The organism is Aerococcus viridans, assembly GCF_002871935.1.
Classification (GTDB): domain Bacteria; phylum Bacillota; class Bacilli; order Lactobacillales; family Aerococcaceae; genus Aerococcus; species Aerococcus viridans_B.
The window spans coordinates 1-57,671 of record NZ_PNHQ01000002.1 but is presented as its reverse complement, the minus strand read 5'-3'; the positions used below and the strand labels follow the sequence as shown (position 1 = coordinate 57,671).

The following is a 57,671-nucleotide window of genomic DNA, read 5'->3' as shown; positions in this document are numbered from 1 at the left end:
GGACCACGACGCCGAAATGATGAGGATATGACAGATAATCGAGCGCCTCACCCTTTTGCTAAGTTAATCACAGTATTTAGAAGCTCGTATGCAGTCGGTATTCCAATACAGACTAGATATGCAGATAACAATACGCATAGTGATACTGATGAAGCCTTAGAAGATATGGCAAAACAGAATAGTTTTAGAACACTGGATAAAACTTTATGGAATGATATGTCTAAGACAGGTAGGGCCTTTGAGGTAGTATGGCGTAGCAAAGAGGCTACCCATGTTAAGCGATTAGACCCACTAGAGACTTTTGTTATCTATGATACAACTATCGAAGAAAAGCCACTAATGGCTATTCGATACTATAAAGCCTCAATCTTTGAAGCTGATAAAGAATATGTAGAAGTGCATACCGCTTCAGAGGTACATCGATATAGCTACACAGAAGGCAAGCTAGTTGAGTTAAAAGGTAGTCCTGAAAAACACAGATTTGGCCAAGTGCCGATTATTGAACATCGGAACAATTTGGATGGCCTAGGCGACTATGAGTTAGTCTTAGCTTTAATTGATTTATATGATAGCGCTCAGTCTGATACAGCGAATTACATGCAGGACTTATCAGATGCTATCCTGTTTATTTTTGGGCGAGTTGAGTTTCCGTCTGACTGTGATACCGCTGAAAAGCAGATAGCTTATATGCGGGAAATGAAACGAGCACGAATGATGAATCTTGCAGGAGCATTGAACCAGCAGGGTGATGAGGCTTCAGTCAGTGCCGATTACAAGTACAAGCAGTATGACGTATCAGGTACTGAAGCGTATAAGACTCGCATTGGAGACGATATCCATAAGTTCACGTCAACACCAAATTCTACTGATGAGCACTTTAGTGGTACGACTTCAGGTGAGGCAATGAAATATAAGATGTCTTCACTTGACCAAGAGATGAGTGAAACACAAGCGCTATTTGAAGAATCATTAAAACAGCGATATAGCTTATTAGTTACCATGGAGAAATTCTTGAAAAATAAGACCTTTAAGGATTTTGATTTAGATAAGCTAAAATTCAAGTTCACACCAAATATTCCTAAATCAGTAACTGAAACAATCCAAAATGCAAATATGCTATTTGGTCGTGTATCTGATGAAACCGTATTTGATATGCTTGAGCAGGTTACTGGGGTTAAAGCTGGCGATGAGATAGAACGTGTCGCTCGTGAAGACCCTGATAGTGACTCTGAGCCTCCTTTAAGGCGCCCAATCGAAATTGTAGGTGAAGAAGATGACGAACAAGAAGCATAGGGAATACTGGCAAAGACGTACATCTGAGCTCATGGCTTATGCAGACCGCAAGGATATCGATTTTTTCAAGCTATTAGCCGATTTATATGGTGAGTATGCGGTCGAACTGCAGAAAGAGATATTCACTTTTTACGGCAAATATGCAGATGAAAATGGGCTTACACTTCAACAGGCTAAAGAGCGTTTAAGAGGCACGGATTTATCAGACTATAGGAGAAATGCAGAATTATACCGAGTAAGTGCTGAAAAAGACCCTGAGTTACTAGATAGGTTGAATGAACAGTATGTATCAAGTAAAGCTACTAGATTGGACGCTTTAAATTTACAACTTACTTATAATGCAGCGCTACTAGCTCTAGCAGTTAATAATGAATTTGAGCGATATCTCAAAAAGCTTGCAGGACACTCATACAGAAAGATTCTAGGTGGACGGTCAGCGGGTACTTTAAATGAGCCGGCGCTACAGCAACTTATCAGAACACCCTTTCAAGGTTATAACTATTCAGAACAGTTATGGGGGAATACTGATAATCTAGCAAAGTCGCTACGTAAAGCTTTGTCGAAGATGTTAGTAAGAGGCGAAAACCCAAGAGTAGTAGCTAGAGAGTTACGAGATAGGTTCACAGTCGCCCAGCATAGAGCTGAAACACTGGTACGAACAGATGGCTCTATGGTTATCAACAATGCAACTTTAAAAAGATACAATGATGCAGGATTAAAAGGTGTCAGAATACATGTACACATGGATGAACGTACTTCTGATATCTGTAAGGAAATCCATAAAGAGGACAAACTATACAGTATTGAAGACGTTATTAAAAATCCGATTCTACCAGCTCACTATAGTTGCCGTTCTACTTATGTACCGGATGAAGAAGAGTTGATGGAGGACTCATGGGAAAGTTAACGTATTTTCAAATTATCTCAATACTAGTGCTAATCGCAAGATATCTAGGCTATATTCATCTCGATTGGTTTTGGATAGTACTACTAATTATATTCGGCCTAGGTAATGAGAGGGACGATAAACACTAGGAGCGTGATCTAAATGTATCTTGACCAGCAAAGAGCTTTAGGAGTGTAATACAATGCGAGACAAAGTTGGGGAAATAAAACATGTTGCAACTAAGCAAGAGTTAGAAAAAGAGCATGATAAATACTGGGGTAGACATAACGTTTATTTAACTGCTAATGATATTTCGCATTTACTCAATGGTGGCTACCTGGTGTTTAAAGATGGCGAGTATTCTCATGGCTTAATTTATGAGGAGTATGCCAATGAGAGTTAGCGTATATCTATTTGACGGCGGAGTACTTGAATTTGATATTGCCCTTGAGGTTATACAGGAAACAGATGAGATATTTAAGTTCTCCAATATCGATAGAGACAGCGAAAATGCGCGCACGGCGGTATTTAGTCTGATGAATATAGCGGGATATGATATCGAGTATTTAGCTTAAGGAAGGGGTAGAGAATGTGATTTCGGATAAATATATTAAGACTACAGTGGGTGCAGATAAGAAAGGAATTACTTTTATCGATGTAGTTAAAAAAGACACCTATGAACTAATAGCTAGTATTCCTTTTAATTTCGATGATGAGCTTATTGTTCACAGTGATTATACAGTGCTTGGCTCATACGGTGACCTAGCTTATAAAAGTAAAAACAATAAAGAGCAGCCTGAACCAGTGCAACGAGCTTTAAAACGAATTCGTGAGCTTGAATATATTACAGACGTGAGAATTGACGAAGAGTTTGAAGCGTGCGACAAACGCCTTGATTACCCTAATAACAGATTGACTATTACTATTGACTATTTAGATGTAGAGCTGTTTAAAGCTATAAAAGAAAAAAGCAATTATGAATACGACGTAGACCACTAGGTAATCGCTAGTGGTTTTTGTTTTGACCTGCCATAAGTCAATAAACTGGGTAAATATGAGCACTAGCGTGGGTTTAGAGCGTTGTAGGGGATTAGATTCAAAGCTGACTAGCGAGCCTGACGAGGCAAGTGTGGCAGTCTGAGAACCTAAGAACTTTATTTCGACTAATCACTAGCGTGGGCGAAGGAGAATTTTAAGATGAATATTGAAAAGCAACCATTAGTACCGTTTAATTTACAGTTTTTTGCCGAAAATGATGCTACGACTGAAAATGATACTGGCAATGAAGCATCGGATGCCACTGAAACTAAAACAGAGACGCCGGCTACCTTCACACAATCTCAATTGGATTCGGAAGTAAACAGAGCTGTGCAAAAGGCTTTGGCTAAACAGCAAGCTGATTTCGAGGCTCAAAAAGAGGAAATTGCTAAAAATGCAATCGAGAAAGAAAAGGATTATGCTCAACTCTCTGAAGAAGAACGACGTCAGCGAGAGCTAGATGATGAACGTGCTGATTTTGAGAAAGAACGCGCAGAATTTAAACGCGAAAAGTTAGTGTCCGAGATTAAAGCAGATTTAGCAGATAAGGGCCTACCGACTGACTTTGCAGAGCTGTTAGCTGGTGAAGGAAGTGTTGAAAAAGCAGTCGAGCGTGCAAATAAATTGCAAGACCGCTTTAATGAGGCGGTAGCCAATGAGGTGAAAGTCCAATTAGCACAATCTACACCGGGCTTTGGAGCTACTAAAGCTGAAACAGCTTCAAATATTGGTGCAGACTTAGGTAAACAGCATGGTAAGCGAAATGGAACAATTTTTTAAAGGAGGAAATTAAAACATGGCAAATGTATTTGGAACAGGCTTAGAGGTCTTACATAACTTAGACTACGATGCGATCTCAATCACAGTAGATGCTTCAACAGCAGGAACAGTAACTGAAAATGGTCGTAAAATTTTAAAAGCCGGTACAATCTTGAAAGGCGTGGACGGTTCAATCTTTAATGACCGAGACCAGTTAGCCACTCAAACAACTGGCGCTTCAGGAGATGTAGACGGTATTTTACTTTCAGATATTGACTTAACAGATGGAAATGCGACAGCAGCATTAGTATATCGAGGTACTGTGCGAGCTGACCGATTACCTGCTGGGAATGCACCAGCAAACGTACAAACAAAATTGAAGCATATTCAATTTGTCAATGGGATTTAAGAAGGAGGAATATAAAATATGCCATTATTAGAAACAGCAGTAACAGCTCAAAATGTTGTAGGGTACTTTGAGGCAACTACAACCCAAGATGATTCTCTAGGTGCACGCCTTTTCCCCGCTGAAAAGCAATTGGGTCTAACATTAGAATATATTAAAGGTTCAGGTAACAAAGCAGTTCAATTACGTGCTTCAGCGTTTGACACACGTACCACTTTTCGTGACCGTATGCCAATCGAGTTGAATAGCGAACGTATGCCATTCTTCAAAGAAGGTTACTTAGTTAAAGAGTCTGACCGTCAACAGTTAGCAATCTTAGAGATGACAGGTAACCAAGCCTTAATTGATACTGTGTTAACAAAAATCTTCAGTGATTCAGCTAACTTAATTCTAGCAGCACAAGCTCGTGTGCAAGCTATGCGTATGCAAGTCTTAGCAACAGGTAAACTAGCAATCGACTCAAACGGTGTTAAACAAGAATACGATTACTCTGTACCAGAAGAGAATAAAGGAACAGTAGCGAATAACTGGTCTGACGCTGATAACGCAACACCGCTAAAAGATATCGCAGAAGCAGTTGATAAGATGGCGGATAACGGTGTAGCGATTGAAGGCGCTGTGATGAATAACCGCACTTTCGGGTATCTACGTGACGCTAAGTCAACTAAGCGCCAAATCAAAGGAAACGTGCAAAACGCAACGCCGGATGTGACTAACCGAGAATTGACTGAATTCTTATCAAACGAATACGGTGTGACACTTGAAATCGTGAAAGCAACAAATGTCGGTGACGATGGACAAGCTCATAAGATTTTTCCAGATGGGCACGTTACTTTAATTCCTAATCAAACACTAGGACGTACAGTGTATGGTACTTCTCCAGCAGAGATGGACTTAACTTCTCGTCAAGATGTTGATGTATCAGTAGTCAATACAGGGGTAGCTGTTGTTACGACAATGACGACTGACCCAGTTAATAAACAGACTCGTGCAGAAATGGTTACACTACCATCATTCGAGGGTGCGAACTTAGTGTACTTAATGACTACTGAAGCCGAGGCAGACGAACCAATCGATGAAGGCTCGGAAGCAGGAGCAAGCGCCTAAGCTTAGAAAGGAGCTGATGATTAGTGGAGATGCTGGAACAAGTCAAGCTATTAAAAGGTATTACCGATAGAGCTCAAGATGACCTAATCAAGCTAATCATAGCGGATTCTGAGTCTCGGATTCTTGGGTACATCAATGCGCATAAAGCGGAGCCCCTTGTAGATATTCCGCCTGATATCGAATATATTCTACGCGACGTAGCAGTCGTGCGCTTTAACAGGCTTAACTCTGAAGGGGCGAACGAAGATTCTGAAGAAGGCCGGGCGTTTAAGTGGAAATCAGGATATCTATCTGAGTATGAGGATATACTAGCCGGCTACTTTGACCCTGTTGAAGACCTAAGTAAGCCTGGCTACCTCAGGGTTATATTTTAGGCGGTGGTGTGATGATATATAATGATAGGGTCACCATTAAGATAACTCAAACAATTAAAAGCGACGGCCCTCTTGGAGAATATAAGTCAATCGTCAAAGACCTAGTAGTCCCTTGCCAACGTGGAAGTTTAACGCATAATGAGCAAATGGGTCTTTTCGGCTCGTACAATTTAGCTAGTTTTAAATTGCATCTACAAGGTCACTATGAGGGCTTTGATGAAGTGAAGTACCAAGGAAAGACAAGGCAAGTCAAAGGACTACGATTCCACAGGAATTCGACGGTGGTGTATGTATGAGTATTACTTACAAGGTTAAAGGATTGGAGAAGTTTATTAGATCCGTCAACCAGAAAACCAAAAATGCTGAAGTGATGGTTGATAGGGAACTTAACCGGTCAGCGCTAAGAATAGAGCGTAAAGCGAAGTATTACTCGCCATGGGACACAGGTTTTATGTCAATGTCGATATTTAGTCATAAAGTGGGAAAGCTACAGTGGGAAGTCTCTAGTCCGGCTGAATACTCAATTTATGTTGAGTTAGGAACAAGACGACAAAGCCCACAACCCTTTCTATACCCGGCTGTTGAAGAAGAATTTCCTGTCCTGATGAATAAACTCAAGAGAATGTTTAATTGATAAGGAGGGTGGATATGGAAGAATACTCACCCACAACGCTATTTTTAGCAGAGATAAAACAAAGACTGGCTCCGCTTGGGATACCAGTCTTTTTTAGTACTAAGGAGCTAGAGAACTATGAACGTGATTTAGGCGAGCAGTTAGACGAAGTAATCGTGATAGGCACTTATACTAGCGTTGAACGAAACGCTCAATCTGGTCATTTGATGGAGGATATCTCTCAAATGGTGGATATTTATCTGCCCATTGGGGACCGAGCGCACGCCGAAGAAGTCAAATTCAAAGCTAGAAAGCTCTTAGGTAGACAAGTAACTAATAACGCGGAAATTACGGTAGACGACTCTTTAGGTAGAGAAATCTACCGTATTTTTATGCGTGTTTCTAAAACTTTAATTTAAAAGGAGAGATAAAAGTATGGCAATTACAATGACGACTGGTAAACCAATTACCGGTAAGAAAATTTTCTATTTCATTCAATCAGTTGACGCGCCATTAGGCAGTGCAGCGATTTTACCCGCGTATCGAACAGACGGGTCTACCACTTTGGGCGGAGAATTCACGGATGAGCAAACGCAACAAGGTCGAATTTTAGAGAAGTCAACAGATGAGCATACTATTGAAGTCACTCAATACTTCGCGCCTGCAGACGAGTCCGTAGAAGTGATAGAAGAGGCTCAAAAGACAGGTAAATCTGTAAAAGTGTGGGAAGTAGTCGTTGACGAATCGGTAGCTAAGGGTGAAGGTTCAAAAAAATATTATCCAACTAAATTCGGATATGCAAAAGTATCTGAAATCGAGAAAGCTTCAGGAGTTGAAGACTTAGTAGAGCTTTCCTATGAACTATCTGTGGTAGGTGCTTTACAAGATGGTCGATTCCCTCTAACTGATGACGAAGTGAGCATCTTAAATGAAGTGTATGCTTACCAAAACCCTGGTGAGACTACTGGAGACTATGATGCAATTACTCGTGAGGGTGAAACTGCTCGTGAGAATGAAACGGCTGAATAGTTGATTAGGTGGGGCGGTTTTTCCGCCCTAATTTTGTTAGGAGGAATAATTTTAAATGGAATTTTTAATTAAAAACAAACCGGTAGATATTAAATTTAACTACGCTCTGATGTTCAAAATGAACAAGCGATTAGGCACTAAAGACAAAGAAACTGGCGAACGAGGTTCCGATGGGGTTGGGGCATTCTTTTTAAAAGTACTAGATTGCGACGATACAGCTTTAACCGATTTAATTCAATTGGCGGATAAAACTGCTACAGAAGATGACGCTATCAAAGCTATTGAGGCTAAGGTAGACCCAGAGAATGAAGAAGAGACATATCTTCAGATTTTTGAAGACCTAAAAAGTGAGATGGTCGAGAGCGGTTTTTTCAAGACGAAGATTTTGAAATATATCGAAAATATGGAGCAGAGCACAGAAATGCTGAAAGCTCGAAAAGACGAGAATTCAAAACTTCAAGTGGTAGCAGTACAGCGGTTGGTTTCACGAATGAAAGACGCCTTGAAATAATCACTGCTAGCGCCAAAGTCGGCTTGACAGATATAGACCAGATTATGAGCTACACAAGATATGAGCTTGAGGCTGTTCAAAAAGGTCTAGCGTACAAGAATGCCGATGAACAGGAGCGCTTGGCTGTACTAGCTTTAAACGTCCGTACAGCGATGAACAAGAAAAAACTTAAAGCGACTGACCTTTTCAATCGACGTAAGGTTGAAAGATCTATCGAGGTCGCTTTCGTTCGAAACAGAAAAGAAAACAAGCCTAGCACAGGGTTTGGTGACTTAATTCAGAAAGCAAATAATATCTTTAATAAAGATTAGAAAGGAGGACGGTATATGGCATTTGATGGCTCAATACAAGCGCTTATAGGAGCGGATTTAGGTGGATACGAGAAGGCTATGGCTACAGTGGTGAATTCAACTCAAAAAGCTTTTGATGTAGCGAAAAACACGGCGAGCAAAAGCGGTTCGCAAATGGTCCAAGAACTAATGTCGTTATTCAATTCGCTAGCTTCAAGCTCATCTAGCTTAGGTTCAAAGATTGGCCAAGGCTTTTCGGGCGGATTGAAGATTGCGATGGGTCAAATACAGCGTATGACGTCGGGTATTGCTAAGAAAATACCTGATTCAATTTCTGTTCCCATAAAGCATGCTTCAACTACTGCTGCACACTCTCTAAGCACGATGTTTCAAAACATGTCAAAGTATGCTAGCAAATTTGGAGGGGACGTTCAAAACGTTACAGACAAAATCGGTAGGATTTTCACAAGGCTAGGTACGAGTTCATCTAGCAGTTGGAATAATTTGATGTTGTCTATGTCTAATGCTGTGACGAGCTTTGGGCAAAGCGTTGCTTCTAGCTTAAATAGTGTATCAGCTAGATTTTCTACAATAGGCAGTAGCTTATCAAAAGGCTTTGGCTCAGCGCTAAAAGACTTAGGTAGCGCTACAACCTCAACTTTAAAGAGTATTGGCTCAGCAGTAAATTCATCTCTGGGCGCACCGTTCGCAAGAGCCTTTCAAAGTATTTCTATGGGGTTCAGCCGTATGGCTTTTTCTGCCAAAAACTCTAGCAGTATAATTTCTAATACTTTTGCGAGTTTGGCGGTAACCAGTTCACGACTGGGGACTAGCTTTTCTAATGGGTTCTTAAGCGGTTTAAACAGCATCGTAAGAGGCACATTAAGCGCTGCGAATCGAGTAGCGAACGCCCTTAATCCTCTGGTTAGGGTGGCAGGGAATGTAGCGAATAGGATGGCTAACGCTTTTACCAACGGGCTAAACATCATGGCTAAAAAAGCGACAAGCACGCTTAATAGCATTTCTAATCATTTCGCTAGAAGCTCTAAAGGCGCCAATGGACTAACCTCCAGTGTAATGCAATTAGCTAGTGCCTTTAGCTTAGCTAATATAGCCGGAAAGGCGATTAGCGCCATTACGGGGTCTTTAGATAGCGCCATATCTCGATTTGATACATTAAACCAGTTCCCGAAAATCATGAAAATGTGGGGGTTTAGCTCGGAAGAAGCTCAGTCAGCTACCGATAAGCTGAAAGAGGGTATCGATGGTCTACCCACCACTTTAGACGATATCACTGGGAACGTACAACGTCTAACAAGCGTTACGGGTGATTTGTCTGGCTCAACTGATGCTGCTATTGCGTTGAATAATGCTTTTCTGGCAAGTGGCGCAAGCACTGCTGATGCAAGTCGTGGTTTAGATCAATACATTCAGATGCTTTCTACTGGTAAGGTAGATATGATGTCTTGGCGGACCTTACAAGAGACTATGCCTGGAGCACTTATGCAAACTGCTGAAGCTTTTGGCTTTGCAGGTAACAGTGCTACTTCAGACTTTTATGAAGCACTAAAATCAGGGGAAATTACGTTTGACCAATTCCAAGATAAATTAATAGAGCTGAACGAAGGAACAGAAGGTTTTGCAGAACAAGCGAAAACCGCCACAGAAGGTATTCGAACCTCGTTCCAAAACTTAAAGAATGCAGTAACTGTTCAGCTCCAGGGAATTATGGATGCTATCGACAAATCCTTGGCGGATAACGGGCTACCTAAAATGGCCGAAATGATTAACATGGCCAAAGGTGCTATTCAGCAGTTTGGTGGAGAAGTTCAGAGCGTTGTGCCAGGCATAGTGTCGAGTTTGGCAAGTCTAGAAAAAGTAAATATTTTCCAACTTTTAGCTTTACCGCTAATCCCTACAGCAATCGGTTTGTTAGGTAGTGTCGGTACGGCTATTGGGGGGATTGGTTCGATACTTGTTGGGACGCTAGCACCGGCCTTTGTGAATTTAGGAGGTACCATAACTGCTTTTAGTGCTGGAACCGCTACATTAGGTCAGGTTGGAGTGAAAGCCTTTGGAGCATTAACGAGTTCAGTCCTAAGTTTCGCTGGTGTTGCTCTAGCTGCTTTAGGGCCTGCAGCAATTTTAGGATTAGTTGTAGCTGGACTAGGAATAGTTAATAACGCCTTTGGTAATGAGATTAGTGCAATGCTGTCTACAGTAACTGAAAAAGGTCCACAAGTTATCACTAATTTTGTGAATGGTATTGTTAGTCAGTTACCTCAACTAATTAATAGTGGTACTCAGCTAGTAGCGCAATTGGCTCAAGCTATAAGTGCTAATCTACCGGCTATTATCCAAGGCGGAGTAGCAATTATCAATTCCCTTGTGAGAGGAATTGGGCAGAACAGTGCCTCGCTGATAAGCTCAGCTCTACAAGTCGTGACTAGCTTTGTAAGCTCAATTGCGAGCGCACTGCCTCAGCTATTGGCCACTGGTATGCAATTCCTAGTTCAGCTAACGCAAGGAATTTTGCAAAATATCCCTCAAATTGTTGCGTCGGCGCAACAGATTTTGATGAGTTTCGTGAACAGCTTAAACGCTAACTTGCCAACAATTATCCAATCTGGTATTCAAATCATTATGAACTTGGTTCAAGGTGCTATGCAGTTACTGCCTCAACTTATCCAAGTCGGGGCGCAAGCAATTGTAACCTTAATTCAAGGTTTAGTGGCTAATCTTCCGTTGATACTTCAGGGGGCTGTTCAGATTGTTGGTCAGCTTATATCTGGTATCGGGCAAGCGTTACCTAATATCATTCAATCAGGAATGCAGGTAATTAGCGCACTATTCAGTGGGTTGGTTCAAGCCTTGCCTCAACTTTTAGGCGCAGGACTGCAAATTATTGCTCAAATTGCAATTGGCATTCTAACAAACATACCATCTATCATATCAGCAGGATGGGAAATTATTAAATCGCTAGGTATGGGTATTTTGCAAGCCATTCCGGACTTGATTTCTGGGGTGGGAGAAGCCATTAAAGGCGCGTTTACTAGTATTTGGGATGCCGTTACAGGGAAAACCAAGGAAGCAGGCGTGCAAGTAGGTACCGACACCGCCGCTATGGCGACTACTGTGCAGACGAATACGAGCGCTATGGCTAATCAATCAGCTTTAGATTTTAGCTCGATGAATGCGAATGCTACTGCGCAGACCAGTTTAATGGCAACTGGAGTAAATAGTGATATCAACGCTATGCAATCTAACGCTGTGTTAGATACCTCGGCGATGGCTACAGGCGTTAACGCGAACATGCAAACCATGCAAGCGAATGCTAAGACTAACTCGAGCTTGATGAATACAAGCGTAACTGCTGACGCGCAGAACATGATGAACAACGCTATCACTGCTACGAGTGGCATGTCTAGCGGAGTTACAGGCAATGCGCAATCAATGCTTAGTGGCGTGACTAGTCAGTCAGGTCAAATGCAACTAGGAACAGTAGCTGATGCGAGCACCATGGCCTCTGGAGTAGCTAACCAAAGTGCTAATATGTCTAGTCAGACAGTCTCCAATGCCACAAACATGGCTAACGGTGTGAATAGTGCTACTCAAGGTATGGGTTCGGATGTTGCTAGCAACTTCAATAAGATGTCTAGTGATGTATCCAACAATTTAAACAAAATGAAGTCAAACGCCCAATCGGCATTGACAGCTATTCAAAATACCTTTAAATCCGGGTTAAGCAATATCAGCAATTCGACAAGAACGGCCTTTAGTCAGATTAATTCTCAAGTTCAAAACTCGATGAATCGTGTGAGAAATTCAATCCGACAATCTATCTCACAATCTGTCTCAGCGACTCGAAGCGGTATGAGTAGCCTGGTATCTGCCTTTAGAAGCGGAATGAGCCAAGCAGTTTCTCAAGCTCAAAGCGGTGCTAATAGAATTGTCAGCACTTTTAGAGCCATGCGTGGCCCAATGACAGGCGCGGGTATTTTTGCAATGAGCGGTTTGACGTCAGGTATCATGAGTGGCGCAGGGAGTGCAATAGCCGCCGCTAGAAGCATTGCAAACAGAGTGACAGCAACTATCCGGTCGGCAATGAAAATCCACTCTCCTTCTCGTGTGATGATGGAAATTGGTGAATTCATATCTGAAGGTCTTGGCGTAGGTATGCTAGACATGATTAATTATCTAGTCAAGTCTGCCTCTCAAGTCGCCGATTCAGTGACTGAAGCAATGACTCCTCAAGCGCCTAATCTAGACTTTATAAATGGGTTTAAACGAGAGTACGCTACTGCAGTTGCAAACCAAAGTGCTGACATGGATAGCACCATTACAGCTAACGGACGGATCATTGATAATGGCTTATCATCAGACATCAATGAAGCCCAGCGACGAATCGACGAGGTTGAGTTAGCTAAGCATAAAACTTATGTGCATAACGAGATTATCGGAGATAGAATTCAAACGACTGTTGACGAGATTAGAGGACGAAAAGAAAATAAAGCAAATTATTTTGGAGGCTGATTAAGTGGACGCGCTATTAACTAAGAAAGACAAAAGCTTCAGACTTTCAGATTTGGGGTTAGCTGTTCGTACATTCGACGTATCCGCCCCGAGTCTACAAGTCAATTACCAGGAAATAACAAATAGGAGTGGTCGGGTGAAATCCGGCCACCGATTCGTGTCCAAGAAAATCAGTATTACAGGCACTTTCTACGCTATGGGTGTTACAGGATTTAATGATATTCGAGAGGAACTATACGCTGAAATAGTAGACGAGAATGGGTATTACATCACTAAGATGTCTCCTACTTCAGACCTGTATAATTTTGAGATGCCGGGTCAATCAAACGAAGAAATTGATACCTCAAGAGTAGACCATGAAGCCGAACGCTACCGGTATAGAGTAATCAACACTGGAGATATAGAGTTTAACTTTAAGGGTAAGTCAGGCGCAGGACTGTTATACGGTTTCGCTATTGATTTCGAGACGGTTGGCATGCCTTTTGGCGAAACTGTTCCGAAAACTGTACGTGTGACTACTGCTATACCGTACGCAGGTACAGCGACTAATTCACAACTTGAGAGTCCATGGTATTTAAAGTTAACCGCTACACAAGCTCAAAAAGGTGACTTTTATGTACAAGTAGGCGATAAGCGATTTGAGCATAAAAGTCTTACTCAGATTAAAACTGGAGACGTGTTCCAGTTGAGAGGTGTTGAAACTTGGTTGAACTTTGCCAATGTTAACGAATATACGAATTATGAATACTTTGAATTAAAGCCCTCATCTAATCAATCTGTGCCTATCTCTACTGATTTTACAGGGACGATTGAAGTCGTGGACTTGATTGAATTCTATAAATAGGGAGGTGAAATATTGCTATATATTATTGATGAAAAAGGTAAAGGCCATGGGGCTTTAGCTGAATTTGGTGTGACCCACGGCGTAAATGGCGAAAAGTCTATCTCAGGAACTATCTACACTAATGAAGAGGTCATCCATGGGATTGATCGTGGGTGGAAATTACGCTTTGAAGGTGAAACGTATGCTTTCATATACGCTAAGCCTGTCGATTTAGGTGAAGTGATTCAGGTTGATTTCGACGCGGTTCATAGCTTTTTCTATGATTTTTCAAAAAGCGCTAAAAATGAGCAATTGCGTGATGGTAGCCACACAATGCAAACCTATCTTGATTTTATCTTCAAAGGGACAGATTATTCCTATCGACTAGATTCGAAGGTTGGGGCTTTTGAGAAGCAAAGTTTTGGATATAGAAGCCGATTGGCCTTATTTAATGACGTAATTAATTCTGCTGGTGTAGAATTCAGTGTCAACGGCAGTGTGGTTCGTGTATTAGATAGGGTTGGAAACGACTTATCTACAGTGGTTCGTAAGGGTTTTAACCTAAATGATTTATCAATTGAAAAGAATATCGGAGATTTTGTGACTGCTCAAAAAGGTTTTGGAGCTTGGTTTGATAAAGAAGACCACTCTAAAGGTCGTCTTGAAGTAGAATACCTCAGCCCTTTAGTCGAAATCTACGGAAGATTAGATGCTGACCCTGTAGTTGATGAACGTTATACAAATTCTAATAGTTTAAAGGCAAGATTAGAGAATAACGTGGAAGGTAGCTACTCTATTAGTGTAGCACTTGATATGGCTGACCTCACTAAAGCCGGATATGAATACAAACAGCCTCAAGAAGGCGACTATATTATGGCGATTAATGAGGATTTAGGTTTTAAACGAAAAATTCGAATTGTTAGCTATACCAGTAAATACGATACTAGCGGTGAACTAATCGACCATAACATCACAGCTAACTCTCTTGGCATGGTGCACGAAGCAATCAGTGGGCAGGCTAAAACCCAAAATAGTATCAATGAACTAAGAGATGAAATAGCTCAAACTCGTAGAGAGGTAACTGAGGTAAGAGTTAGTGCAGATGGGAAAACTAATAACTATTGGAGCAGTAAAGCGCCTAATCCTCAAGAGTATAAATTAAATATTGGGGATACCTGGTACGATACTAGTAGAGAGGATGTTGTAATTTACGGCTGGAATGGCGTTGAATGGCGTCGAGTTAGTTTTGATAAAACGGCATTTGAGCGTCAATTCGCCGAAATTGAGAAGAAAACGCAAGATATGACTATTTCAATCGCAGAAGCTGATACTAAGGCCAAAAGTGCTTTGGATAAAGTAGGTGTTGCAGATAATTTATTAGGTGAGCATCAGAAGATGATTGCTAGCCTAAATGGTCAGTTAGCGGAAGACTTGGTCACAGACCAAACAGTAACGAATCATAAAACTTGGCTAACCAACTATGGTGAGTTAGTCGCTAACAATGGATATGACACTACCGATTATATCCCTGTTAATAAAGATGATTTATTATCTCTTGAATCAACCGTATCGCATTATTATAAGTTAGCATTTTACGATACTGGTAAAAATAATCTCGGTTATTATGACGGTAGTAAAGTTGTACTGACACCAAGCGGTACGGCTTATTTTGGTAACACAGGCACATTTAATGCCCCTGCTGATGGTTTTGTACGTCTAAGCTATTCTACGGCTACTGGTGGCGCTGATACGGTTAAATTAAGTAATCAAAATAACTTATATACGCTAATTAATAGTGGCTATAACAATGCTTTATCCGCATTGAGAAACGTCGATAGAGCAATGCAAGAATTTGGTGAAAACCTTATTAGTCTTAATAGTTTAAATAATGGCTATTGGCTGAATGCTCAAGGTAAGTTAATGTCTAATAATGCTTATAAAACTACCGACTATATACGAGTAGATAGTGGAGAAAGATATAAGTTAATTGGTGGGTATGCCGTTTATCAAGTCTACTTTTATGATGCTAACCGTAATGCGATAGCTTATTACGATGGCAAAGAAATCAAGACAGACATCGGAACAGGGTTGAAATACTTTACTGCTACACCGGATAATGAACTTATTATGCCATCAAACGCAAGCTATGTGCGTATCGCAAGCAGTATAGCTGATTTTAGTCAAATAGCCTTTAGAAAATTATCTACCGTGATAGCGAATATGCTTAATGCAGTGGATAGCATGGAGAAACGGGTAGAAAGTGACTTAGCCACAGTGCGAAATACAGCTAATAACGCCTTTGAAAAAGCTAGTCAAATGGGTGGTAAGCTGTCAACTGTTGAGCAGTCAGTGGATGATTTAAAGGGCGAAATCAGTCAGAAAGTAACGAGTGCTGACGTAAGCACTGCATTAAATCAGTTTAACGAAAGCGTGAAAACACAAACAGCCACTCAAATCACAGAGAGCTTAACTGGTTATGCGAAATCAACGGATTTAAACGGTTTAGCAACAGAGTCATACGCACGTACACAAGCGACATCAGAAGCTGGAAAAGTGCGTCAGGAATTGACTAGCTATGCTAAAACTGGTGACTTAACTACTCTTGCTCAAAACATCCGTACAGAGACCGCTGAAAGTTTGAAGAGTGTTTACACTAAAACTGAAACGGATGGTTTATTGGGCGGTAAGGTGAGTCAAGCTACCTATGAGAGTGGTATCAAGGGCGTCAGAGAGAGTGTGACGACGCTTGAAGGCAGTATTAAAGACTTATCGAGCGCTAGAAACTTATTGAAAGATAGCTGGCATAATAGTGAGGATAGCCCATCAATCGTAAATACAGAATATCGTATAGCAACTTGGTGGTTAACTAAGCCTTTAGAAGTAGGTAAAACATATACTTTTAGATTATTTGGATTTAGTAACCGTGAACACTTTATGCTCTATACACCTAACGGTCTTGTGAGAATGGGCGATTTCATGGGAAATGGTACAGCTAATGTTATTAGAACAGATACTACCTACAACGCCCTGAAGAATCGTAGAGTGTGGGAAATAAGTTTTACTGCAACGCAATATACGATTAATAATATGACAGAGAATAGAGTATCACTTTATAATTATCCGTCATCCAGCAGTTCCAACGGAGAAATCTACTGGGCTACATTAGTAGAAGGAACGGTAGGTATTGATTGGCAACCAGCTATTTCGGACATGCTAGGTACTAAGGAATTTAGCTTATTCAAGCGTGATTACGAAGCCACAGATAAACTGGTACAGGAGACCTTAACCGCTATTAAAAGCGACACAGGTAGCTTGTCAACAAGGATTAATGATGTAAAATCCACTGCTGATGGTAACAAGACCATTATATCTAATGTGCAATCCACACTAGTTAATAAAGCAGATAAATCAGAATTGAGTAAGTATGCAACTACAACAAGTCTCAATCAAGTCAAACAGACTGCTGATGGAAACGAAGCCTTGATTGCTAAAATCCAAGAAACGCCAACAAGCTACTTAGCTGATTACCAGAAATTGATTAATCGGGCGAACTTATTCGATCGCACGTTAGGGACGACTGATAGTGCAGTTGGCGAAAATGTCAGTCGCATGGTGCAGACGAGTCAAATGTTCCAGACGGAAGTTATTGAACGGACTAACTTACTTGCTGGTATGGCAAGTGGAACGGGTATGACTGACGACCCATATTTTGATAAGGGCAATAATAGTATTAGCATTTATGATAATGGTAAAACAGACACAATTACAATGCTAAGAGAGTCGCCAACCACGTCAGGGCAACCTTACGGAAAATGGAGACTTAGACTAAATCATGGTACTTCTAGCGCAACAGCACCTAATCGTGGGGGTATAGCTAAATCAACTACAAGTTGGGCTAACGGTACGGTGGTTATTAAATTTGTAGCTTACTTGCCAACGGGCAGAAGCTTTGCATACAACCAAAATGGCTTAGGTAATGGCTGGTCATCTGGATGGCTAACAGATAACAAGGGTACTGGTAAATGGGAAACATACGCTTACTATTATAGATTTGGTACTAGCGGAACATTTTCAACTTTTGGCCATCTATCTGTTACTGGTGCATCATCAGCCTTTACATGGTACTTATCAGAGTACGACATTATTAATGTAGGCGAGACTAGTGCAAGTAAGATTACTCAATTATCAGATAATATTAACTTAAAAGTATCAAAAGGTGACATCTCTAACCAAATCAATATAAACACTCAAGGGGTAGTTATTCAAGGGAATAAAATAGCCTTATCTGGACAAACTAGTGTTGATGGTGCCTTCTGGGCAAAAGAAGTGAATGCTATTAAGGTTAACGCAGACAATATCACGACTGGTACGCTAGACGGTTCACGGATACGGGCGAACTCGATCGATACTAACCGACTTACTGGTAATATCAGTGAGTTTATACGTACACACTGGCAAGAAGCCAATGGGCAACATGTAAGAGTTGACGGCACAGGGATGTATACGACAGGTACAGGAGACTGGCGACGTACTTACTTTACACCAACAGGTATGGACTTGTTTAACGGTCAAGGTAATAAAGCTGGTGCGATTGGTTACTTTAAAGCTAGTCGAGATTACACCAACGGTAATTATGGTGACGAAAATATTATGTGGGGAGGCCGTCAACGTCATACTGTCGGAATCGGTGTCAATTACAACCATGTATTATCACTTGCGTACGTATCATCATCAGCAAGTATTGATAATGGATATAATGACGCTTTGACAATTTCTCCACAAGATAGCGGTAAAGTATCTATACACACTTCTTTGGATATGCTTTCTCGTCCAATCGAAAATGCTTATCGTTTAAATTTCCGACATGGTGGTTACATATTTGGTCAGCAAAACTCTAGTATGTACTACAATGCAAGTTTACGACATGACTTAGCGATTGCTGGGTCAACTAAATTGGCAGTAGACGGTACGATTAGAGCATATACTGGTATCGACATGAATGGTAATGATATTGCTAGGGTAGGAAAGCTATCTTACAACTCTGATGAGCGATTGAAAACCAATATCAAGCAGACTGCTATCAAAGCTTTAGAAGCAATCGAACGTTGGAAATTAGTTGAGTATTACTGGAGGAAAAATGGCGAGTATGTAGATATTGGTCTAATTGCCCAAAACACACCAGAACTGATGACGTATGACAGTGAAAGTGATATCTATGGCATCGATGCTGGTAAGCAAACGATGTATAACACGTTGGCTATTCAGCAGTTAAATACTAAAGTAGACGACAAAGTAGCCAAATTAGAACAAAAAATAGCGAGTTTACAAGATGAATTAGCGTTATTAAAAGGAGCATGACGAATGAAATCAATTAAGATTAAGAATACTTATGTGGCACCAATCCACAACTTATTAAATAGCTTAGCTTTAACTGGTAAGGCTAGTCGTGGACGCACTAAATTTCTTAAACGGCTAGAAGAAAAGAACAAAGAATTTCTAGAGGACTTAGAAGCCTTGCAAAAAGAGTATTTCGAAACTGATGAAAACGGCGATTTGATTGCTGATGACAAAGGGAAATTGACATTTAATGAAGATTTAGACTTCGACGAGTACAACTCGAAATACAAAGGAATTGAAAATGAGCAAGCAGAAATCAGCTTTGGAGAATACTCAACTAAATACGAAGCTATGTTTAACGCTTTAGATAATTTAGATGTGCCATTGTCAGGTCAAGATGCAGAATTATACGACACTTTAATGGATGCTTATGAAGCAGAAAAGGAGATTAAATAATGAGTAAATATGAAACAACTACAATCAAATATTTCGTGGTGAAAGAAGCAGAGTCAGGCGTAGAAGAAGTCTTACAATTCAATGATTTCAACGGGTCAGTGTATTGGTACTCTGACGCAAATTCAGCTACTAAATACGACACCAAAGAACAAGCGGAACAAATGCGACAAGTCCAAGAAATGCTAGGGAAATTCAGCAATCAAAAAGCGACTTACAAAGTATTTGTTACAAATTCAGAAACCAAAGAAGTTAAAGAAGAAACAGCAGAATAGCGTACTGGGGTGGTCTTAGGACTGCCCTTTTATTTTGAAAGGAGCGTGAGGTATGTGGCGAAAGATTAAAGAGCATATCATCTACTATTTCGACTCTTATTTGTTGTCTTTGACATCCATCGTGTATGGTTGGCAATTATTTCTAAATCCTGAAATATTGCTAAATTATCGAATATACCAACGAATTCGAGATTTATTTGACCACAAATATATAGGTGCTTCGTTTGTTGTTTTAGGGGCAATTTATATCGTTGCTACAATTTTAAATCAAAAGAAAATCAAACAGATAGCACTGCCTGTTTTCACATTTATGTGGGCTTTCTTTAGCTTTAGCTTCATAATGACCGACCCACCTAACACGGTGGGGGTGCTAACGATGAGTGTGGCAGTACTAAGCTTTGGTATCTCGCTAAGAGGTGATTTTAAAGATGGATAATCTAAATCCACTTTTAATCGCAATTGTGCCAGCTTTCTTGACTTATTTAGGTACTAAATACAAAAGTCAAAACGAGCGAGAGCAGTATGCTAGCACCGCGTGGAAAGAGCTGTACGACGAGACAAAGAGACAGCTTGAGGATAACAAAGCTCGTATGGATAGTATGCAATCTGATATGTCGGAGCTAAGACGACAAATCCACGAAATGAAAAAGCGTCATGCAGACGAGGTCATCAAGTTAGAGCGCATCAATGATGAGTTGCGAGAAGAAAACAGTCAGTTAAGAATTGAGAATGGAAATCTGAAGAATAAACTAATTGAAAGGAGTCAATCGAATGAAATTGAAAAATAAAACTTATGACACGCTGAAATGGCTCGTGTGGATATTTCTTCCAGCGCTAGGCGTGTTTCTAGGCGTGTTAGGACAGACGTTAGGATGGGAGAATACAGACACAGCGCTGACCATCTTAACAGCCTTTACAGCGTTTTTAGGGACGATTACAGGCGTATCTAATAGAGAATTTAATAAGGAGGAGAAATAATGAGTGTAAAATTACCAGCAACACGTAATGTTGATATGTACACCGCTAAGCAATACCCAGACTTATGGACTGGTGGAAACCCAAAAGGTGCGATTATCCATAATGATGCGGGACGTATGTCGGCTACTGATTATATTTCTTGGTTAAGAAGTGCACGCACGCCGGGAACATCAAGAGCAGAGTCGGGGTTTGCTAATTATTACATCGATAGAAATACAATCGTACGAGTAGCCACCACCACAATCGGTGGATATGCAGCGGCGAACCCGTATTACAATAAGAATTTCCTTCATTATGAAGTATGTCAGCAATTGAGTGCTAATAATGCAGATTGGCTTGCGAATGAGCGCGCGGTATTTATGCAAGTAGCGGAAGATTTTCATTTCTACGGTTTAAAACCTAGCAAAGATACAATCGCACTACACCATGACGTATCACGTACTGGGACATCATGTCCACAACGCTCAATGAAAGCACACGGTGGAAACTATCCATCAGTACGTCAATACTTTATTAACCAAGTAGCATATTATATGTCTTTAGGTAAAACTGTAAAAGAGATGGTTAATGCCTTAAATAAAGGCAGAAAAGCCACCGTAACGGCGACTAAATCATCAACTAATACAAATACAGGCATCATTAAGAAATACGCTGAAAAGGGCGTATTTTATCCAAATGAAACTATCATCGTGCGAGATGCACCATCCACGAAAGCTAACATTGTGGCACGCTATTACAAGGGAGAGAACCTAACTTATCACACCGTCCATATTGGAAATGGATATGTATGGCTTGAATATTTACGAAACAATGGCAAGTCAGGTTTCATTCCAATTCGTGAATATAAGAATGGTAAATACGGCAAGGTATGGGGAACAATTAAATAGATACATTTTTAAAAGGGTAGTGGACTTAGTGTCTACTACCCTTTTGGTGTTTCTATAAAAATATCCTTATATTAATTGACAAATTTTAGTTTATTGATAAAATGTAGTTAATAGATCAAGGTCTACCCACGCTAAAGCGCAGATACGTTCTGAGGGGTAGACATTTTTTGTATAGTGAGGTAATTTATGGAGCATTTGAATTATCAGGAACAAATGAGTAAATTTATATCTAGAGGGATGAAATCTAATAATTTTGAAAAAGATTCAAAAAAATTAGAAAGTATTTCTTACTATAAATTAAAAGAAACTGCTCAAGTTTTTGCCAAAACAACCAAAATAGATGGTGAGTTAGAAATTGATTATCAAGGTATTTATTTTGATGAAGTATTAAAGCGCTTCTATCAAGACAAAAATTTACGTTTGCATCTCTTACATGCGATTGAAGAAATAGAAATATCTATTAAAACTAAGATTGCTTATATATTAGGTAGAGATACTTATTCAGCGTATGGATATTTAGACTTCCCTTCATGGTGTAATCGGGAGAATTTCAAGCGATTTGAACTTGCTATGGAAGAGAGTACGTTTAAAATCAAACTACTTAAAAAGGTAAAAAATTCTAATTCGAGCGAGTTACAAATTAAATTGAAGGAAAATATATTTCCACCAATTTGGCTAGCTGTTAATTTATTAACTTTAGGAGAGATAATCCATCTATTGAAATATATGTCAAATAAAAATTTGAAGTTGCTTGCAAATGAATATGGTATGACTCCTAATGATTTCCTAGCCAAAATTAGATGCATTCATTTGGTTAGAAATATTTGTGCTCACAATTCTTCTGTTGTTGATTTTAAAATAAAAACCATGCCACCGGTAATGGATAGAATAGAAGAGTATCTATTTCATTTCAGCGATGGTAAAATAACCAACAGAGTTATTGTACCTGTATCTATTGTTATAGAATTCATGAAAATTATAAATCCAAATTATAAGCTTAGTTCAATTAAAAAAACTATTAAATCTCTTTGTCAAAATGAATTTAAGTCTAAGCAATTTGGATTCAAGGATAGAGAATCATGCGAGCTCTATTTAAAGACAGTATAATAAATTTATCCTTCCCCTCAACCTAACTGGTGGGGGTTTGAAATACCTCCCAACATCAGTTATGTTATCTATGTGCTTCGTTCCCAACTTAGCACGTTAAAAGCTCTTACTTCCTTAATCGGAGGTAGGGGCTTTTTTTGTGCTTATTTTTTAAAAAGTAGCAAAAAGCCCACTAATAACACTAGTGAGCTACCCTATTTTAACATGTAAATTTTACCATGGTTCGATTCCTAAATGCTTCCAGAGGTCACGAAAAGGGCACGAAATTTTGATAAAGTATGATATTGTTTGATAAACAATTTTATAAAAACGTTATTAAATCAACATTTCTATTTTTATTTTACACTCTTTGAAACGCTTATTATGCCGAATGCAAGAATCGAACTTGTGACCTCCTCATTACGAATGAGATGCTCTACCAACTGAGCTAATTCGGCGAAATATATAAAGTATTTTCAACATAAATATTCTATGCCTAATATTTTTATTTGTAAAGGGATAAACTCTTATCATTTTAGAAGGTAAATTCCTAAAAAAAGTAAGAAACTTTGATATAATTATTCTGTATTGAAATTGAGTGGAGAAGATAAATTATGAACGTAAATCACTTATCAGAAAGATTAGCATCGGTCGCTTCTTTTATAGAAGATGGCGCACGGTTGGCAGATATTGGCTCAGACCATGCATATCTACCAACTAATTTGGCTAGTCAAAATAAGCTTACCAAAGCAATTGCTGGTGAAGTAGTGGCAGGCCCGTTTCAATCTGCCCAGCAAGAAATTGCCAGACAAGAATTAGGACATATAGTTGAGGCTAGACTTGGAGATGGCTTAGCTGTCATTCTGCCTGAAGATCAAATCGATACCATTACCATTTGTGGTATGGGGGGTGCTTTAATCGTTGATATCCTAGCCCAAGGTTTAGTTGATGGTAAATTAGCTAGCAAACCACGGTTGATTCTACAACCGAATGTCGCAGAAGACAAAGTCCGTCAATGGTTAAACCAGCACAATTATGAAATTGTTGACGAAGCGATGATCACAGAAAAAGGTAAATTTTACGAGGTCATTGTGGCAGATTATCGAGATAATCTTCAACAAAAACTAACCCAAACGGATTTGCTATTTGGTTTATTCAATAAAGAGAAATATCCAACCGTTTTCCAAGATAAATGGCAATTGGAATTAAAAAGAACAGAGTATGTACTAGGTCAACTGGAACAAGCTAAACAACGGGATGAAAGTAAAATCGTCCGCTATCGAGAGTTGAAGGCAGCAATACAAGCACAATTAGCTTAAGGAGGCATTAATTTGTCACTCACAATTAAAGATTTTATCCAACAATTCCAAACATTCGCACCGGAATATTATGCTGTTGAAGGAGATCCAACGGGCTTACATTTTGGTCGTTTGGATCAAAATATCCATAAGATTTTGGTCACTTTAGATATTCGTCCTGAAGTGGTTGAAGAAGCGAAAGCAATCGGTGCAGACTTTATTTTTGCACACCATCCACCCATTTTTAAACCTGTGAAGCGATTGACTGAAGATGATCCACAGCAGGCAATGTATGCCGAAATTATTCGGTTAGGTATAGGCGTTTATGCAGCGCATACGAATTTAGATGCTGCACCAGATGGTATGAACGATTGGTTGTCTGACTTATATGCGGTTGAAAATACGACAGTTTTACGACCACATACTGAAGATGAAACGACAGGACAAGCAATTGGTATTGGACGGATTGGTGACTTAGCTGAACCTGTGTCACTTGTAGATTTTGGCAAATTTGTAAAAGAAAAAACTGGTGTAAATGGACTGCGAATGGTTGTTGCTGATGGCAATAGACCCGTTAAACGTGTGGCAATCCTTGGCGGCGATGGAGGCTCTTACTTTGAAGATGCACTCGCTAAAGGTGCAGATACTTTTATTACTGGAGATGTTTATTATCATACGGGACACGATATGATTGCTGCAGGGCTGAATGTCATCGATCCTGGCCACCATTTTGAATCAATTGTCAAAGAAAAAATGACAGAGAAATTTACTGAATGGAATGAAATGAATCATTGGCAAGTTGAAATTGTAGCTAGCCAATTAAATACCGACCCATTTACATTTATATAGGAGGAAAAACTGAATGACTTACCAAATTAAAGAACAAGAATTATTAAATCGTTTTATAGCATATGCAAAAGAAAATACACGTTCAAACGAAGCGAATGCGGACCAAGTGCCTTCCTCACCAAACCAAGTAGCTTTTGCTAAGAAACTGGTAGAAGAACTAACAACTTTAGGATTTTCAGATGTTTCTTACAATAAAAAAGACTCATTTGTTACTGCTACAATTCCAGCAACAGATGATAGTAAAAACTATCCAACGATTGGTTTTTTTGCTCATGTAGATACAGCAGATTTTAACGCTGAAAATGTTCAACCACAAATTATTGAAAACTATGATGGTAGTGTAATCCCTTTGGGTGATTCAGGGTATGTCTTGGATCCTGACGAGTTTGATTCATTAAATAAATATGTGGGTCAAACATTAATCACTACTGATGGGACAACATTACTAGGAGCAGATGATAAAGCTGGAATCGCAGAAATTGTCACAGCTGGTAAATACTTAATTGACCATCCTGAAATTAAACATGGTGAAGTGAAAGTTGCTTTTGGTCCTGACGAAGAAATTGGCGTAGGGGCTGATCGTTTTGATGTAGAAGGTTTCGCTGCTGATTTTGCTTATACAATGGATGGCGGACCACTAGGAGAGTTAGAATTTGAAACCTTCCATGCAGCATCTGCAGTTATTGAAGTAGCAGGTAAAAATATTCATCCAGGTTCAGCGAAAGACTTAATGATTAATGCCTTGCAAGTAGCGATAGATATTCATAATCAATTACCAGAAAATGAGCGACCTGAAAATACAGAAGGACGCGAAGGTTTCTTCCACTTGATGGGTATGGATGGAAATGTAGAAGCAGCGAAATCAACCTATATCATTCGTGACCACGACCGCCAACAATTTGAAAACCGTAAAGCAGCAATTCAAGCTGCTGCTGATAATTTGAACGAATTCTATGGTCGTAAAATTGCAACAGTTACGTTAAATGATCAATATTACAACATGGGTGAAATTATTGAAAAAGATATGCGCCCGGTCACGCTTGCTGAAAATGCCTTTGCTGCTGTCAATATCCAACCAGATATCATCGCTGTTCGTGGCGGTACTGACGGTTCTAAACTGACTTACATGGGATTACCAACCCCTAACTTATTTGCCGGTGGTGAGAATATGCACGGACGTTTTGAATATGTGAGCCTACAAACCATGGTTAAGGCAACTGAAGTGATACTTGCGATTGTTGAGGGTGCTGGTGACTATGATCGATTATAAGAATACTGTTTTAAATATATGAAGGTAAATCATTTACCGTAAATAAAGAAGTTGGCATTTTAAAGATGTCAACTTCTCCTTTTATATATTTAGCAATTAAAAACATTTGCTTTAATCTGGAGGAGCTCAAATGAATTTACAGTTTATTTTAAAAACACCTACACAAAATGACTTAACCAGCCTCTATCAAGATATAGATCATTACTTAAGAGCAGATATTGAAAACCAAGTATTTATCATTACAGACGATAATATGAAATTTGATTTAGAAATGTCTGTGCTGCGTCAAATGAAAGCTATTCAACTGAATGCAGAGTATACGAATGATGAAGAGCATGCGGGGATGATGCGACTTCAAGTTCAGTCATTTAAACGATTGGCTTGGTATTTATTACAAAAACAAGATAGTCAGGCAGTTGGCGATATTTCAGATATTGGTAATATTATGGTGATAGGTCGTGTCTTAGCTGATATGAAGGAAGAATTACTAGTTTATCGTGGTGAATACAATCAGATTGGGTTCGTAGAAGCGCTAGCAGACCTATTTAAAGAATTGATCAATGGACAGGTTACAAGTGATGTATTTTTCTATTCTTTGTCACGTTATGAAGATAGTAGTCAGCCACTTATCCAGAATCAAATTAAGAAGATGAAAGAGTTAGCGGCTATTTACCAAGAATATGAAAAGTACTTAGCTGGTTTAACAATGGCAGAACAGAACGTTTTTGTACAACTTAGACAGGCTATTGTAGACCAAGATTTATCCAAAACAAGGATTATCATTACCGGGTTCGACTACTTTAATGCCCAAGAGTTGGAGACAATAGTATCATTTTTAGAAAATTGTCCTCAAGTTCAGATCGTTTTAAATCTAGATAAAGCTTATGATTTTAAAACGCCAGACTGGTATGAGTTATTCACTGTTACTGGAAAAACCTATCATCAGTTGACACAATTTGCGCGAAACAGACATATTCCGCTTCAAAAACCGATTTTAGCTGAAAATAATAAAAGCTATGCAACTGGCTTTAAAGTACTCGATCATTATTTCAGAACGGATAATCGTATTGAAAGTGGTCAGAAGGCACAATCATTCCAAGATAAAAATGCAGTTAATCAGGTAATGGAAATATGGGAAGTGCCATCGACTCATATGGAAGCTGACCAGGTTGCCAATGAAATTTATCAACTGATTGCTGATCCAGATGCAGGTTATCGCTATAAGGATATTCAAATATTAACTAGAGATGAAGCAGGTTATCAACATACCTTACAGGCAGCTCTTGAAGCCAATGAGATTCCATATTTTGCTAATTTTCAAGAAGACATGGCACTACATCCGCTTTATCGATTTATGATGAGCTTATACCGCGTTTATCAACATAATTGGCGATATCAAGATACGTTTGATTTGCTTCGTAGTGAATTATTAAACCCTATAGATTTGGATACGCTAAAATTGGTAAATATTGATGATTTCAGTATGGGTAGTATGTTCACTGACGACCTATCAGATAGTCAAAAAGCACAAATACAATTTCGCGACGCCGTTGATTTAACTGAAAATGTTGTTTTACGAAACGGTTATGAAGGACAATTCTGGTGGTCTAAAGATCGCACTTGGTCGTATATTTTAGTGGGTGAAGATGGTGAAAAAATTGGGACAAAACGTGATATTGCTATTGAAGAGACTGCTAATCAAGTTAAATCTTTTGTTGTTGGTATCTTGTCACCGCTATTTGCCAATTGGAAAAAGGAACAAACAACTGAAGAAGCAGTCACTTATTTTTACCATTTTTTAGTGAATAGTGGTATTCCAAAAAGTCTAATGAATTGGCGAGATAAATATTTAGAGGCTGGTCAATTACAAGAAGCTAGGCAACATGAGCAAGCTTGGCAAACCTTCATTCAAATGTTAGATGACTATGTTCAACTATTTGGTTCAGAGCTATTTGATCTTGAATATTTCTTCAAAATTCTTGATCTAGCCTTTCAAAATGCTAGGTATGCTATGGTGCCACCAACAATGGATGCTGTAACTATTGGGTCTTTTGATGAAAATCAGGTAGAAGCTAAGAAAATCACTTTTATTTTAGGTATGTCCAAGTACGCCTTACCCGTTGTCTATGAAGAGAAGTCTTTGTTAACGAATGAAGATAGACAATTAGTAGTAAAGCAATTAGACGATTTACAGGCATTGAAGCAATCTGCTGATAGCAAGAATAATAATGAAGCTTATAAAGCCTACTTAGCGCTTCTATCCGCTACTGACCATTTGTATATCTCCTATCCATTGAATAATGGAGATGCTGATACAGAAGGATTATCGCCTATGATTATGCGTATCGCACAAGCTTTTGATGTACCAATCAAATACTTGCGTCAACCATCAGACCATACTTCAGAAGCTACAATTCTGAAACTCGGCAATAGCTATTCTCAGGTACGTTACTTACTAAAAGCTATAGCACAGGATGCACATGGACAGCAGAAGTTACGTCAGATTTGGCAACCGGTTTATAAGCAAGTAATGACTGAAGCTGGTGCTAGTGACTTCTTTAAATGGTTGCAAACTAGTTTAACTTACCATAATACTGTTTTACCACTGACACCTGAATTGTCTCAGTCTCTATACGGTGATATTTTGTCAGTCTCTGTGTCACAGCTTGAATTATATAATCGTGATCCATTTTCTTATTATTTAAAATATGGTTTGAAATTAAAAGAACGACCTAGCTTTCAACTAGATTCTCTGCAAACAGGGAATTATTTCCATGAAATGCTGGACCATTTTTTCAAAGAAGTCAGTCAACGCGAATTTGATTTGGCGAGTCTTTCTGAAAAGGAAGTTGTAGCTATTTTAGGGGAAGTAACAGCTAAGTTGAATGATCCGGATGTGTACCCAGAATATACGATATTTAAGGTGAATAACCGTAATAGTTACTTACAAAAATCAATGCAGGAAACGATCCAGTTATTGGTAGAGAATATTATTAGACAGCGGCAAGCGGTCAACGTGACGACAATGGAAACAGAGCAACGGTTTGGCTATATCCAAAAAGATGACGAACCAGAGGAAACCATTACGCACTTTACCTTAAAGAATGGACAAGAAGTACGCTTGCGAGGGAAAATTGACCGAATCGATGCGGTATCGCATGAACAAAATGGCAAACTTCAACATTTTATTCAGGTAGTGGATTACAAGTCATCTGCGCATGAGGTAAAATTTGATGAAATTTATGTGGGGGCGCAACTACAACTTTATACTTATTTAAAAGTCGCTTTAGACCAACTGAATCAGTCAGGGCAAACAGCAAAGCCTTTGGGAGCCTTTTATCAAAGAATCTTCCAACCTCAAGTGAAAATTGAAAAGCAAGCTGATTTGACTGACAAAAATATTGCCGATAAAATATTTGCTGATTTGAAATTGGCAGGTTATATCCGCTTAGATTATGACTTATTAGAAGACATTCATCACGAAGGGTTAGCTGCTGGTGATCAGTCGTCTGTTTATTCGATTAGTAGAAAAAATGATGGTGATTTCAAAAAAAATGCTAAGGTATTAACGCAAGAAGAATTAGAGCAATTGTTAGCCTTTGTAGAAGAAAAAATAAAGTCTACAGCTGAGCAAATTGTATCTGGACATATTGCTTTAAATCCACTTGAAAACGATCCTTATATACCATCAATGACAGAACCTTACAGGTCAGTGTCTATGTTTGATGCTACAGACTATACCAATAAATACCGACCAAATCTATCTATGACTGCAGATGCATTTTTCCAAGCGTTATCAATAGATAATGAAATTGAAGAAGAGGAGGACCAGACCGAAGATGATAAATAAGGAAAAACAAACCACTATTCCACTACAAACGGAAGCTAACGCCAGGTATACGGCAGACCAGTGGGCAGCTATTCACTTAGAAGGAGATAATTTATTGGTTTCAGCCTCTGCTGGTTCTGGTAAAACGAGTGTCCTTGTCCAACGTATCTTACAAAAGGTACGTCGGGGTTATGGTGTAGACGAGTTACTAGTCGTTACATTTACTGAAAAGGCTGCCAGTGAAATGAAAGAGCGTCTTGAATCTGCATTGCAAGAAATGATCAATGATGAACCAGATAGTGATAGTCGCCAGCATTATTTACAGCAAATCGCTAAATTACCTCAAGCCAACATTTCAACAATTGATGCCTTTTGTAAGCAGGTCATCCAACGGTATTATTTCTTGATAGATTTAGACCCAGTTTATCGACTGTTGACTGATGAAACAGAAAATATGATGCATTTTGAAAATGTCTGGGAAACCTTAAAAGAAGACTTATTGGCTAATGAAAATGCTGATTATTTACTGATGGCTAACCACTTTGCTAGTGACCGTAAGGATGACAAGGTGGACCAATTAATCTTTGATTTATACAATAAATCTAGAGTACATACAGATCCAAATGGATGGTTAGACGGACTGGTTGCCAACTACCCAGATGCAGATACCCCTTACGGTGAAACTAGCTTCTATCAAGACTTTGTAGTACCAACTCTCTTAGCAGAAATTGAAGCTTTGGAGAATACGGTCCGTCTTTATATTGAAGATTTACCTGTTTCTGAAGCTATTGGCTTTGAAAAAATGGCGAGTTCAGTTAAAGAAAAATTAGCTTATTTAGACCAACTGAAAACGAATATAAAGTCATCCTATAAAGAGGCTTACCAACAAGTTATTTCTATGCCATTTCCAAGATTAGTATCGCAATCTAAAAAAGATTTTGAAGCAGGTAACGATGCACAAATCGAATTAAGAACAACCTTAAAAGAACGACACGATAAGACAATTAAAGCAGTTTTTGAAAAAGATATTATGCCGTATTTCACCTTTGATGAACATTATCAAGGACAATTTATTCAAGATGCTAAAAGATTGGCGCAGGCAATTATTAATATAGAAAAAAAATTCACTAAACGTATGCAGGCACATAAGTTTGACCAACGAATTCTAGATTTTTCAGATATAGAACTCTTTACTTATCAAATTCTTAGTAAGCAAGTGGGTGAATTATCCCAAATAGATACTGATCAACCAGAAGTGATGAATGAAGCCAAAGCATATTACCGAGATAAGTTTACAGAAGTAATGATCGATGAGTACCAAGATGTCAATGCCTTACAAGAAGCAATATTACAAGCTGTTTCGGGTAATCCTGATCAACCTAATATGTTCATGGTAGGAGATGTTAAGCAGTCGATTTATCGCTTCCGCTTCGCTGAGCCAGGATTGTTTATTCATAAATATAATCAATTTGCGGATGGAAATGGCGGAAAGCGTATTGTCTTAGCAGAGAATTTCCGTTCAAGAGCAGATGTCCTAGATTTTACGAATTTTATTTTCCGTCAAGTAATGGATCCACAAGTTGGCCAAATTGCATATGACGAAGAGGCGGCTCTTAAACTTGGATTTACAGATTACCCAGAAACTGACCGGATGCAAACTGAAATACTTTTATACGAGGAGGAAAAAGCTAGTAATTTAGAAAATGATCTATTAGATGAAGGGATAAATAATGGGACTAAAATGCAAGCAGAATTGATTGCACAATCTATTTTAGACAAAGTCCATCATCAACATATGATTTACGATAAAAAAATACAAGCTGAGCGGCCAATTACATTTAATGATATCGTGATTCTAGTGGCTACTAGACGGAACCATTCAGAATTAGAGGATGTATTTGCACAATATAAAATTCCGTTAATGTTAGATGACTCAGCTAATTATTTCCAGCGTACTGAAATACGTATTATGTTGAATGTGTTGAAGTTTATCGATAACCCTTATCAAGATATTCCGCTGGCAGCCATTTTACGGTCTCCTATTATCGGTTTAAATGAGCAAGATTTAGCCAAAATTCGTATAGCTAATCAAAAGGCAACATACTATGATGCAATGAAGGCATATATGATAATGGATGAAGGACAAGATGCACAATTAGCAGAAAAGCTACATAAATTGAATGCATGGCACCAAGATTGGCGAGATATTGCTCGTGATAAACCATTGGCAACTTTGATTTGGCGAATCTATACGGATACCGGATTTTTAGATTATGTTGCTGGTATGCCGAATGGGGAGGTCCGACAAAATAACTTGCATGGTTTTTATCAATTAGCTTCTGATTACGAAGCATCTGCTTTTAAAGGGATTTTTCAATTTATCCGCTTTGTTGAAAAGATTCAAGAAAAAGATAATGACCTACAAGCACCTAAACATGGAGATGATACACAATCTGCAGTCAAAGTTTTTACGATTCACCATTCTAAAGGGCTAGAATTCCCCTTAGTCTATGTTTACAATGTTTCCAAACGCTTTAATACGCAAGACCTTCGTAACCCGGTGATTTACAATGATGTAATTGGTATGGGGGTAAAATTAACCGACCGCTCTCGTCATATCACTTATCCAAACATGTTTGAGATGATGACGAAAAGATTCGAGAAAAAAGATATGCTAGCTGAGGAAATGCGGAAACTATATGTTGCGTTAACCCGAGCAGAACAACAATTAGTCTTAGTCGGAATGGTGAATGATTTTGATGCAGTGATTGCTAAATGGCAGGGGTTACTGATGAAAGATGAACAATTAGCGCCTTCAGGAAGGATTAAAGCCAATAGTCTACTAGATTGGATTGGACCAGCTTTGATGCGTCATCACGATTTTGATCAAGTAAATCAAAGTGTACACATTCCAGATTACCTTACCAATACCAACACCAATTTCCGTATTGCTGTGGTATCTGGTGAAGAAGCACTATTAGGCCGTCATAAATGGATAAATGCAATTGATGAGACTGCACCAATTGATCATAATGAGATTTTGGCAGCTATTCTAGCTGATGACAAAATAGTTGAAAATGATCAAGTAGATAAGCAAATGATTCAATTACCAGTAAGTCAATTAGATTATGCTTATCAATCAGCTACGCAGACAACATCCTTCCAATCTGTATCAGAATTAAAACGGATGCTACAAGATCCAAGCGAACAAGAATTAAAACCGTGGTCAATAAATAATCGAAACAAATTAACCAAAACCTTTCGATATACAGAAGATGATTATGAACAACCTAAATTCTTAGTGAAAGATCAACCAGTTACGCCAACAGCGATAGGATCAGCAGCTCATCTTCTCATGCAAAAATTACCCTTAGATGATTTGCCAAATACGGATACCTTTAAAAGTTTATTCAATACTTTATGTGATGCAGGTATCTTGAGTCAGCAACTTTGGGACCATATCCAAGTGGATAAATTAATAGCTTTCTTTGAAACAGCAACGGGACAATTGATCTTAAGGCATGCGGACCATTTGTATAGAGAGGAAACTTTTTCATTAATGATGGCCGGATCTGAAATTTTTACAGATATGTCTACATCTGATGATTTACTTATTCATGGGACGATTGATGGTTTTATCCTATTAGCTGATGAAATTTATCTTTATGATTTTAAAACGGATCGTATTGCATATCTAAATGATAGCCAACAAGAAAAGACCTTAGTTGACCGCTATCAAGCCCAAATGGATTTATATGCCCAAGCACTTGAAACAATTTGGGGTAAACCAGTTACTCAGAAAATGATCATATCTTTAGACACTTTAAAAACTTTTTTTGTCTAAAAGACTTGCAAAATGAATACAAAGGGTGCTATAATATCTTTTGTATTAGTTTTGCATGCGGGTGTAGTTTAGTGGTAAAACCATAGCCTTCCAAGCTATCGTCGCGAGTTCGATTCTCGTCACCCGCTTATTAATTTAACATTATCACTGTTGATAAGATGGTGAACAAAAAGTGGGGCTTAGGTCTCACTTTTTTTATGCTAAAATTTAAAAAACAATTAAGTAAGAGAAAGTGAGTGGCCTACAAAAGATGGCAAAATTTTATGCGGTTAAAAAAGGTAAAAAGCCAGGTATCTACAAATCTTGGCTGGATTGCCAAGAACAAGTTAAGGGTTTTTCAGGTGCAATATATAAGTCGTTCGCTAGCCTAGAAGAAGCGGAAGCTTTTATCAAAAGTGGGTCAACTTCAGTATCAAAGGCTTGGCAGGATGAAGAAGTCCGGTGGCTGAATAAAGATGGTAAAAGCGAACAGGAAGATGGCGATACCATGATCGTTTATGTGGATGGCTCATACGATAAAAAATCTGGTTATTTTGGCTATGGAGGTGTAGTCTTATATCAGGATACGAAGAAGACTTATAAAGGTGGCCGCAATACTGAGGGCTTAGCCAAGATGCGCAATGTTGCTGGTGAAATTATAGCAGCTATGCACGCTGTAAAAATCGCCCGAAATGCAGGAGCTAAAAGCGTCATCATTTATCATGATTATATGGGAATTGCAGAATGGGCATTAAAATCTTGGCAAGCTAAAAATGAGAATACTAAGGCTTATCAGGCGTTCATGCAAGAACAAGCTAACGATTTAATTATCGGTTTTGTAAAGGTACAAGCCCATACTGGTAATCGATACAATGAGGAAGCTGATCAGTTAGCTAAAGATGGGATTCTCCAAGCTTTATCCGCTAATTAATTATGATAAATAAAGGTAAAATAAAAGAATAAAATATATCAGGCTAAGGCCTCAGGAGGATGTATGTTACTGAATTATCTATTAATCGCCATTTTAGTTGGTATTGACCAAATTGTGAAGTATTGGACCGTGACTTCTTTTGCTGTAAATGAGGGTCAAGATTTTATTCCTGGTATCCTCTCCTTTTTCTACATTCAAAATGATGGGGCAGCTTGGGGGATCTTTTCAGGGCAAATGTGGTTATTTTATATTATCACGGTAGCAGTTGTTGCAGTTTTAATCTATATGTTACACAAGGAAGGTAAAGTTTCTCGCTTATTATCAATAGGTTTATCCTTTATGATTGCAGGTGCGTTAGGTAACTTTATTGATCGACTTCATTTAAACTATGTAATTGATATGTTTAGATTGTCCTTTATCGATTTTCCCATTTTTAATATCGCCGATGTTTGTTTAACAATTGGTGTCATCTTAATGATTGTATATATGGCGATTACACCGGAAGATCAATTGGAAAAGTAAAACCAGTAACAAGTAAGGAGCAGTATTTTGACAGAAGAAAAAAACACAGTATATAGCTATACATATGAGGGTGAGGCAGGCTTACGATTAGATCAGTTTGTTACTAATCAATTTAGTGATGAGAGTCGTACAACCATCAAAAAATGGATTAAGGAGCAATTAGTAACGGTGAATGATAAAACCGCTAAGGCATCTCAAACATTGATGACTGGCGATATCGTTAACGTACAAAAGCCAGAGCCAGTGGAAGCAGATGAGTTTAAACCAATCGCTGAGCCGATGATTTTAGATATCGTTTATGAAGATGATGATATTTTAGTGGTAAATAAACCTGTTAACCTCGTCGTGCATCCATCAGTTAACCACCCAACAAATACCTTAGTAAATGGTCTACTATACCATGTGCAAGAGAATGGTTCCCAACTAGCTATTGGGCGTGAATCATTTAGGCCAGGTATTGTCCACCGATTGGATAAGGATACAACGGGTTTATTAGTTGTAGCTAAATCACAACTAGCACTTGAACGTTTGAGTGAGCAAGTAGCGAACCACGAAATGACTCGTATTTATACTGGATTAGTATATGGAGAAATTTTTGAAGCTGGTGGAACGATTGATGCGCCGATTCGTCGCCATGAAAAAGATCGATTAAAGTTTGAAACGAATGAAGCTGGTCGCCAAGCGATTACACATTTTACTGTAAAACACCGTTACGTGGGTTATACACTAGTGAACTTCCAATTAGAAACCGGAAGAACACATCAAATTAGAGTCCATGCTAACTTTATCAACCATCCAATAGTTGATGATCCTTTATATGCAAGACAATATAAAGAGCGATTTTTCAGTGAAAATGGACAATTATTACACGCACACCATTTAGAATTAGACCATCCAGTAACTGGTGAGCATCTGGTTTTTGATGCCGAACTACCAAGTAGTTTTCAAGCTGTATTGCATCAGTTGACATTTAAGGGTGTTTAATTTATGAAAAGCTTTGCAAATGGGTGAATACTTTAGTAAAATTTTATCTTGTAAACGTATGAGAGGAGTGTAGAAACTATGCTAAGTACAGGAGCTTGGATTTTAATCGTAATTATTGCAGCGATTTTGGGCGCTGTTGGGGGATTCTTTATTGCCCGTAAATATATGGTCAACTATTTTGAAGAAAATCCGCCGATTTCTGACGATATGATTCGTTCAATGATGATGTCAATGGGTCAAAAACCATCAGAAAAACGTGTGCGTCAAATCACACAATCTATGAAAAAATCAAACAAAAAATCTAAATAACTAGATTAAAGCAACAAGATTCGCTTTATATCTGCAATAGCCTCCGCAGCTCATTTGGCTTGCGGAGGCTATTGCATTGTCTAACCAAATTTTTATTTTACCGACAAGTGTTAATTTTCGCAATTGGTCAAGATTTGTTAGATAATAAATAGGAATGTGTTTAGGAGGGAAGAAATGTTTTCAATTTTTAAAAAATTGGGTTGGTTTTTTAAATTGCGGTGGAAGAGCTATGCTTTTGGGATAGCGGCATTAGTCACCTGTGCGATTCTATCAGCTATGACCCCTAAGATCGTAGGGAATATGGTTGACCAATTGGCGGCAGGATCTTTAACTGGGCAATTATTAATCACTCAAATAGGTTTAATATTATTATTGGCTATTATTATGTATGTGCTTCGCTATAGTTGGCGATCGATTATTTTTGGGAATTCGACTTTATTAGAATCGATTATGCGTAATCGTTTGTTTAGTCATTTTACAAAAATGGATGCTACGTTTTACCATAAATATCGTACGGGTGACTTGATGGCACATGCTACAAATGACTTGGCTGCCTTACGTTTTGTTGCTGGTGGCGGTATTCTAACTTTAACTGACTCTATCTCTATTTCGGTAGTGACATTGTTCTCTATGTTTGTCTTAATTGATTGGCAGTTAACTTTAGTCACTATTTTGCCGTTTCCTATCTTAATAGTGGTAGCACGGGTGTTAGGACGCATTATCAACCAACGTTTTCGTAAATCATTAGAAGCTTTTTCAAGTTTAAATGATGAAGTGCAAGAAAATGTGTCTGGAATGAAGGTAATCAAGACATTTGGTGAGGAAGAAGATTATTACCAAGATTTTGTTGAAAAGACTGAACAAGTTGTTGAAATGAACCGAAAAGTTTATCAAGCAGATGCGGCATATACACCAATAATTGAAATTATCACTGGTTTAACGTATGTATTAACGATATTTTTTGGAACTTATTTCATCCAAAGTGGTCGGATTACTGTTGGTGACTTAATAGCCTATATCTCATATTTATCTATGATGGCTTGGCCATTAATAGCAGTTGGACACCTAGTAAATACACTTGAACGAGGAAATGCATCATGGGACCGGGTATCTGAATTGTTAGATGAAGTACCAGCAATTACTGAGGTAGACCAAGCGATTACTACGTCAATTAAAGGTGATATTCATTTTGATATTAAAGAATTCGCTTATCCCGATGATGGTAGCATTAAATTATCAGATACGACTTTCCATTTGAAAGAAGGGAATACACTTGGAGTGGTTGGTCGAACAGGTTCAAGCAAAACGACGATTTTCAAATTGTTAATGCGTGATTATGATCAATATGATGGTCAGATTACTTTCGATGGAAAAGATATTAAAGATTTTAGTTTAAACACACTTTCATCAGCTTTCGGTTATGTACCACAAACGAATTTCTTATTTTCTAATACGATTTTAGAAAATATTCGTTTTGGAAACCCTAGCCTGACGGAAGAAGAGGTAATTCATTATGCCAAAGTGGCAGATATTCATGAAGATATCATGAAATTCCCTGAAGGTTATCAAACAGAAGTTGGGGAACGTGGTGTATCGCTATCTGGGGGACAAAAACAACGGATTGCAATTGCTCGAGCATTAGCTGTTGACCCTGAATATTTAATCATGGATGACTCGCTATCAGCAGTAGATGCACAGACTGAAGAAAATATTTTAAGCAATTTACGTAAAGAACGAGCAAATAAAACAACGATAATTGCTGCGCAAAGATTGTCATCGGTCATGCATGCAGAAGAAATTATTGTAATGGATAGAGGTACTATTATTGAACGTGGGAAACATGACGAGTTAGTTGTTGAAGATGGTTGGTATGCACATACTTATAACCAACAACAATTACAAAGAAAAATTACTGAAGGTGGTGATACTGATGGAGAAAACTAATCAAACAAAGTTTTCACTGGCTGACCAGGTCCGTATTTTTAAAGGGATTGTTGGCTTTGGAAAACCACACTGGCTACCTTTTACTTTATCATTTGTGGCAACAGCTGTCGTAGCTGGAATTTCTGCTTATTTACCCATCGTGATTCAACGATACCTAGACCAGGTATTAGCAACTAATTCAGCCACTTTACCAGTGACGATCCAGGTAGCTGCATTTTATTTTGGGTTAACTTTATTAAAGGTGGCGGTGTATTACTTTAGAGATTTCACTTTTAAGTTAACAGCTGAAAAATCAGTTGCTGATATGCGTAATACCCTTTATAAAAAAGTTGTTCATCTAGGTATGCGCTATTTTGACCAAATACCCAATGGGTCAGTCGTTTCTAGAGTGACGAATGATACAGAAACAATTAAAGAATTTTGGCAGGTATTCTTATCTTTCTTTGATGGTTTATTAAATATTGTAGCTATTACCTATGCCATGTTTACTTTAGACGCAGGATTAGCCTTAGTATTTATGGCCTTTGTTCCTGTCATGTTAGTTTTAATTTACATTTATCAGCGACAATCTACTTATGTTTATGGTCGTATGCGAGTTGCTTTATCTACTTTGAATGCTAAATTAAGCGAATCTATTTCTGGAATGAATATTATTCAAAATTATGGTCAACAAGATCGATTAATCCAAGAATTTGATGATGTAAACCAAACTTATGTAAGAGCTAGAGTAGGTATGTTTAAAATGAACGCCTTATTATTACAACCGGCTATTAACTTACTTGAAGCAATCGCCTTGGTACTCGTTTTGTATATTTTTGGTTTTCAAGATTTACAAGGTGTGGCCATTAACGTAGGCGTTGTTTATGCTTTTACATCTTACGCTAAATCATTCTTCCAACCGATGGGACAAATGATGGATTCGTTGTCAATTTTCCAAGATGGGATGGTATCTGGTTCGCGGGTTTTAGATTTACTGAATAGTCAGGAAATGGCACCAGTATCAAATAAGGATGCGAGCGGTAAAGTAACGGATGGTCATATCCAAATAAAGGGGTTGTCTTTCTCTTATGATGGAAAGAAACAAGTGCTCCATGATATTAATATCGATATTCAACCGGGACAAACAGTAGCCTTTGTTGGTCAAACGGGTTCAGGTAAATCATCCATTATTAATGTTTTGATGAGATTCTATGAGTTTAATCAGGGAGAAATTTTAATTGATGGACAGTCTATTAAAGATATTCCTGTGACGCAGTTAAGAGAAGATATTGGGTTAGTTTTACAAGATTCGTTTATGTTCTATGGAAATATTGCAGATAATATTCGTCTACACGGAGATTACAGTATTGATATGGTTAAGGCTGCAACACAATTTGTGAAAGCAGATGCTTTTATTGAATCCTTAGAAGATGGTTATCACGCTAAAGTAATCGAAGGCGGTGCAGCTTTTTCTACTGGACAAAAACAATTGTTATCTTTTGCAAGATCAATATTAAGAGAACCTAAAATCCTCGTATTAGACGAAGCAACTGCTAACATAGATACTGAGACAGAGCAGAAAATTCAGTCTGGATTATCCAATATGCGATTAGGGCGAACAACTATTATTATTGCGCATCGTTTATCGACAATTAAATATGCAGATCAAATTATCGTATTGAAAAATGGTCAAATCATCGAACATGGTAACCATGACGACTTGATTGGACAAGGTGGCACATATTATAATATGTATCAGTTGCAGACCTATTCGGATGCACATCAAGATTTAGGTGAAGGGGAAACTGATGATTTATAATATTTTATTAACTTTGGTAGGATGGTTTATTGGTATAATCAATGGACCAACTCAAATTGATGTGGATGAGGCATTCGATCCAAAAGCTAATTATTTAGTGGTTGGGCCACATCGTTCAATTCTTGATCCAATTTTCATCGCTTTAGCTCTACGACCAAAACAAGTAGCCTTTATGGCAAAGAAAGAATTGCTAGCTAATAAATTTTTAACTTGGTTTTTTACTACAATCAATGTTATTCCGGTTGATCGTGAAAATCCTAGTCCATCTTCAATAAAAGAAGCAGTCCGTACGATTAAATCTGGCGAGAAGTATGTAGGTCTATTTCCTACTGGTTCTCGTTATACGGATGAAATTAAAGATGGGGCGGTTTCTATGGCTAAGATGGGTAAGGCTGAAATCTTACCAGTCAATTACCAAGGACCTATTCAAATTCGTGATTTATTCTCTTGGAAAAAAGCTAATAGAGCGAAAGTTCGTGTGGGCAAACCTATTCAATTGCCTGATGTTAAACGGTTAACTGAAGAAGATAATAAGGCTATCAACCAATCTATCAAAGAGGCTTTCATCGAAAATGACCGTATTTTAGATCCAAATTACCATTATGATTTGGCAGGCGCTATAGCAAAACGTGATGCTAAGAAGGCTAAGAGAGCAGGAAAATAATTTATCACATTTTTAATGCGTGTCCTGTCAACCAATAGCAAAAGCGATTATGTAAGAGAGGTCGATAAGATGACAAAAGCTACATTTTGGAAACAAGTTTTCTTGCACACGATTCAAAATATTAAGCTGTATATAGGTGCTGAAGCTAAGTTGTTACTTTTAACAGTGGTTATTTATGGGCTAGGTTTTTGGTTATTAAACATCCAATGGGCTTTGCTGATAGCCATTGGTATCAGCTTGGTAGCCTTATTACCCGTAATTGGTGCTGGCGTGGTCTTTATTCCTTGGATACTGATTGAGTGGCTACAAGGGGAAACGCAAGTAGGATGGTGGCTATTTGCTATATATTTAGGTGTTGAATTATTGACTGAAGTATTACAACCACTTTTAATTGGTAAAGATTTAAAATTACCGTTTTGGTTACCGATAGTGATCACGTTAATGTGTACAATTGCCTTCAATTTATTTGGTGTAATGGTAGCGGGCATTCTGATACCTTTTATTTCGGCATATTTTCAAGTAAAGGCACTTGAACGTGCTGAAATCTATGATGAAAAATAATTTATTGAAGAGATCTGTGAGTCCTTGCAGGTCTCTTTTTGATTATTCATTATGAGCAATACAGCAATAACTTTCTGACTTAATTTATGTTAGTCAGAAAATTTTGTCCTTTTTCAGTTAGCGGAGCTAAGCCACTGGCTAAACATATGAATTTCTAAGGAAGTTTGATATAATACATGAATGAATAAGCGACAGATTCAGAATTTTGGGGTGTATGATATGAAGTGGAGTATTCCAAGTAAGCTAATCGAGCAAGGTCGTGCTTTGGTGAAGGAAAACCGAGTACTGAAAGTAGTGCCAGATGTTGAAAATACCCTTTGGCGTGCAGAAGTGCTTGATGATGATACGTATACCGTTATCTTAGATGGAACTGCTAAAGAAGAGGATGTTTGTCAGTGTCAAGTATTTCAAAAAAAAGGCTACTGCGAACATACAGTAGCTGTAGAGCTTTTTTTAAGAGAGATGGGTATGACACGTGTTCACCAATTTAATGAGGAATTGAAACGCTATCCGGAAGTGGATGACGAGGCGGAATTACAAGTGAATGAAGTCCTTGAAGGCTACTTAAGTCACCGTCAAGTGACGAGTCCCGTGAAACGGTTACCACGGTCTAGTCGGGTAAAGGTTACTTTAGAAGTTCAATTTGATGAAGTGAGGCCCTATATTATATCTTACGAAGATATTGCCTACTTACGTATCCGGGTTGGCGTGAATAACCTGTATTATGTAACAGATATGGATAATTTCTTCCAAGCTGTTATTCAAAATACGCTGTATATTCTACCGAATCGAGATCGTGAGGAAATATGGCTTTCACCTTCAACTCTGGGGCAAGAAACTTATGACTTATTAGTTGAATTAGCCAATGCTTATAATCTACGTAATAAGTGGTTATTGCTAGTAATGAATACGCCAGAAAATAAAAAGAATACGCAACGCTTTTATTTGATGAGCGAAGAGTTAGATCGTTTGAAAGCATTATATAAGGCTGACAACCGGATTAGTATTCGTTTTAAATTGGATGGAAACTCGATTAAACCAACTTTTTCTAACGATAAAGCTTTGATATTTAGCCTGCAAAAGGATAATGACTTATACCATTTAACCTGGGATCAATCGGTTAATTGGTTAGCACAATATGGTTTATTAATTCAAGATGAAACGTTTTATGAAACAACGCAAGATAGTAACTTCTATGATGATTTAAGATTTTTACAAAGTTTCTTTGCTGAAAATGACTATCAAATTAGTTTGTCTGCGGAAGAAATGACATACTTTATCAGTTTATTTGGTCGTACATTAATGGCCTATAGTGAAATTGATCAGTTGGAAGAATACTTTGACTTGTACCAAGAGGATTTACAAGTTCACGTAACTTTGGATGTTGAAGGAACCGATTTATATGTCACTCCTGAATATCAATATGGTGAATTTCTGGTATCTGATGATGCGGAGAATCAAGTCTTACCTGATGAGGATATGGTTTTAATTCGTGACTTCTCTGGAGAAATAACTGTTGAAAATACCTTGAAAGCTTTAGGTTTTGTAGATGAAAAAGGTGCTTTTGTTCAAAGTTTCGATAACTTGACTGAAATAATGATGAACATTGAAAACTTTGCCCACTTGTTTATTGGTCAATGGGACATTAAATATGGAAAGTTTTTACGCAATGTTTATGATAATAAGGTGAATGCCACTGTTAAGATGACACCAAGTGATGGTAGTCGATTTCTGTCAGTTGATTTTGTACTATCCGACGTTGAGCCGGTTGAAGTAGACCGAATTTTAAATGCAATTATGGAAAATGAAGCTTACATTCGCTTACGTGATGGCCGCATAATTGATGTTCAAAACACGATTGATGATGAGCAAAAACGCATGCTTAAACAAATTACTGCAGCGAATAGTGACTGGCAAAATGGTGATGTAGTACCAATTTTTCAAACGTTGAGATTCCAAACATTAGTTGATGGTAATGAGGTTTTTGAAGAATTTTACGATGATATCGTCAGAGCTAAAGATAAACCATATACACCATCACCTAATTTGAAAGCTACCTTATCTGACTATCAAGAAACATCCGTAAAATGGTTTAGAGGTTTAGCTAAGTATCAATTAGGTGGATTATTAGCAGATGAGATGGGTCTTGGGAAAACTGTTCAAACGATTTCCTTTATCCTAGATTATATTGAAAACAATCCTCATGAGAAATCTTTAGTATTAGCACCAGCATCAGTACTATATAACTGGGCCCATGAGTTTAAACGATTCACCCCTAGTTTGAAAGTAGCGGTAGTAGATGGCACAATTGAAGAACGAGAAGCAATTCGACGAGATGAAAAAATTGATGTTTGGTTGACTTCCTACCAATCATACCGAAACGACCAAGAAGCCTATCAAAAGATTAACTTGGATATCCTAGTGTTAGATGAAGCGCAAGCGATAAAGAATGATAATACAATTCTCTATCGGTCAGTAAAAAAACAAGTAGCAGCTATGCGAATTGGCTTGTCAGGTACACCGATGGAAAACAACTTGAATGAATTTTGGGCACTGATGCAAATTATTGTTCCAGGATTACTGCCTAACAAACATGACTTCCAAAAATTATCAGTAGTGGAAGTTGGGCGAATTGCTAGTCCATTTGTTCTACGCCGTACAAAAAATGATGTGGCCCTTCAACTACCACAAAAAACTGTTACTGATCGCTATAGTATGTTGGAACCTGAGCAAAAAAATATTTACTTGGCTTACTTGAAGAAAATTCAAGATCAGTTAAACAATGACTCATCAAATGCGGGTCAAATGCATATGGAACTTTTGGCAGGTATTACGCGCTTACGACAAATTTGCTGTCACCCACGCTTAGTGAAAAATGATTATACTGGTTTATCTGGCAAATTTGAGTACTTTAAAATTATGTTGAAGCGTGCGATTGAGTCTGGTCGCAAAGTGCTTGTGTTCTCGCAATTTACAAGTATGTTGGATTTGATGTCTGAATATCTAGCTGATGAGGGTATTGATTACTATATGATGACAGGACAAACCAATAAAAAAGACCGTCAAGAGCAAGTAGAAGAATTTAATACTGGGGATAAATCAGTCTTTTTAATTTCATTACGAGCTGGGGGGGTAGGGATCAACCTAACGGGTGCAGATACTATCTTCTTATATGATTTATGGTGGAACCCAGCTGTTGAAGAGCAAGCTATCGGAAGAGCGCATCGGATTGGACAGAAAAAAGATGTTGAGGTAGTACGTTTCATTACAGAAGGAAGTATTGAACAACGGATTGCAGAACTTCAAGAAGAAAAACGATACTTATTTGAGCAATTATTTGATGAGAGAGACCAAGCAACTAGCCAAAGTTTAAGCTTGGACGATTTAAAATTTATTCTTGGGGTCAGTCAGGCCTTGTAAATGAACATATCAGCTATATCGTGTTTCTACTTTTTCAAAAAAAGATTGCAAAAGGTGGTTGTATATGGTAATATATCCGAGTGTCGAATGACACATATTTCACACCTTATGGATGGAACCGCAGGGTGCTAGTTGAACTAGTGGCGAGTCTTTGAAATAGGGGCGGAAAAATAAAAACCAAATTGGAGGAATATAACATGCCAGTAATTAGCATGAAACAATTATTAGAAGCTGGTGTTCACTTTGGACATCAAACACGTCGTTGGAACCCTAAAATGGATAAATACATCTTTACAGAACGTAATGGTATTTATATTATTGACTTACAAAAAACTGTTAAGTTAGTAGACCAAGCTTACAACGCTATGCGTGACTTAGTTGGTAACGATGGTGTTGCATTATTCGTAGGGACTAAAAAACAAGCACAAGATTCAATCGCTGATGAAGCAACTCGTGCAGGTCAATACTACGTGAATCACCGTTGGTTAGGTGGTACTTTAACTAACTGGGAAACAATCCAAAAACGTATTAAACACTTAAAAAATATTAAAGAAATGGAAGTAGACGGTACTTTTGACGTACTTCCTAAAAAAGAAGTTGTTGGCTTATTGAAAGAAAAAGAACGCCTAGAAAAATTCTTAGGCGGTATCGAAGATATGCCACGTATTCCAGATGTGATGTTTGTTGTTGACCCTCGTAAAGAAAAAATTGCGATTCAAGAAGCACACAAATTAAATATCCCTGTTATCGCTATGGTTGATACTAACTGTGATCCAGATGAAGTAGATTACGTAATCCCTTCAAACGATGACGCTATCCGCGCTATCAAGTTAATCACAAGTGGAATGGCTGAAGCAGTTCTTGAAGCTAAACAAGGTGCTCAAGAAGAAGCTGAAGAAGAAGTAACAGTTGAAGACTTCCAAGGTGACGAAGTTTTAGACGAGGTTGCTGAGTAAGCTTTGCTGTAGTTGAAGAATACTTCAATTAGTAGTAAAATATAAACAGTAGATGGCTATCTGATTAAGTTTGTCTAAGCTATATTCGGCTTTCCTTCTTAGTTTAGATAGCCTTTTTTTAAAGAATGCATGCAATTAGGAGGAAAATTTTAAATGGCAATTACTGCAAAACAAGTTAAAGAATTACGCGACCGCACTGGTGTAGGTATGATGGATGCTAAGAAAGCCTTAGTTGAAGTTGACGGAGATATGGACAAAGCAATCGACTTCCTACGTGAAAAAGGTATCGCTAAAGCTGCTAAGAAAGCTGACCGTGTTGCTGCTGAAGGTTTAACTAAAGCTGTAGCTAAAGGAAATGACGCTGTAATTGTAGAAGTTAACTCTGAAACTGACTTCGTTGCACGTAACGATCAATTTATTGAATTATTAGATACTGTTGCATTCGCTATTTTAGAGCAAAAACCTGCTAACGTAGAAGCTGCTTTAACTGATGTAACTGTTGAAGGTAAAGATTTAGATACTTACATTAAAGAAAAAGCTGCTGTAATCGGAGAAAAGATTTCATTACGTCGCTTTGAAACTTTAACAAAAACAGATGACCAAGAATTTGGTACATACGCTCACCAAGGTGGACGTATTTCTGTTCTAACATTAATTGATGGCAATAATCCTGAGTTTGCTAGCATGGTATCTATGCACATCGGTGGTATGAAACCTCAATTCTTAAACGAAGAATCTGTACCTGCTGATGTTTACGAACATGAAAAAGCAGTTCTTACAGAACAATCATTAAATGAAGGTAAACCAAAAGAAATCGTTGAAAAAATGATTACTGGTCGTTTACGTAAATTCTTCCAAGAAATCTGCTTAGTTGATCAAAAATACTTATTAGATGACAGCAAAACTGTTGCAGAAGTAGCAAAAGAAAACAATGCTGAAATTAAAGATTTCTTCCGCTTTGAAGTCGGCGAAGGTATCGAAAAACGCCAAGATGACTTTGCTAGCGAAGTAGCTGCTCAAATGGGTAAATAATTTAACAAAATCCCGATATAAACTTTTTGAATTTGCTTAAAATAGAGAAGTAACGAAGAGGGAATTTAAAATTAGGTTGGGAAAGGTTTCTTTCTCAACCTTTTTAGTAAGGAGAATAGAATGATGGAACCTAAATACAAGCGTGTAGTTTTAAAACTTTCAGGTGAGGCTTTATCTGGTAACAATGGTTTTGGCATTGATCCAGAAACGATGAAAGGTATTGCAAAAGAAATCAAAGAAGTTCATCGTTTGGGTGTACAAATTTCAATCGTTGTAGGCGGTGGAAATATTTGGCGCGGTAAAACTGGTGAAGAAATGGGGATGGAGCGTGCACAAGCGGACTACATGGGTATGCTTGCTACCATCATGAATGCCTTAGGTTTACAAGATGTTTTAGAGAATATTGGTGTGCCAACTCGTGTACAAACCTCAGTTGAAATGCGTCAAATTGCGGAACCATATATACGCCGTCGTGCTGAACGACACCTAGAAAAAGGGCGCGTTGTTATTTTTGCTGGGGGTACTGGTAATCCTTACTTCTCAACAGATACGACAGCTTCATTGCGTGCCGCTGAGATTGAAGCAGATGTTATTTTAATGGCTAAAAACGGTGTTGATGGTGTTTACTCTGATGATCCTCGTAAAAATGATGCGGCAGTTAAATATGATAAATTATCGCATCTAGAGGTTATCAGCAATAACTTACAAGTAATGGATACGACAGCTTCATCATTAAGCATGGATAATAATATTCCTTTAGTTGTATTCAACTTAAATGAAGAAGGTAATATTCGCCGTGTTATCTTAGGTGAAGATATTGGTACGACAATAGAAGGATAAGGGAGTTATTTCAATGGCTATTGATAATTTATTAAAAGAAACTAAGAATCGTATGGTGAAATCGGAAGAAGCTTTTTCACGTACATTATCACGTATCCGTGCTGGTGTAGCGAACGCTTCTTTATTAGATGGTATTATGGTTGATTACTACGGTGTACCAACTGACTTACGTCAATTGGCGACAATCACTATTCCAGAACCACGTATGTTACAAATTGCTCCATACGATAAAAGCTCTTTAAATGATATCGACCGTGCGTTACAACAATCAGATTTAGGTATTCCGCCTACAAATGATGGTTCTGTCATTCGTTTGATTATTCCAGCGTTAACACAAGAACGTCGTAAAGAGTTAAGTAAGATCGTTGGTAAAGACTTAGAAGATGCTAAAATTGCTATTCGTAACATCCGTCGTGATGCGATTGATGAAACAAAGAAGGCTGAAAAAGCGAAAGAAATTACTGAAGATGACGTACGTTCATATGAAAGTGACATTCAAGATTTAACAAACGCTGCAATAAAAAATATTGAAAAGATTGCTTCTGATAAAGAAGACGAAATCATGAATGTTTAATTTGTTTATTCATCAATATAAGGAAAACCAGTAAATCTCAAAATATAGATTTACTGGTTTTTTCTTATGTCTAAATATTGTAGAGTAAATATCTGCTATGTTTAATCATAATTTTTTCTTAGACAGATAATAAAGTTAACTCCATTGGAATGGTTATCTTCAACTATAATCGTACCTTGGTGATCTTCGATGATTTGTTTAGCTATGGCTAAACCGAGGCCATAGCCAGATGTTTCGCTTGCTCTTGAAACTGAAGCACGATAAAAATGTTCGAAAATTCGTTCTTTATCGGTATCGTCAATATTAGTCCCTGTATTTTTCACATGGATATGCCAATGCTTTTTACTAGTGTATGAGTTAACAGAAATTGTGGATCTAATGTTTTTTATGTGAATAATGAGAATGGGTCTGCATATTTTATGCCAAGTATTAAAATGCATAGAAAGTACCGTTAAGCTAGAGGATAAGTATAGGTTTTTCTCTGTATTTTTGATACAATTGTCTAGAAATAGATGGAGGTTCAATATGTTAACAGATGTAAACTATAATCCAAACTTACCAGTGCCCAATCATATTGCAGTGATTATGGATGGAAATGGTAGATGGGCACAGGAACGTGGATTAAAACGAACAGATGGACATTTAGAAGGATTAAAGGCCCTCAAAAGAGTGGTAATAGCAACACATAAAATGGACGTAAAAGTATTAACCGCTTATGCCTTTTCAACAGAAAACTGGAAGCGTCCACTGTCGGAAGTAAATTATTTAATGGGCCTACCTAAGGTATTAAATGATGAAATCTTACCTGATCTAATCGAAAATAATGTACAAGTACGAATGAGTGGAAACTTTGATAAAGTGCCTTTAAATACCAAAAAATATATACAAAATGCGATTGATCGAACAAAAGATAATACTGGTTTGATTTTAAATATCGCTTTTAATTATGGTTCCCGTGATGAAATCACTAAAGCAGTTCAAGCAATTGCGACAGAAGTATCAAAAGGTGATTTAAAGGTAAAGGACATTTCTGAACAGACGATATCAGACGAATTATATACCGCACAACTTGGTGAATATGCAGACCCAGATTTGTTAATTCGATCAAGTGGAGAAGTGCGTTTATCAAATTATTTATTGTGGCAACTCGCATACAGTGAAATGTTGTTTACAGAAACCAAATGGCCTGATTTTGACGAAAAAGTGCTACAAGAGTGTGTTGGAGAATTTCAGCGAAGAAATCGTCGATTCGGAGCGATAGATACTAAATAGAAAGAGGGGGTTTCATGACACAAAGAGTTATCAGCGCTGTTGTTGCTCTTGCCATTTTTATCCCGCTTTTACTGATAGGGGGGCGTCCATTTGATCTGATGGTAGCATTTATCGCTGCTGTTGCTTATTATGAAATTTTACAAATGGCAAAAATTCCATTTCCATCATGGCGTGGTGTAATTGGTTTAATCACTATGATGTTGCAGTTATTACCTTCCTATTATCTTGCGCTACTACCACAGGATATTGACTATATGACCTTATACTTTGCTGGAGTTGCAATGTTATTGATGGTCATGGTATTTAAGCCAGAAGATATTAATTTTGAGCAAGTTGGGGTTATCAGTTTGGCAGCTCTATATGTAGGGCGTGGTTTTCATTTATTAATTGAGACGAGGTTAATGGGATTGTTGCCTGTGATTTATGTCCTAATTATTATTTGGGGTAATGATACATTTGCTTACTTGGTAGGAAGACAAATTGGTCGGACACCATTAGCGCCAAAAGTGTCCCCAAATAAAACAATAGAGGGTTCTTTAGGTGGTATTGTAGGCGCATTTGCTTGTTCAAGTATTGTGTTGTATTTTAACAATATATTTGGCCTATCTATTATTGATAACTTCATTTTAGCTATAATTTTAGGCTTCTTAGGCCAAATAGGTGACTTGATAGAATCTTCCATAAAACGTAGCTACCAAGTTAAAGATTCTGGTAATATTATGCCAGGTCACGGTGGTTTCTTTGACCGTTTTGATAGTTTACTATTAGTTTTACCCATGTTTTATTTTTTAATTCCATTTTTAGGATCATAGTTAGGAGCGCGTTATGACGACTATTATTGCATTTATATTTATTTTCTCAGTCATCGTTATTGTCCATGAATTTGGTCATTATTATTTTGCAAAAAAAGCAGGTATTCTAGTTCGTGAATTTTCTATTGGTATGGGGCCAAAAATTTTTCATTTTGAGGCTGAAGAAACAACATATACTGTGAGGATGCTACCAATAGGTGGTTATGTACGTATGGCTGGATTAGAAGAAATGTCTGATACCCTGACAAAAGGGATGCAAGTCGTTGTTGAACAAAATGAAGAAGGCGTTGTAGACACTATCTCTTTGGAAAATGATAGTCAAAACTTTTCAGGTTTACCATTAGAAGTTTGGGGAGCTGATCTCGAAAAAGATATGTTTATAGAAGGGATTCCATATGGTGGCGAAGATAAAGTACGCTACCAAGTCTCAAAAACAGCCAATATTATTGAATCTGATGGTACATTAGTTAAAGTTGCGCCAATTGAACGTCAGTTCCAATCAGCTAATATCTGGCAAAGATTAATTGTCAATTTCGCTGGCCCAATGAATAACTTTATCTTAGGTATTTTAGCATTTATCATTTTAGCCTTTATGCAAGGTGGTGTTTGGTCGAATACTGCAGAACTTGGTGTTATTCAAGCAGATTCAGCAGCACAAGTAGCTGGTTTAGAAGAAGGAGACCAAATAGTTGCTATAGATGGACAAGACGTTGAAACATTTGACGATATGCAAGCCATTGTACAAACGAATCCAGATCAGTCTTTAACCTTTACGATTAACCGCGATGGTCAAGAACAGGACATTGACGTAACGCCAAAAGTAACAGAAGTTACTTCGGGTGAAACGGTTGGTATGATTGGGGCACAAAGAGTGCAAGATACCTCTTTTATGGCTAAAATTACCTACGGATTCACAAGCACTTGGACCATGATCACCGGTATTTTCTCTATCATTGCTGGCATGTTTAAAACTGGCTTTGATATTAATAATTTCGGTGGACCTGTATACATGTATCAAACAACCTCACAAGTGGTATCCTTTGGTTTGGCAGGAATTATTTCCTGGTTAGCTGCTTTAAGTATTAATTTGGGAATCGTGAATTTATTGCCAGTACCTGCTTTAGATGGTGGTAAAATTGTATTGAACTTTATAGAGTTAGTTCGAGGTAAGCCATTGCAAGCTAAGACAGAAGGTATCATTAATGTTGTAGGGGCAGTTCTGGTTATTGTCTTGATGATTGCCGTTACTTGGAACGATATTATGCGGATGTTTGGATAAATGTCCTATTTAAAAATTAAATTAAAAATGTACGTCAAAAGGCCACGGAGATGGCCTTTTGTTATTAAAATAGGAAGGAAATGTGTGTATGTCAGAATCTAAAGAAGCCTTATTTCAAGCACTACTAGGCCAAATAAATTGGACAGAAGAAAATACTGCAATCCAAAATGGTTGGTTAGAGAACGTCATTGTTCATACAAAATCACGATTATGGCAGTTTAAAATAGGTTTACCAACGCGACTAGATGCCGCCACTTTCTTAACTTTTGAAGAATACCTTAAAAAAGGATTTGACCACGTTGGTTCAGTAGATTTTTCAATTGAGGTAACTGACCAAAGTCAACCAGCTAATAAAGAAGTGCTGGATTACTGGCCAATTATTGTTAATCGATCAGGTATTTCTAATGGCATTGCCAAGGCTACTTTTCAAGGGCAATTACCTTCATTTGAAAATAATCGTTACTATATCCGTGTTGATAATCAACCTTTGAAGCAAATTATTCAAGAAAATTATTTAGAAGTGATAAAGCAAAATTATCAAATGGTTGGGTTTCCAAAAGTACCTTTTGAGATCATTATAGATGAAGAAACAGCCAAAGATCGTCAAGATATATTTGTAGAGCGAGCGAATGAGCTAGCCGAACAACAACAAGAGATGGCTAGAAAAGCTGCTCAAAAACAAAAGGAAATGGCTAGGTCAGACAACAATGGTCCAGCTATAAAGGTTGAAAAAATACAATTAGGTAAACATATCCCAGTTGATGATAAGTTAAGAGCCATGAACACCTATGTTGAAGAACAGCGCTTTGTATCAATGGAGGGGGTTGTGTTTGATGTTGATGTCAAGATATTAAAAACAGGTCGTCGGATTTTAAACGCGAAAATCTCAGATTATACTTCCGCTTTTTTGATTCAAATGTTTTCTAGAACAGATGAAGATATTGCCGTTTTTGATGCTATTCGTAAAGGAATGTGGTTACGAGTACGTGGCGACTTACAAATGGATGATCGTTTTGCTCGTGATTTAGTTTTAAACGTTCGTGATTTAGAAGAAATTAGTAAGGCAAAACGACAAGACAATGCTGAAAAGAAAAGAGTGGAACTGCATGTGCACACCAATATGTCTATGCTGGATGCGACAAATTCCATTTCTGATCTTACTAATCAAGCGAAAGATTGGGGCCATACAGCAATTGCTGTTACTGACCATGCAACACTCCAAGCTTATCCAGAAGCTTCAGGTGCAGCTAAATCAACAGGATTGAAGATGATTTATGGTGTAGAAGCTAATATCGTAGATGACGGCGTTCCTATTGCCTACAACCCAACTCATATTGAATTAAAGGAAGCAACTTATGTGGTTTTTGACGTGGAAACTACTGGACTGTCAGCAATCTATGATAATATTATTGAGTTAGCTGCTGTAAAAATGCAGAATGGCAACGTAATTGATACTTTTGAAGAATTTATTAACCCTGGACGTCCGCTATCTGCAACCATTATTAATCTAACTGGAATTACTGATGCTATGTTGGCTAATACACGGTCAGAAAAAGAAGTCATTACTGATTTTAGAGACTGGGTTGGAGACGCAATTTTTGTAGCCCATAATGCCAGCTTTGATATGGGATTTATCGATACAGCCTATAAGCGTCATGGTTTCGATCAATCACACAATGCGGTGATTGATACACTTGAGCTGTCTCGTTTTCTACATCCTGACTTGAAATCACATCGATTAAATACATTAGCTAAGCGCTATAATGTTGCGCTGGAACAACACCACCGTGCGGTATATGATGCGGAAACGACCAGCGCATTAGCATGGATCTTCATCAAAGAGGCAGCTGCTGACCATAAAATTTTTTATCATGATGAATTGAATAAAGATGTTGGCAAAGGAGACGCCTACAAGCAAAGTCGGCCATTTCATGCTATTTTGCTAGCTAAAAACCAGGCTGGTTTAAAGGATTTGTTTAAATTAGTGTCGGCATCAAATATTGATTATTATTACCGCGTACCACGAATTCCTAGATCGCTATTATCTAGTCATCGTGAAAACCTCTTAGTTGGTTCTGCGTGTGCTGGCGGTGAAGTATTTGAAGCATTGATGCAAAAAGGTAAGGTAGAAGCAGAACAAAAAGCTGGTTTCTACGATTATCTTGAACTACAACCTAAAGGTGTATATCAACCATTAATCCTTGATGAATTAATTCAGGATGAAGAGACACTGGAAAAAATAATGAAGGAAATGTTGGAGATTGGCGAATCCGTCAACAAACCTGTTGTGGCTACTGGAGATGTTCACTACCTAAATGAAGAGGACAAACTATATCGAGAAATTTTAATTAATTCGATTAAATCTAACCGAACCAAAAATTTCCCAGAAGCACATTTCCGTTCAACAGAAGAAATGTTGAATGAATTTGCTTTTTTAGGTGAAGAAACAGCCTATCAAATTGTTGTGGAGAATTCGAATGCTATCGCTGATAGTATTGAATTTGTTGAGCCTTTGAAAGATAAGCTTTATACACCGACGATTGAAGGGGCAGAGCAAGAACTAACGGATATGTCCTATGAAAGAGCGCACGAAATTTATGGGAAGGAGCTTCCGGAAATTGTTGAAGCCAGACTAGAAAAAGAGCTAAAATCTATTATCTCTAATGGGTTCTCAGTAATTTACTTGATATCACAAAAACTGGTTAAAAAATCAAATGATGATGGTTATATCGTAGGTTCTCGTGGATCAGTTGGCTCTTCTTTTGTTGCAACGATGTCAGGAATCACTGAAGTAAATCCTCTAGCACCGCATTATGTTTGTCCAAATTGCCACTATAGTCATTTCTTTACGGATGGATCCGTAGGTTCAGGGTTTGATTTACCGGATAAACCATGTCCAAAATGTGGCACAAACCTTGATAAAGATGGGCAAGATATTCCATTTGAAACCTTCTTAGGCTTTAAGGGGGATAAGGTACCCGATATCGATCTGAATTTCTCAGGGGAATATCAAGCGCGCGCTCATGCCTATACTAAAGTTCTCTTTGGTGATGATCATGTTTTCCGTGCCGGTACTATAGGTACTGTTGCAGATAAAACAGCATTTGGTTATGTATTGGGGTATGATCAAGATAAAAATTTAAATTTACGTAAGACTGAAAAAGAATTTCTAGCCAAAGGTGCGACTGGTGTGAAGCGAACAACTGGGCAGCATCCAGGAGGGATTATTGTTATCCCTGAAAACATGGATGTATATGACTTTACACCCATTCAATTCCCAGCAGATGATGTGGATTCTGAATGGAAAACCACGCACTTTGATTTCCATTCCATTCATGATAATGTTTTGAAATTAGATATCTTGGGGCACGATGACCCGACAATGATTCGTAAGTTACAGGATTTATCTGGTATTAATCCAACAGAAATCCCGATCGATGACCCGGAAGTTTATGAATTGTTCAATGGGACAGAAGTTTTGGGTGTTACCAAAGAACAAATTTATTCCAATACCGGTACTTTAGGGATTCCAGAATTTGGAACACGGTTCACCAGACAAATGCTTGAAGCAACAAAACCATCAACCTTCGCGGAACTCCTGCAAATCTCCGGATTATCGCATGGTACTGATGTTTGGTTAGGAAATGCTGAAGTACTTGTTCGAGAAAAAGGACTACCATTAAGTGAAGTAATCGGTTGTCGTGATGACATCATGGTATATTTAATCCATCGTGGTCTACCTGAATCCGATGCTTTCCAAATTATGGAGAAAGTACGTAAAGGTAAGGGATTATCTGATGAACATAAGGCCATTATGAGAGCCTATGATGTGCCAGAATGGTATATGGAGTCATGTGAAAAAATTAAGTACATGTTCCCGAAAGCCCATGCAGCAGCCTATGTTTTAAATGCTATGCGGGTAGCTTGGTTTAAAGTGAAACATCCAATTTGGTATTATTGTGCCTACTTATCTGTACGTGCAAATGACTTTGATCTTGTCTCAATGGCAAACGGAAAAGAGTCAACTAAAGCTAAAATTAACGAAATTAACGCTAAAGGCATAGAAGCTTCTACAAAAGAGAAACAACTGTTGACAGTACTTGAAATTGTTAATGAGATGTGGGAACGTGGTTTCACATTAAAAATGGTAGACATGAATAAATCACATGCTACAGAATTTGTTATTGAAGGTGACAATACGTTAATTGCACCATTTAGAGCGATTGATGGTTTGGGTATTAATGTTGCTAAATCAATTGTTGCAGCTCGAGAAGAATCACCATTCTTATCAAAAGAGGATTTACAAACACGTGGTAAAGTTTCTAAATCAATCATTGAATATATGACAGAAAATCATGTATTAGATGGTTTGCCAGATCAAAATCAATTATCATTATTTGATTTTTAATAGCAGAAAACAGCACAGCTTGTTTAAAAGGGTTCTGTGTCAAATAGTGTTGGTGACCAAAAATAAATAATCACAGTTATTTTTTTAATTAAGTTTTTAATAAAGGAGGGGTCATGTTTATTTACAAGATAAGCATGGCCCTTTTTCTCGCCCTTAGGCGAGAAAGTCGGATCAAGAGTTGGATAATTAATAATAAAAGCTGATAAATGTCATCGTCTAATATTTAAGCTGCGACTGGTTGGAAAGTCGCAGGTAGTGGATTAGATGGTTTAAAGATTAGTTTAAATTGTAATAGAATTCTGGCTCTGAAGTTTCTAAAGCTTGCGTATCCATATCCAGTACGTTTGATTAACTTAATCTTGTTATTCATACCTTCGGTAGGACCGTTAGAAACACGATAAATTAAAGCATTTTCGACATATGGTAAGAATCTTTCCATTGTATTAATCGTTTTTCTTACCTTTTTATTTAATCTGACTTTCTTTAAATCTTGTAAAGTGGCTAATAAGTAACTGTAGTCTCTAGTTTCTATCGCAAATTTTAGGTCATTCATCACTTGATAAGCTTGTTGTAATTTCGGAGAAAGACTTAATAAATAATCTACCATACGTTGCTCAGTCGTCTTTTCATGGTATAGGCGATGATAATAATAGTTTGAAAAATCGAGATGATCGGCATTTTTTAATATTAGTTTCCATTGATTTTTCAATTTTCGATAATCTGTAGGGCGACTGTTTTTGATTTCATTCATAACTTCAATCCGCATTGAGTTGATTGTATTATTTAGTAGTTGTACGATATGAAAACGATCAATAACGATTTTTGCATTAGGAAAACAAGCCTTCACAACGCCTATATATGGAGAATATAAGTCCATTGAAATCGTCTTTACTGCAGCTCTAGCTTCTTTAGAATAACGGTGGAAGTACCGAATTAACGACTGCTGTTTTCGGTCCTCTATAATGTCAAGCAAACGTTTGTTATGAGGGTCTACAAGGATAGCACTCATCGCTCCTTCTACATCATCTACAGACTTAAATTCATCCAAGGAAAGATGTTCAGGTAGGTAATTACCTTTAGGATTTAATGCACTAGCTGCTTTTAATAGGATTCTTGATACAGTATTTGAAGAGACGTGATACCGTTGTCCAATCAGCTTCATTGACTGCGTCTCTGTTAATTCCACCGCTATTTTATTTTTCGACAATATAGAAATAGAATCGAATTTTTTAATGATTGATGATTGCGCAATGAAAGTGGCTTGGCAGTGTTTACACTTAAATCGTTGCTTTTTAAGTGTAAACTTAATAGGTTTTCCAGGACCATCAGGCAACCGCACACCTGTCTCTTTAAAACCATATTTAATGATATCTTGAGTAGATTCATTTTTAACTCCACACATGTCACAAGCCTTAGGCTTGTAGGTAAGGGTCCCCATAATAGGAATGTAATCTAATTTATCTAAAGTTTCCTCATCAGGTAACTCACTAATCGTAATATCTTTATCGCTAATACCGCAAAGTTGTTTTATAATAGGTGAATAGGTCATGAATTTTCCTTCTTTCAAGTATATTGTGGTGATTTACTTTATTTTAGGATTTCATGGCCTTTTTGTATA

48 protein-coding genes and 2 tRNA genes (1 of these 50 running past the window's edge) are annotated in these 57,671 nt (G+C 37.9%); 47 read left to right on the top strand and 3 right to left on the bottom strand.

Going from position 1 to position 57,671, the window contains the following annotated elements; translation table 11 throughout:
* The 24 genes from CJ191_RS01190 to CJ191_RS01070 all read left to right on the top strand — a co-directional run.
* On the top strand, nucleotides 1–1,293 hold the 3' portion of the coding sequence (locus CJ191_RS01190; protein ID WP_102198726.1) for a phage portal protein. The gene continues 228 nt to the left of window position 1, outside the view; 1,293 of the gene's 1,521 nt are visible here — the last part of the coding sequence; the start codon falls outside the window, past its left edge; it ends in the stop codon at nucleotides 1,291–1,293.
* On the top strand, nucleotides 1,274–2,200 hold the full coding sequence (locus tag CJ191_RS01185) for a minor capsid protein (protein WP_102198725.1): 927 nt from the start codon (nucleotides 1,274–1,276) through the stop codon (nucleotides 2,198–2,200). The genes CJ191_RS01190 and CJ191_RS01185 overlap by 20 nt, the downstream gene beginning before the upstream one ends.
* Nucleotides 2,201–2,381: 181 nt before the next feature.
* Nucleotides 2,382–2,582: a hypothetical protein gene (locus tag CJ191_RS01180; protein WP_102198724.1), complete on the top strand. Its 201-nt coding sequence runs from the start codon at nucleotides 2,382–2,384 to the stop codon at nucleotides 2,580–2,582.
* Nucleotides 2,572–2,754 (top strand): hypothetical protein, encoded by a 183-nt coding sequence (locus tag CJ191_RS01175; protein WP_102198723.1) that lies wholly within the window; start codon nucleotides 2,572–2,574, stop codon nucleotides 2,752–2,754. Before CJ191_RS01180 ends, CJ191_RS01175 begins: the two co-directional genes overlap by 11 nt.
* 16 nt (nucleotides 2,755–2,770) lie before the next feature.
* On the top strand, nucleotides 2,771–3,178 hold the full coding sequence (locus CJ191_RS01170) for a hypothetical protein (RefSeq protein ID WP_102198722.1): 408 nt from the start codon (nucleotides 2,771–2,773) through the stop codon (nucleotides 3,176–3,178).
* Nucleotides 3,179–3,376: 198 nt separating this feature from the next.
* Nucleotides 3,377–3,997, top strand: a complete 621-nt coding sequence (locus CJ191_RS01165) for a DUF4355 domain-containing protein (protein ID WP_102198721.1) — start codon at nucleotides 3,377–3,379, stop codon at nucleotides 3,995–3,997.
* A 16-nt stretch (nucleotides 3,998–4,013) separates the two neighbouring features.
* Complete coding sequence (locus tag CJ191_RS01160; protein ID WP_102198720.1) at nucleotides 4,014–4,385, top strand: hypothetical protein; 372 nt, start codon at nucleotides 4,014–4,016, stop codon at nucleotides 4,383–4,385.
* An 18-nt stretch (nucleotides 4,386–4,403) separates the two neighbouring features.
* Complete coding sequence (locus CJ191_RS01155) at nucleotides 4,404–5,489, top strand: major capsid protein (protein ID WP_102198719.1); 1,086 nt, start codon at nucleotides 4,404–4,406, stop codon at nucleotides 5,487–5,489.
* Nucleotides 5,490–5,518: 29 nt separating this feature from the next.
* The gene (locus CJ191_RS01150; protein ID WP_102198784.1) at nucleotides 5,519–5,863 is read left to right on the top strand and encodes a phage head-tail connector protein; all 345 of its coding nucleotides are present in this window, start codon (nucleotides 5,519–5,521) and stop codon (nucleotides 5,861–5,863) included.
* A 292-nt stretch (nucleotides 5,864–6,155) separates the two neighbouring features.
* The gene (locus CJ191_RS01140; protein ID WP_102198717.1) at nucleotides 6,156–6,497 is read left to right on the top strand and encodes an HK97-gp10 family putative phage morphogenesis protein; all 342 of its coding nucleotides are present in this window, start codon (nucleotides 6,156–6,158) and stop codon (nucleotides 6,495–6,497) included.
* 14 nt (nucleotides 6,498–6,511) lie between these two features.
* Nucleotides 6,512–6,895 carry a hypothetical protein gene (locus CJ191_RS01135; protein WP_102198716.1) on the top strand — a complete coding sequence of 128 codons (384 nt, stop codon included), beginning with the start codon at nucleotides 6,512–6,514 and terminating at the stop codon, nucleotides 6,893–6,895.
* Nucleotides 6,896–6,911: 16 nt separating this feature from the next.
* Nucleotides 6,912–7,505 carry a phage major tail protein, TP901-1 family gene (locus CJ191_RS01130; RefSeq protein WP_102198715.1) on the top strand — a complete coding sequence of 198 codons (594 nt, stop codon included), beginning with the start codon at nucleotides 6,912–6,914 and terminating at the stop codon, nucleotides 7,503–7,505.
* A gap of 55 nt (nucleotides 7,506–7,560) precedes the next feature.
* A complete protein-coding gene (locus CJ191_RS01125) occupies nucleotides 7,561–8,016 on the top strand; it encodes a tail assembly chaperone (RefSeq protein ID WP_102198714.1) in 456 nt (151 codons plus the stop codon).
* 23 nt (nucleotides 8,017–8,039) lie between these two features.
* Nucleotides 8,040–8,327 (top strand): hypothetical protein, encoded by a 288-nt coding sequence (locus CJ191_RS01120; protein ID WP_102198713.1) that lies wholly within the window; start codon nucleotides 8,040–8,042, stop codon nucleotides 8,325–8,327.
* A gap of 15 nt (nucleotides 8,328–8,342) precedes the next feature.
* The gene (locus CJ191_RS01115) at nucleotides 8,343–12,839 is read left to right on the top strand and encodes a tape measure protein (protein ID WP_102198712.1); all 4,497 of its coding nucleotides are present in this window, start codon (nucleotides 8,343–8,345) and stop codon (nucleotides 12,837–12,839) included.
* Nucleotides 12,840–12,843: 4 nt separating this feature from the next.
* On the top strand, nucleotides 12,844–13,683 hold the full coding sequence (locus CJ191_RS01110; RefSeq protein WP_102198711.1) for a phage tail domain-containing protein: 840 nt from the start codon (nucleotides 12,844–12,846) through the stop codon (nucleotides 13,681–13,683).
* Between the two features lie 12 nt (nucleotides 13,684–13,695).
* Complete coding sequence (locus tag CJ191_RS01105; protein WP_102198710.1) at nucleotides 13,696–19,020, top strand: phage tail protein; 5,325 nt, start codon at nucleotides 13,696–13,698, stop codon at nucleotides 19,018–19,020.
* A gap of 3 nt (nucleotides 19,021–19,023) precedes the next feature.
* Nucleotides 19,024–19,455 carry a DUF1617 family protein gene (locus tag CJ191_RS01100; RefSeq protein ID WP_102198709.1) on the top strand — a complete coding sequence of 144 codons (432 nt, stop codon included), beginning with the start codon at nucleotides 19,024–19,026 and terminating at the stop codon, nucleotides 19,453–19,455.
* Nucleotides 19,455–19,727, top strand: a complete 273-nt coding sequence (locus CJ191_RS01095; RefSeq protein WP_102198708.1) for a hypothetical protein — start codon at nucleotides 19,455–19,457, stop codon at nucleotides 19,725–19,727. The genes CJ191_RS01100 and CJ191_RS01095 overlap by 1 nt, the downstream gene beginning before the upstream one ends.
* A gap of 52 nt (nucleotides 19,728–19,779) precedes the next feature.
* The gene (locus CJ191_RS01090; RefSeq protein WP_102198707.1) at nucleotides 19,780–20,163 is read left to right on the top strand and encodes a hypothetical protein; all 384 of its coding nucleotides are present in this window, start codon (nucleotides 19,780–19,782) and stop codon (nucleotides 20,161–20,163) included.
* Entirely contained in the window at nucleotides 20,156–20,515 is a 360-nt protein-coding gene (locus CJ191_RS01085; RefSeq protein WP_102198706.1) for a hypothetical protein, read from the top strand. Before CJ191_RS01090 ends, CJ191_RS01085 begins: the two co-directional genes overlap by 8 nt.
* Nucleotides 20,499–20,705, top strand: a complete 207-nt coding sequence (locus CJ191_RS01080) for a phage holin (protein ID WP_102198705.1) — start codon at nucleotides 20,499–20,501, stop codon at nucleotides 20,703–20,705. Before CJ191_RS01085 ends, CJ191_RS01080 begins: the two co-directional genes overlap by 17 nt.
* On the top strand, nucleotides 20,705–21,592 hold the full coding sequence (locus tag CJ191_RS01075; RefSeq protein WP_102198704.1) for an SH3 domain-containing protein: 888 nt from the start codon (nucleotides 20,705–20,707) through the stop codon (nucleotides 21,590–21,592). Before CJ191_RS01080 ends, CJ191_RS01075 begins: the two co-directional genes overlap by 1 nt.
* Before the next feature lie 186 nt (nucleotides 21,593–21,778).
* On the top strand, nucleotides 21,779–22,699 hold the full coding sequence (locus tag CJ191_RS01070; RefSeq protein ID WP_102198703.1) for an Abi family protein: 921 nt from the start codon (nucleotides 21,779–21,781) through the stop codon (nucleotides 22,697–22,699).
* Nucleotides 22,700–23,063: 364 nt separating this feature from the next.
* Here the strand turns inward: CJ191_RS01070 and CJ191_RS01065 are convergent.
* Nucleotides 23,064–23,136, bottom strand: a tRNA-Thr gene (locus CJ191_RS01065).
* A 156-nt stretch (nucleotides 23,137–23,292) separates the two neighbouring features.
* Between CJ191_RS01065 and CJ191_RS01060 the strand changes: the two genes are divergently transcribed.
* The 19 genes from CJ191_RS01060 (at nucleotide 23,293) to frr (ending at nucleotide 48,282) form a co-directional block, all read left to right on the top strand.
* The gene (locus CJ191_RS01060; RefSeq protein ID WP_070469139.1) at nucleotides 23,293–23,997 is read left to right on the top strand and encodes a tRNA (adenine(22)-N(1))-methyltransferase; all 705 of its coding nucleotides are present in this window, start codon (nucleotides 23,293–23,295) and stop codon (nucleotides 23,995–23,997) included.
* A 12-nt stretch (nucleotides 23,998–24,009) separates the two neighbouring features.
* Nucleotides 24,010–24,825 carry a Nif3-like dinuclear metal center hexameric protein gene (locus CJ191_RS01055; RefSeq protein WP_102198702.1) on the top strand — a complete coding sequence of 272 codons (816 nt, stop codon included), beginning with the start codon at nucleotides 24,010–24,012 and terminating at the stop codon, nucleotides 24,823–24,825.
* Nucleotides 24,826–24,838: 13 nt separating this feature from the next.
* Nucleotides 24,839–26,095, top strand: a complete 1,257-nt coding sequence (pepT, locus tag CJ191_RS01050) for a peptidase T (RefSeq protein WP_070469141.1) — start codon at nucleotides 24,839–24,841, stop codon at nucleotides 26,093–26,095.
* Nucleotides 26,096–26,225: 130 nt separating this feature from the next.
* Nucleotides 26,226–29,945, top strand: a complete 3,720-nt coding sequence (locus CJ191_RS01045) for a PD-(D/E)XK nuclease family protein (protein ID WP_102198701.1) — start codon at nucleotides 26,226–26,228, stop codon at nucleotides 29,943–29,945.
* Nucleotides 29,935–33,768 carry a helicase-exonuclease AddAB subunit AddA gene (addA, locus tag CJ191_RS01040; RefSeq protein WP_102198700.1) on the top strand — a complete coding sequence of 1,278 codons (3,834 nt, stop codon included), beginning with the start codon at nucleotides 29,935–29,937 and terminating at the stop codon, nucleotides 33,766–33,768. The genes CJ191_RS01045 and addA overlap by 11 nt, the downstream gene beginning before the upstream one ends.
* 57 nt (nucleotides 33,769–33,825) lie before the next feature.
* Nucleotides 33,826–33,896, top strand: a tRNA-Gly gene (locus CJ191_RS01035).
* A gap of 122 nt (nucleotides 33,897–34,018) precedes the next feature.
* Entirely contained in the window at nucleotides 34,019–34,678 is a 660-nt protein-coding gene (locus CJ191_RS01030; RefSeq protein WP_102198699.1) for a ribonuclease H1 domain-containing protein, read from the top strand.
* A 63-nt stretch (nucleotides 34,679–34,741) separates the two neighbouring features.
* Nucleotides 34,742–35,200 (top strand): signal peptidase II, encoded by a 459-nt coding sequence (gene lspA / locus CJ191_RS01025; protein ID WP_102198698.1) that lies wholly within the window; start codon nucleotides 34,742–34,744, stop codon nucleotides 35,198–35,200.
* A 27-nt stretch (nucleotides 35,201–35,227) separates the two neighbouring features.
* Entirely contained in the window at nucleotides 35,228–36,184 is a 957-nt protein-coding gene (locus tag CJ191_RS01020) for an RluA family pseudouridine synthase (protein WP_070469146.1), read from the top strand.
* A 78-nt stretch (nucleotides 36,185–36,262) separates the two neighbouring features.
* Nucleotides 36,263–36,493, top strand: coding sequence for a YneF family protein (locus CJ191_RS01015; RefSeq protein WP_003141045.1), 231 nt, complete (start codon nucleotides 36,263–36,265; stop codon nucleotides 36,491–36,493).
* A gap of 174 nt (nucleotides 36,494–36,667) precedes the next feature.
* Entirely contained in the window at nucleotides 36,668–38,437 is a 1,770-nt protein-coding gene (locus tag CJ191_RS01010) for an ABC transporter ATP-binding protein (RefSeq protein ID WP_102198697.1), read from the top strand.
* The gene (locus CJ191_RS01005; protein WP_102198696.1) at nucleotides 38,424–40,235 is read left to right on the top strand and encodes an ABC transporter ATP-binding protein; all 1,812 of its coding nucleotides are present in this window, start codon (nucleotides 38,424–38,426) and stop codon (nucleotides 40,233–40,235) included. The genes CJ191_RS01010 and CJ191_RS01005 overlap by 14 nt, the downstream gene beginning before the upstream one ends.
* A complete protein-coding gene (locus CJ191_RS01000; protein WP_102198695.1) occupies nucleotides 40,225–40,899 on the top strand; it encodes a lysophospholipid acyltransferase family protein in 675 nt (224 codons plus the stop codon). The genes CJ191_RS01005 and CJ191_RS01000 overlap by 11 nt, the downstream gene beginning before the upstream one ends.
* Before the next feature lie 69 nt (nucleotides 40,900–40,968).
* Complete coding sequence (locus CJ191_RS00995) at nucleotides 40,969–41,460, top strand: AI-2E family transporter (RefSeq protein ID WP_102198694.1); 492 nt, start codon at nucleotides 40,969–40,971, stop codon at nucleotides 41,458–41,460.
* A gap of 219 nt (nucleotides 41,461–41,679) precedes the next feature.
* Complete coding sequence (locus tag CJ191_RS00990) at nucleotides 41,680–44,880, top strand: SNF2-related protein (protein ID WP_102198693.1); 3,201 nt, start codon at nucleotides 41,680–41,682, stop codon at nucleotides 44,878–44,880.
* A 197-nt stretch (nucleotides 44,881–45,077) separates the two neighbouring features.
* A complete protein-coding gene (rpsB, locus tag CJ191_RS00985; RefSeq protein WP_070469153.1) occupies nucleotides 45,078–45,836 on the top strand; it encodes a 30S ribosomal protein S2 in 759 nt (252 codons plus the stop codon).
* 153 nt (nucleotides 45,837–45,989) lie between these two features.
* On the top strand, nucleotides 45,990–46,868 hold the full coding sequence (gene tsf, locus CJ191_RS00980; RefSeq protein WP_102198692.1) for a translation elongation factor Ts: 879 nt from the start codon (nucleotides 45,990–45,992) through the stop codon (nucleotides 46,866–46,868).
* Between the two features lie 120 nt (nucleotides 46,869–46,988).
* Complete coding sequence (gene pyrH / locus CJ191_RS00975; protein WP_102198691.1) at nucleotides 46,989–47,708, top strand: UMP kinase; 720 nt, start codon at nucleotides 46,989–46,991, stop codon at nucleotides 47,706–47,708.
* 13 nt (nucleotides 47,709–47,721) lie between these two features.
* The gene (gene frr, locus CJ191_RS00970) at nucleotides 47,722–48,282 is read left to right on the top strand and encodes a ribosome recycling factor (RefSeq protein WP_070469156.1); all 561 of its coding nucleotides are present in this window, start codon (nucleotides 47,722–47,724) and stop codon (nucleotides 48,280–48,282) included.
* Nucleotides 48,283–48,383: 101 nt separating this feature from the next.
* On the opposite strand, the gene CJ191_RS09340 is transcribed toward frr, so the two are convergent.
* Complete coding sequence (locus tag CJ191_RS09340) at nucleotides 48,384–48,650, bottom strand: ATP-binding protein (protein WP_374754462.1); 267 nt, start codon at nucleotides 48,648–48,650, stop codon at nucleotides 48,384–48,386.
* A gap of 157 nt (nucleotides 48,651–48,807) precedes the next feature.
* Here CJ191_RS09340 and CJ191_RS00960 point away from each other — a divergent pair, with 157 nt between their 5' ends.
* The 4 genes from CJ191_RS00960 to CJ191_RS00945 all read left to right on the top strand — a co-directional run bounded on the left by CJ191_RS00960 (nucleotide 48,808) and on the right by CJ191_RS00945 (nucleotide 56,053).
* Nucleotides 48,808–49,554, top strand: coding sequence for an isoprenyl transferase (locus CJ191_RS00960; protein ID WP_070468963.1), 747 nt, complete (start codon nucleotides 48,808–48,810; stop codon nucleotides 49,552–49,554).
* 14 nt (nucleotides 49,555–49,568) lie between these two features.
* On the top strand, nucleotides 49,569–50,366 hold the full coding sequence (locus CJ191_RS00955; RefSeq protein WP_102198690.1) for a phosphatidate cytidylyltransferase: 798 nt from the start codon (nucleotides 49,569–49,571) through the stop codon (nucleotides 50,364–50,366).
* A gap of 13 nt (nucleotides 50,367–50,379) precedes the next feature.
* Entirely contained in the window at nucleotides 50,380–51,645 is a 1,266-nt protein-coding gene (rseP, locus tag CJ191_RS00950; RefSeq protein WP_102198689.1) for an RIP metalloprotease RseP, read from the top strand.
* 88 nt (nucleotides 51,646–51,733) lie between these two features.
* Entirely contained in the window at nucleotides 51,734–56,053 is a 4,320-nt protein-coding gene (locus CJ191_RS00945) for a PolC-type DNA polymerase III (protein WP_102198688.1), read from the top strand.
* Between the two features lie 223 nt (nucleotides 56,054–56,276).
* On the opposite strand, the gene CJ191_RS00940 is transcribed toward CJ191_RS00945, so the two are convergent.
* Nucleotides 56,277–57,602, bottom strand: coding sequence for an ISL3 family transposase (locus CJ191_RS00940; RefSeq protein WP_102198687.1), 1,326 nt, complete (start codon nucleotides 57,600–57,602; stop codon nucleotides 56,277–56,279).
* Nucleotides 57,603–57,671 lie beyond the last annotated feature (69 nt).

Coding starts and splice junctions, on each gene's coding strand:
- CJ191_RS01185 (WP_102198725.1), top strand. CDS start 1,274: ATGACGAACAAGAAGCATAGGGAATACTGGCAAAGACGTACATCTGAG.
- CJ191_RS01180 (WP_102198724.1), top strand. CDS start 2,382: ATGCGAGACAAAGTTGGGGAAATAAAACATGTTGCAACTAAGCAAGAG.
- CJ191_RS01175 (WP_102198723.1), top strand. CDS start 2,572: ATGAGAGTTAGCGTATATCTATTTGACGGCGGAGTACTTGAATTTGAT.
- CJ191_RS01165 (WP_102198721.1), top strand. CDS start 3,377: ATGAATATTGAAAAGCAACCATTAGTACCGTTTAATTTACAGTTTTTT.
- CJ191_RS01160 (WP_102198720.1), top strand. CDS start 4,014: ATGGCAAATGTATTTGGAACAGGCTTAGAGGTCTTACATAACTTAGAC.
- CJ191_RS01155 (WP_102198719.1), top strand. CDS start 4,404: ATGCCATTATTAGAAACAGCAGTAACAGCTCAAAATGTTGTAGGGTAC.
- CJ191_RS01150 (WP_102198784.1), top strand. CDS start 5,519: ATGCTGGAACAAGTCAAGCTATTAAAAGGTATTACCGATAGAGCTCAA.
- CJ191_RS01140 (WP_102198717.1), top strand. CDS start 6,156: ATGAGTATTACTTACAAGGTTAAAGGATTGGAGAAGTTTATTAGATCC.
- CJ191_RS01135 (WP_102198716.1), top strand. CDS start 6,512: ATGGAAGAATACTCACCCACAACGCTATTTTTAGCAGAGATAAAACAA.
- CJ191_RS01130 (WP_102198715.1), top strand. CDS start 6,912: ATGGCAATTACAATGACGACTGGTAAACCAATTACCGGTAAGAAAATT.
- CJ191_RS01125 (WP_102198714.1), top strand. CDS start 7,561: ATGGAATTTTTAATTAAAAACAAACCGGTAGATATTAAATTTAACTAC.
- CJ191_RS01115 (WP_102198712.1), top strand. CDS start 8,343: ATGGCATTTGATGGCTCAATACAAGCGCTTATAGGAGCGGATTTAGGT.
- CJ191_RS01100 (WP_102198709.1), top strand. CDS start 19,024: ATGAAATCAATTAAGATTAAGAATACTTATGTGGCACCAATCCACAAC.
- CJ191_RS01095 (WP_102198708.1), top strand. CDS start 19,455: ATGAGTAAATATGAAACAACTACAATCAAATATTTCGTGGTGAAAGAA.
- CJ191_RS01090 (WP_102198707.1), top strand. CDS start 19,780: ATGTGGCGAAAGATTAAAGAGCATATCATCTACTATTTCGACTCTTAT.
- CJ191_RS01085 (WP_102198706.1), top strand. CDS start 20,156: ATGGATAATCTAAATCCACTTTTAATCGCAATTGTGCCAGCTTTCTTG.
- CJ191_RS01080 (WP_102198705.1), top strand. CDS start 20,499: ATGAAATTGAAAAATAAAACTTATGACACGCTGAAATGGCTCGTGTGG.
- CJ191_RS01075 (WP_102198704.1), top strand. CDS start 20,705: ATGAGTGTAAAATTACCAGCAACACGTAATGTTGATATGTACACCGCT.
- CJ191_RS01070 (WP_102198703.1), top strand. CDS start 21,779: ATGGAGCATTTGAATTATCAGGAACAAATGAGTAAATTTATATCTAGA.
- CJ191_RS01060 (WP_070469139.1), top strand. CDS start 23,293: ATGAACGTAAATCACTTATCAGAAAGATTAGCATCGGTCGCTTCTTTT.
- pepT (WP_070469141.1), top strand. CDS start 24,839: ATGACTTACCAAATTAAAGAACAAGAATTATTAAATCGTTTTATAGCA.
- CJ191_RS01045 (WP_102198701.1), top strand. CDS start 26,226: ATGAATTTACAGTTTATTTTAAAAACACCTACACAAAATGACTTAACC.
- addA (WP_102198700.1), top strand. CDS start 29,935: ATGATAAATAAGGAAAAACAAACCACTATTCCACTACAAACGGAAGCT.
- CJ191_RS01030 (WP_102198699.1), top strand. CDS start 34,019: ATGGCAAAATTTTATGCGGTTAAAAAAGGTAAAAAGCCAGGTATCTAC.
- lspA (WP_102198698.1), top strand. CDS start 34,742: ATGTTACTGAATTATCTATTAATCGCCATTTTAGTTGGTATTGACCAA.
- CJ191_RS01015 (WP_003141045.1), top strand. CDS start 36,263: ATGCTAAGTACAGGAGCTTGGATTTTAATCGTAATTATTGCAGCGATT.
- CJ191_RS01010 (WP_102198697.1), top strand. CDS start 36,668: ATGTTTTCAATTTTTAAAAAATTGGGTTGGTTTTTTAAATTGCGGTGG.
- CJ191_RS01005 (WP_102198696.1), top strand. CDS start 38,424: ATGGAGAAAACTAATCAAACAAAGTTTTCACTGGCTGACCAGGTCCGT.
- CJ191_RS01000 (WP_102198695.1), top strand. CDS start 40,225: ATGATTTATAATATTTTATTAACTTTGGTAGGATGGTTTATTGGTATA.
- CJ191_RS00995 (WP_102198694.1), top strand. CDS start 40,969: ATGACAAAAGCTACATTTTGGAAACAAGTTTTCTTGCACACGATTCAA.
- CJ191_RS00990 (WP_102198693.1), top strand. CDS start 41,680: ATGAAGTGGAGTATTCCAAGTAAGCTAATCGAGCAAGGTCGTGCTTTG.
- rpsB (WP_070469153.1), top strand. CDS start 45,078: ATGCCAGTAATTAGCATGAAACAATTATTAGAAGCTGGTGTTCACTTT.
- tsf (WP_102198692.1), top strand. CDS start 45,990: ATGGCAATTACTGCAAAACAAGTTAAAGAATTACGCGACCGCACTGGT.
- pyrH (WP_102198691.1), top strand. CDS start 46,989: ATGATGGAACCTAAATACAAGCGTGTAGTTTTAAAACTTTCAGGTGAG.
- frr (WP_070469156.1), top strand. CDS start 47,722: ATGGCTATTGATAATTTATTAAAAGAAACTAAGAATCGTATGGTGAAA.
- CJ191_RS00960 (WP_070468963.1), top strand. CDS start 48,808: ATGTTAACAGATGTAAACTATAATCCAAACTTACCAGTGCCCAATCAT.
- CJ191_RS00955 (WP_102198690.1), top strand. CDS start 49,569: ATGACACAAAGAGTTATCAGCGCTGTTGTTGCTCTTGCCATTTTTATC.
- rseP (WP_102198689.1), top strand. CDS start 50,380: ATGACGACTATTATTGCATTTATATTTATTTTCTCAGTCATCGTTATT.
- CJ191_RS00945 (WP_102198688.1), top strand. CDS start 51,734: ATGTCAGAATCTAAAGAAGCCTTATTTCAAGCACTACTAGGCCAAATA.
- CJ191_RS00940 (WP_102198687.1), bottom strand. CDS start 57,602: ATGACCTATTCACCTATTATAAAACAACTTTGCGGTATTAGCGATAAA.